Annotated in this window: 43 protein-coding genes and 1 tRNA gene (2 of these 44 cut by a window edge); 8 read left to right on the top strand and 36 right to left on the bottom strand. The window is 65.1% G+C overall.

Translation table 11 applies throughout. The features are described 5' to 3' along the window. Positions 1-55: the 5' end (the start) of a D-alanyl-D-alanine carboxypeptidase/D-alanyl-D-alanine endopeptidase gene (gene dacB / locus P0D62_RS05080; RefSeq protein WP_275701544.1), read on the bottom strand. Its footprint begins 1,361 nt before the window's first position; 55 of the gene's 1,416 nt are visible here — the first part of the coding sequence; it begins with the start codon at positions 53-55; the stop codon falls past the left edge of the window. A 124-nt stretch (positions 56-179) separates the two neighbouring features. On the opposite strand from dacB, the gene P0D62_RS05075 reads away from it, so the two are divergent. The 3 genes from P0D62_RS05075 (at position 180) to P0D62_RS05065 (ending at position 2,429) form a co-directional block, all read left to right on the top strand. After that, complete coding sequence (locus P0D62_RS05075; protein WP_275701668.1) at positions 180-731, top strand: inorganic diphosphatase; 552 nt, start codon at positions 180-182, stop codon at positions 729-731. 10 nt (positions 732-741) lie between these two features. After that, positions 742-1,722: a TRM11 family SAM-dependent methyltransferase gene (locus tag P0D62_RS05070; RefSeq protein ID WP_275701543.1), complete on the top strand. Its 981-nt coding sequence runs from the start codon at positions 742-744 to the stop codon at positions 1,720-1,722. A 218-nt stretch (positions 1,723-1,940) separates the two neighbouring features. Next, the gene (locus P0D62_RS05065) at positions 1,941-2,429 is read left to right on the top strand and encodes a SixA phosphatase family protein (RefSeq protein ID WP_275701542.1); all 489 of its coding nucleotides are present in this window, start codon (positions 1,941-1,943) and stop codon (positions 2,427-2,429) included. A gap of 337 nt (positions 2,430-2,766) precedes the next feature. On the opposite strand, the gene P0D62_RS05060 is transcribed toward P0D62_RS05065, so the two are convergent. The 5 genes from P0D62_RS05060 to P0D62_RS05040 form a co-directional block, all read right to left on the bottom strand. Then, positions 2,767-3,438, bottom strand: a complete 672-nt coding sequence (locus P0D62_RS05060; RefSeq protein WP_275701541.1) for an HAD family hydrolase — start codon at positions 3,436-3,438, stop codon at positions 2,767-2,769. Positions 3,439-3,652: 214 nt separating this feature from the next. After that, positions 3,653-4,396, bottom strand: coding sequence for a nucleotidyl transferase AbiEii/AbiGii toxin family protein (locus P0D62_RS05055; RefSeq protein ID WP_275701540.1), 744 nt, complete (start codon positions 4,394-4,396; stop codon positions 3,653-3,655). A gap of 95 nt (positions 4,397-4,491) precedes the next feature. After that, positions 4,492-5,034, bottom strand: a complete 543-nt coding sequence (locus P0D62_RS05050; RefSeq protein WP_275701539.1) for a type IV toxin-antitoxin system AbiEi family antitoxin domain-containing protein — start codon at positions 5,032-5,034, stop codon at positions 4,492-4,494. Positions 5,035-5,538: 504 nt separating this feature from the next. Further along, a complete protein-coding gene (locus P0D62_RS05045; protein ID WP_275701667.1) occupies positions 5,539-6,384 on the bottom strand; it encodes an SDR family NAD(P)-dependent oxidoreductase in 846 nt (281 codons plus the stop codon). Between the two features lie 120 nt (positions 6,385-6,504). Beyond that, on the bottom strand, positions 6,505-7,392 hold the full coding sequence (locus P0D62_RS05040) for an NAD(P)H-binding protein (protein ID WP_275701538.1): 888 nt from the start codon (positions 7,390-7,392) through the stop codon (positions 6,505-6,507). A gap of 111 nt (positions 7,393-7,503) precedes the next feature. Between P0D62_RS05040 and P0D62_RS05035 the strand changes: the two genes are divergently transcribed. Beyond that, complete coding sequence (locus tag P0D62_RS05035) at positions 7,504-8,460, top strand: AraC family transcriptional regulator (protein ID WP_275701537.1); 957 nt, start codon at positions 7,504-7,506, stop codon at positions 8,458-8,460. A 102-nt stretch (positions 8,461-8,562) separates the two neighbouring features. Here the strand turns inward: P0D62_RS05035 and P0D62_RS05030 are convergent, their stop codons facing one another. The 3 genes from P0D62_RS05030 to P0D62_RS05020 all read right to left on the bottom strand — a co-directional run bounded on the left by P0D62_RS05030 (position 8,563) and on the right by P0D62_RS05020 (position 11,313). Next, on the bottom strand, positions 8,563-8,901 hold the full coding sequence (locus P0D62_RS05030; protein WP_275701536.1) for a P-II family nitrogen regulator: 339 nt from the start codon (positions 8,899-8,901) through the stop codon (positions 8,563-8,565). Continuing rightward, positions 8,898-10,235, bottom strand: a complete 1,338-nt coding sequence (locus P0D62_RS05025) for an ammonium transporter (RefSeq protein ID WP_275701535.1) — start codon at positions 10,233-10,235, stop codon at positions 8,898-8,900. The genes P0D62_RS05030 and P0D62_RS05025 overlap by 4 nt, the downstream gene beginning before the upstream one ends. Positions 10,236-10,377: 142 nt before the next feature. Beyond that, positions 10,378-11,313: an NAD(P)-dependent oxidoreductase gene (locus tag P0D62_RS05020; protein WP_275701534.1), complete on the bottom strand. Its 936-nt coding sequence runs from the start codon at positions 11,311-11,313 to the stop codon at positions 10,378-10,380. A 204-nt stretch (positions 11,314-11,517) separates the two neighbouring features. Between P0D62_RS05020 and P0D62_RS05015 the strand changes: the two genes are divergently transcribed. Then, a complete protein-coding gene (locus P0D62_RS05015; RefSeq protein WP_275701533.1) occupies positions 11,518-13,278 on the top strand; it encodes a hypothetical protein in 1,761 nt (586 codons plus the stop codon). A 96-nt stretch (positions 13,279-13,374) separates the two neighbouring features. Here P0D62_RS05015 and P0D62_RS05010 read toward each other — a convergent pair whose 3' ends face one another. The 22 genes from P0D62_RS05010 to P0D62_RS04905 form a co-directional block, all read right to left on the bottom strand. Beyond that, entirely contained in the window at positions 13,375-13,800 is a 426-nt protein-coding gene (locus P0D62_RS05010) for a PIN domain-containing protein (protein WP_275701532.1), read from the bottom strand. Next, the gene (locus P0D62_RS05005) at positions 13,797-14,066 is read right to left on the bottom strand and encodes a type II toxin-antitoxin system Phd/YefM family antitoxin (protein ID WP_275701531.1); all 270 of its coding nucleotides are present in this window, start codon (positions 14,064-14,066) and stop codon (positions 13,797-13,799) included. The genes P0D62_RS05010 and P0D62_RS05005 overlap by 4 nt, the downstream gene beginning before the upstream one ends. Positions 14,067-14,236: 170 nt before the next feature. Beyond that, positions 14,237-15,394 (bottom strand): hypothetical protein, encoded by a 1,158-nt coding sequence (locus P0D62_RS05000; protein ID WP_275701530.1) that lies wholly within the window; start codon positions 15,392-15,394, stop codon positions 14,237-14,239. Between the two features lie 526 nt (positions 15,395-15,920). Beyond that, a complete protein-coding gene (locus P0D62_RS04995) occupies positions 15,921-16,655 on the bottom strand; it encodes a toxin glutamine deamidase domain-containing protein (protein WP_406708220.1) in 735 nt (244 codons plus the stop codon). A 269-nt stretch (positions 16,656-16,924) separates the two neighbouring features. After that, entirely contained in the window at positions 16,925-17,533 is a 609-nt protein-coding gene (locus tag P0D62_RS04990; protein ID WP_275701528.1) for a hypothetical protein, read from the bottom strand. Between the two features lie 4 nt (positions 17,534-17,537). Further along, positions 17,538-18,452, bottom strand: coding sequence for a WXG100 family type VII secretion target (locus tag P0D62_RS04985; protein WP_275701527.1), 915 nt, complete (start codon positions 18,450-18,452; stop codon positions 17,538-17,540). A gap of 76 nt (positions 18,453-18,528) precedes the next feature. After that, the gene (locus P0D62_RS04980) at positions 18,529-18,801 is read right to left on the bottom strand and encodes a WXG100 family type VII secretion target (RefSeq protein ID WP_275701526.1); all 273 of its coding nucleotides are present in this window, start codon (positions 18,799-18,801) and stop codon (positions 18,529-18,531) included. Positions 18,802-18,928: 127 nt separating this feature from the next. Then, positions 18,929-23,020 (bottom strand): FtsK/SpoIIIE domain-containing protein, encoded by a 4,092-nt coding sequence (locus P0D62_RS04975; RefSeq protein ID WP_275701666.1) that lies wholly within the window; start codon positions 23,018-23,020, stop codon positions 18,929-18,931. 299 nt (positions 23,021-23,319) lie between these two features. Continuing rightward, positions 23,320-24,042: a hypothetical protein gene (locus tag P0D62_RS04970; RefSeq protein WP_275701525.1), complete on the bottom strand. Its 723-nt coding sequence runs from the start codon at positions 24,040-24,042 to the stop codon at positions 23,320-23,322. Continuing rightward, positions 24,039-25,634 (bottom strand): serine/threonine-protein kinase, encoded by a 1,596-nt coding sequence (locus P0D62_RS04965; protein ID WP_275701524.1) that lies wholly within the window; start codon positions 25,632-25,634, stop codon positions 24,039-24,041. Before P0D62_RS04965 ends, P0D62_RS04970 begins: the two co-directional genes overlap by 4 nt. Before the next feature lies 1 nt (position 25,635). Beyond that, positions 25,636-27,012: an FHA domain-containing protein gene (locus tag P0D62_RS04960; RefSeq protein ID WP_275701523.1), complete on the bottom strand. Its 1,377-nt coding sequence runs from the start codon at positions 27,010-27,012 to the stop codon at positions 25,636-25,638. Then, on the bottom strand, positions 27,012-27,800 hold the full coding sequence (locus P0D62_RS04955) for a PP2C family protein-serine/threonine phosphatase (protein WP_275701522.1): 789 nt from the start codon (positions 27,798-27,800) through the stop codon (positions 27,012-27,014). The genes P0D62_RS04960 and P0D62_RS04955 overlap by 1 nt, the downstream gene beginning before the upstream one ends. Then, on the bottom strand, positions 27,797-29,155 hold the full coding sequence (locus P0D62_RS04950; RefSeq protein ID WP_275701521.1) for an RDD family protein: 1,359 nt from the start codon (positions 29,153-29,155) through the stop codon (positions 27,797-27,799). Before P0D62_RS04950 ends, P0D62_RS04955 begins: the two co-directional genes overlap by 4 nt. Further along, positions 29,152-31,515, bottom strand: coding sequence for a transglutaminase family protein (locus P0D62_RS04945; RefSeq protein ID WP_275701520.1), 2,364 nt, complete (start codon positions 31,513-31,515; stop codon positions 29,152-29,154). The genes P0D62_RS04950 and P0D62_RS04945 overlap by 4 nt, the downstream gene beginning before the upstream one ends. Next, positions 31,512-32,678: a DUF58 domain-containing protein gene (locus P0D62_RS04940; protein ID WP_275701519.1), complete on the bottom strand. Its 1,167-nt coding sequence runs from the start codon at positions 32,676-32,678 to the stop codon at positions 31,512-31,514. Before P0D62_RS04940 ends, P0D62_RS04945 begins: the two co-directional genes overlap by 4 nt. 60 nt (positions 32,679-32,738) lie before the next feature. Further along, positions 32,739-33,710, bottom strand: coding sequence for an AAA family ATPase (locus P0D62_RS04935; RefSeq protein ID WP_275701518.1), 972 nt, complete (start codon positions 33,708-33,710; stop codon positions 32,739-32,741). Positions 33,711-33,751: 41 nt separating this feature from the next. Next, complete coding sequence (locus tag P0D62_RS04930) at positions 33,752-39,838, bottom strand: Ig-like domain-containing protein (protein ID WP_275701517.1); 6,087 nt, start codon at positions 39,836-39,838, stop codon at positions 33,752-33,754. Between the two features lie 354 nt (positions 39,839-40,192). After that, positions 40,193-41,542, bottom strand: coding sequence for a flavin monoamine oxidase family protein (locus tag P0D62_RS04925; protein ID WP_275701516.1), 1,350 nt, complete (start codon positions 41,540-41,542; stop codon positions 40,193-40,195). A 139-nt stretch (positions 41,543-41,681) separates the two neighbouring features. Beyond that, positions 41,682-41,757 (bottom strand) — tRNA-Thr (locus P0D62_RS04920). Positions 41,758-41,824: 67 nt separating this feature from the next. Continuing rightward, positions 41,825-43,495, bottom strand: coding sequence for an alpha/beta hydrolase (locus tag P0D62_RS04915; protein WP_275701515.1), 1,671 nt, complete (start codon positions 43,493-43,495; stop codon positions 41,825-41,827). 14 nt (positions 43,496-43,509) lie between these two features. After that, complete coding sequence (locus P0D62_RS04910; RefSeq protein WP_275701514.1) at positions 43,510-45,081, bottom strand: DoxX family protein; 1,572 nt, start codon at positions 45,079-45,081, stop codon at positions 43,510-43,512. Between the two features lie 78 nt (positions 45,082-45,159). Then, on the bottom strand, positions 45,160-46,320 hold the full coding sequence (locus tag P0D62_RS04905) for a DNA polymerase III subunit delta' (protein WP_406708225.1): 1,161 nt from the start codon (positions 46,318-46,320) through the stop codon (positions 45,160-45,162). Between the two features lie 111 nt (positions 46,321-46,431). Here P0D62_RS04905 and P0D62_RS04900 point away from each other — a divergent pair, with 111 nt between their 5' ends. The 3 genes from P0D62_RS04900 to P0D62_RS04890 all read left to right on the top strand — a co-directional run bounded on the left by P0D62_RS04900 (position 46,432) and on the right by P0D62_RS04890 (position 51,368). Further along, positions 46,432-47,457 carry a LacI family DNA-binding transcriptional regulator gene (locus tag P0D62_RS04900; protein WP_275701512.1) on the top strand — a complete coding sequence of 342 codons (1,026 nt, stop codon included), beginning with the start codon at positions 46,432-46,434 and terminating at the stop codon, positions 47,455-47,457. Between the two features lie 163 nt (positions 47,458-47,620). After that, positions 47,621-49,294 (top strand): alpha,alpha-phosphotrehalase, encoded by a 1,674-nt coding sequence (locus P0D62_RS04895; protein WP_275701511.1) that lies wholly within the window; start codon positions 47,621-47,623, stop codon positions 49,292-49,294. Between the two features lie 34 nt (positions 49,295-49,328). Further along, positions 49,329-51,368, top strand: a complete 2,040-nt coding sequence (locus P0D62_RS04890; RefSeq protein WP_275701510.1) for a glucose PTS transporter subunit IIA — start codon at positions 49,329-49,331, stop codon at positions 51,366-51,368. Between the two features lie 41 nt (positions 51,369-51,409). Here P0D62_RS04890 and tmk read toward each other — a convergent pair whose 3' ends face one another. From tmk to P0D62_RS04865, 5 genes are all read right to left on the bottom strand, one after another. Further along, on the bottom strand, positions 51,410-52,018 hold the full coding sequence (gene tmk / locus P0D62_RS04885; RefSeq protein WP_275701509.1) for a dTMP kinase: 609 nt from the start codon (positions 52,016-52,018) through the stop codon (positions 51,410-51,412). 13 nt (positions 52,019-52,031) lie between these two features. Beyond that, positions 52,032-54,698: a type I DNA topoisomerase gene (gene topA / locus P0D62_RS04880; RefSeq protein WP_275701508.1), complete on the bottom strand. Its 2,667-nt coding sequence runs from the start codon at positions 54,696-54,698 to the stop codon at positions 52,032-52,034. A 129-nt stretch (positions 54,699-54,827) separates the two neighbouring features. Next, positions 54,828-56,330 carry a DUF7059 domain-containing protein gene (locus P0D62_RS04875; protein ID WP_275701507.1) on the bottom strand — a complete coding sequence of 501 codons (1,503 nt, stop codon included), beginning with the start codon at positions 56,328-56,330 and terminating at the stop codon, positions 54,828-54,830. Positions 56,331-56,343: 13 nt separating this feature from the next. Further along, positions 56,344-57,402, bottom strand: coding sequence for an L-glyceraldehyde 3-phosphate reductase (gene mgrA, locus P0D62_RS04870; protein ID WP_275701506.1), 1,059 nt, complete (start codon positions 57,400-57,402; stop codon positions 56,344-56,346). 20 nt (positions 57,403-57,422) lie between these two features. Beyond that, positions 57,423-57,671 carry the 3' portion of an Rv3654c family TadE-like protein gene (locus P0D62_RS04865; protein WP_275701505.1) on the bottom strand. It continues 114 nt past the right edge of the window, so 249 of the gene's 363 nt are visible here — the last part of the coding sequence; the start codon falls outside the window, past its right edge; it ends in the stop codon at positions 57,423-57,425.

Raw genomic sequence — 57,671 nt, 5'->3', positions numbered from 1 at the left:
CCGCGCCGAGGAAAACCGCAGCCAGCAGCAGCCCCAGGATTAGCCAAAAAGCCACCCAGTGCACCGCCCGACGGTGTGCGCGCAAATCGCCTCCAAGCGGTATTGTGCCAAGTAAATCTCCCGCATCCTCTGCGGGTGGTGATTCGCCAATCATAGGAGCAGCGCCAGTGAGCCACGACATCCCCGAAGGCCTTCGGCCCATCGAGCCAGGACGACAGATCCTGTTCGACGTGACCGTGGAGATCCCGAAGGGCACCAAGAACAAGTACGAGATGGACCACAACACGGGCCGGATCCGCTTGGACCGCACGCTGTTCACCTCCACCCAGTACCCCTACGACTACGGCTTCGTCGAGGGAACGCTCGGCGAGGACGGCGATCCGCTGGACGCCATGGTGATCGGTGAGGAGCCCACCTTCCCCGGCTGCCTGATCGAGTGCAAGGCCGTCGCCATGTTCCGGATGAAGGACGAGATGGGCGGCGACGACAAGGTGCTGTGCGTGCCCACCGCCGACACCCGTCGCAGCCACCTCACCGACCTCGACGCCGTGCCCGAGTACGTGCTGCTCGAGATCGAGCACTTCTTCTCGGTCTACAAGGATCTGGAGCCCGGCAAGTCCGTCGAGGGCGCCACCTGGACCGGCCGCGAAGAGGCCGAGCAGGAGGTCATCAACTCCTTCGAGCGGGCCAAGGGCACTCCGTTCGCGCATCACCACGTCAACCTCGCCTGACGAGGTCCGGGTGCAGCGCTATGTGATGCTGCGCAATCCGTCGTCGAACCGCGTGTACGCGGGCGAGTCGGCCCGGCTGTCGGCGGCGGAGCTGCGCAGCACCGCCGCCTTCGCCTCCGGCATCGACGACGAGACGATCGCAGGCATCGGATACCTGGGTTTCGACGCCGAGCCGCTCAGCGAGGCGGCCGCGGCGGTTGTCGCCTCGCAGTCGTCCTATCTCGCGCTCTTCGCGCGGGAGGGCGACCTGCTGCGGCCGGTCCCGGTACCCGACCCGTTCGTGCTCGACGACGACCTGGTCACCATCCCGAAGTATCAGGGCAAGACCAACGAGCAGTTCACCCGGCTGCTGCTGAACGTCACCCTTGCCGCCGTGGCCCGTGAGCCCGACGGGCCACGTCAGATCCTGGATCCGATGGCCGGGCGCGGCACCACGCTCTCCACCGCGTTGATGGCCGGCCACGAGGCCTACGGGATTGAGGCCGACGCGAAGTCCTTCGAGCAGCTGGCGTCGTTCTACAAGACCTATCTTCGCCGCAAGCGGCTGAAGCACACCGCTGAGGTACGACCGGTCCGTCGCGACGGCAAGTCGATCGGCAAGCGGTTCGAGGCGACGATCACCACGTCCGCGGGACCGCTCGAGGCGATCGCCTACACCGGCGACGCCCGTTTCTCGGCAGAGCTGTTCGGCAAGAAACGGTTCGACGCGATCGTCACCGATGCGCCGTACGGCGTCGCGCACGGCGCATCGACCGACGCAGGCAAGGACCGCTCCCCCGCCTCCCTGCTGCGCGCAGCGATCCCGGTGTGGGCGCGCCAGCTCAAGCACGGTGGGGCGCTCGGCATCTCCTGGAACACCTACGGTCTCTCCCGCGACGAGCTGGCCGCGATCATGGTCAAGGCCGGGCTGCGCGTCGTCGACGACGGCGGCTTCCAGCACCGCGTCGACTCCTCGATCAAACGCGACCTGATGGTGGCCGTCGCCCCATAGTCGCTCCTTCCCTTTGACGCCCCTCGAGCTGCCCTTCCAGACGCCCGCCCCTCGCTCCTTATGGAACGCGAGCGCCAGCGGGCCTCGACAATCAGGGCGAGCATGAACCACCAAGAGCCGCTCCTTGAGGTGCGAGCGCCAGCGAGCCTCGAAAGGGGCCACCGGAACCCGTCGCGGATACCGCACCACCACGTCGGCGCCGCTTATAGACTGCGCCCATGAAGCGACTCGTACTGATGCGGCACGCGACGACGGAGCATTACAACGTCGAGGGCGACAAGGCGCGACGCCTGACCGGTCGCGGCCGCCAGGACGCACGTGTGGCCGGTATGGAACTGGCCGATCGGGGCATCCAACGGGCCCTGGTGTCCACGGCCACCCGCACTCGCGAGACCTTCGAGGAGCTCGGGCTCGGCGTTCCTGCAGAGTTCATGGACGCGTTGTACTTCGGCGGCAGCGACACCATACTTCAGCGCATCTCGGAGACCGGTGAGGAAGTCAACGGGCTGATCGTGATCGGCCACGCGCCCACGATCCCCGGGCTCGTCGCGGAGTTGTCCTACGAGTCCAGCCGGGAGGAAGCCGATCAGGCCCAGTGCTGGTACCCCACCTCTGCGTTCTCCAGCTTCCTGATCACGAGCCCCTGGACGGCGCTGGCTGAGCGCGACTTCAGCGGCATCATGCTGGAAGGCATCCGCCGCCTCTGATCAGGACTCCCGCACCCCGATCCGTACGGTTGGTGGATGGAAACGAGGCCACGACAGACGGCTCGACGGGTCGGCGTCTCTCCGGAATGAACGTCGTCGGTTATCGAGGCTGATTCCGTTCAGTCACAAGCGATTCTCCAGGTAGCGAGGCTGAGTCCGTCAGCATAGTGACGTCCACAACCTCGATAACACCGAAACCACCTAGCGACCGAACGGAATCAGCCTCGGTCAACCCAAAGACCGACAGCGACCGGGATATCGCGTCCGGTCGGCGGATCCGGGACAACGTCAGGAAACCCGAACACAGACGAGCGGCTACACCGCAGCCCACAGGAACCTACGCGACTGTCCTTGCGATGGCGACTCCTGCTTGCGCGTACCGATCGCGGGTCTTCTTCGAGGCCCCGACCAAGATCACTCGTGCCGCAGCGCGAGCGGTTGGGAGGTCGGTCATGGAGTCAGTAACGAACTCGGCTTGGTCAACGGCGATACCTTGTTCACGGAGCGCTTCGAGCTTCCGCACCCCGACGCGGTGGTCAGCCACATTCATGCCCGTTGGTAATTCTGTCAACAAGGAGGCGGAAAGCAGATCGTACGGCACTTCGGCTTGCGCAAGCAGGGCTTGCGCGAGTCGTCGTTCTGTCGCTGTTGCTACGACGATCCTTGTCCCCTGGGCGCTCTGGCGTCGGATGCGCTCGACGGTGGCGGCACGTATCCAGGAGTGGTCATTACCGATACGTTTCCCGAATGCTGCGGCGAGCCCAGAATAGTCATTGTCGCGTAGGCCTGAGAGAGCAACCTCGGTGACCCGCGCGGCCGCGTCTCGCCGGCGTTTCTCCTGCCTGCTGAGGAGCATCATGACGGCCGCTGGCAGAACTCTGAACAGCCGCAGCGGTCTGCGCCGCAGCTGCTCGACGACAAACGCGGTGAACGAATCTCGCGTCGTAATCACGCCGTCCAAGTCGTACACGATCACCTCGGTGTGCGCCTCGGGCCGCAGGGTGGTCATGCGGTTCACGTTAGCAACCGTGCCGCAGGAACTCGTCGTCTACACGGAGACCGTGAGAAACGACGGGCACCCACTCACAAAGGCCGTTCTGACCTGGGCATTCGAGCCGGACGGTGCGGAAACTCTCGTCAACGTCACAAGCCAGGTCACCTCGTTCGCGGGACAGGGGATGCTCGATGGAAACCGCAACGGCCACACCATGGTCTTGGCCCAGCTAGGACGACTCTTCACGGAGAGACGAGACTATGCGGCTGATGAACCGGTTGACCCAGGCCACCGCCTCGTCGACGGTTGGTAGGACATCAAGCCCTTCAGCAGCTTCGATGTAGAGCGTCTCCCACCGGGCACCACGCTCAATGGACGGAGGCCACGCCTGCTGCTTCCGGTAGTCGAAGAGTCTGACACAGGTCGTGGCCACCTGCACGAGGTTGAGGTCTTCGCCAGCGTCGAGGAGTTGGATGTCGACGAGATCACGCGCCCGCTCACTTCCCGCACCTGAGATGGCATGGAGCTTCTGAGCAACCTGATAGTCGGAGCGCATGACCGGCACAGGCCTCGGCGCGTCCAGCCCGACATCGGTGAAGAGATCGACGAGGTCGGCGGCGAGTCGATACTCTGGCTCATCCGCGTCACCGATCTCGTTGTGACCCAACTCGAACTTCACGGTGCACCATGATCTCCCCCGGTAGTCGAGCTTCACTTCGAAGGGTTGCATCACGTACGCCGTCGGTACCGCTGGCGGTCGAGGCGCCGCCTTCTCTACGAGCCTTCCCGAGAAGCCCGCCCATCCAACCGAGAGTGAGTCCTCAAAATCACTACGGAACTTCGCAAGTGATTGAACCCGCGCGGCATCGAGATCTTGAGTGAACCGCGTCCCACGCCCGTAACGCAGCGCCATCGCACTACCGCCCTTGATCGCACCTTCGGGAAGCATCTGACCAACGACGACGAGCGCCATCCCGACACGGCGTCGCAGAGCCAGCCCGTCATTGCCCTCCAAATTGCGAATGCGCTGCTCCAGCGATCGCACACTCGTCGGCGGGGTGGTGCATCTCACGACTGAAGGCCCCTTTTGACTCGTTGCCACTCCACGGTGGTCAACAACCCTTGCTTTCGCGCCTGCCTGGCTGCGTCCATGAGTCGCTGTGTTTCGACGCGACCGCGACACTCGAGGATGGCATCCGCGACCGGTTGCATTGCCAACCCTTCATAAAACACTACATGTGCTGGTTCTCTCACCTGAGTCAACTCCACAAACGGAGGCAACTTCGCGCGAGTGCGCCTGTCGACAGCCACCTTGACCCGCCGTGGGTTCACATCGGCTAGCCCGAATAACGCGAGCACAGACTCGCCATGCAGGTAAGCACCTTCGCCCACTCGAAGAAGCGCCTCGGCGAACTGGTCATAAGCAGTCGGGGGGACATCCGGTACGCGGTAGAGCCCGTATGCGACGTTCCGCAGCCCGCCGCGCGCCGCAAGCTTGGGCAACTCAACGCTCGGCACCCCAGCTTCGACAGCCTCTTTGGTCGTGACATAGCCGTAATGATCGAGCGCGATCTCACGCACGATCTCCCGGTACTTCACTCCACCAGTCATGTCACAACTCTACCGAAAACGGTAGAGTCTCGCCATGCACATAGGGCGACAAAAGACGGATCGAGACCGGCACGAGAGGGGCAAGCACCCCCTCCAGCGAGACAAGAAACCTCTGGGGTCAGCAGGCCCGGTCGTTCTCGGCAGCGGCGCTCCCGTTAGGTCGCTCGATTTGAGAACACCAGACCTGTCAGGTCAGTCCTTCTTGCCGCCGCGTCGGCATGGCCGAACGTCAATCCCGTTCTTCCTGGTGTACCCACTCACACCCCGCTCTCCGGTGCGGATCCGCACCACCTCGCCGACGGCGGTCGACCACACCTTGCCGTCGTCAACGACGACGCCCAGCGATGCTCCGACACGCTGGCTCTTTCAATGAGGTCATTCAACGTCCCGACCGCCCTCCTACGCGGTTCACTCACATCCGAGGACTTCGTGACATCACATTTGGGTAGTAGAAACGATCAAGTTTAGGTAGTACAAGCTCTCACGTCTGGTAGTTCGAGACATCTACGGTCTCGTGAGATGAATGAAGCCTGCCGTGAGCGCTTCGACGGCGTCCCAGGTGTTTTGCTCACGTTGCGGGTCGTATGACTCGGGCGATGATCGCGCGACCTCGTGACGGTCGATATAGGCACCGCTTGGTGCTTCGATGACGCCGAGTGCCGCGTCAGCAAGAAACCACCCGGCCTTACGAAGCGAGGTTGCAAAGGGAGTGAGGGTCATCAGCGGCATGATCCAGCGCATGGCGAACCGGGAGACGGAATCGGCGTCTCGGGCCAGATCAGTGCCAGGCACGAAGCCAGGGTTGTAGCCGGCGATCGTCCACGTTGCCGGGAGGCGACGAGCGTACTCGTGAACGAGATAGATCGCGGCAAGTTTGCTGGTCGAGTACGCAGTACGCCCTGCCCTCGTACTCGCCGGATCGGGGAACGCGCCAACTCGGGCGAGCGTTTCAACCGGCTGCCACCTGGGGCCGGGCACCATGCCGAGGTTGTGCCGGAAGTCTCCGAAGTGCGTATCACTCACGGTCACCACAACCCGCGCCTGCGGATGCAGATGGTGCTCGAGCTTGCGCACAAGGACATGGTTGGCCAGCACGTTGACCGCGAACGTCGACTCGAAGCCATTCACCGTCTCCGTGAGCGCATTCGTGTGTTGCACCCCGGCGTTGCACACCAGTCCACGGATCGGCGGTAGACCGTCGGATCGCACGAGGTCGATCACTGCACCGCTCGCTTCGGCCACGCTCTGCAACGAGGACAGGTCGGCGCGGACGACCGAGACTCTGCCACCGTGAGCTTGCAACTCGTCGACAAGTAAGTCCGAGACCGACGAGCGACCGGCCGAAACCAGTGACCCGGTACTCGGTTCGGCGCAGGAAGCCGCCGGAGACGGGGTTCGTGGAGCCGTTCGGTCAACACCTCGTCGCCGGGTCGCGGAAGCGACCCAGCCACGTCGATGTGCAGACTCCGGTTACTGCGTGTTCAGATGCACACCGGCAGTCGTCTCGATGACCCGATGCAGGGTTTCCTCGATCGGAGTGCTGTGCGTCTGCTGCCGATCACCACACGGACGGAGCAGGCCGTCCTCGCCAGCCGCATAGAGCTCAGCCAGTTCCTTCGCGAAGACTGTGGGCAGACCCGCATCGACCATGGCTTCGACCCATCCGTCTCGCGGAATCGTGACGACCTCGATCGGCTTCTGGAGGATCGCTGCGAGACGATCGGTCACGTCGCGCTCGGTGTAGGCGGGACCGATGAGGTCGATCGACTCTCCGACCGACGGGCATGCCAGCAGCGCTTCAGCGGCGGCTCGCCCCACGTCGCGGGTAGCGATCATGGGCTCTGGTGCGTCGGCGGAGGCAGCGAAGACCGGGTAGATGCCGCCGTGAAGCACCGCGTCGAGTACCACCTCGACCTTCTCCTGGAAGTGGCACGGTCGAATCGCGGTGACCACCGCGTCGGTGTGGGCCAGTCGTTGCTCCAGGTCGTGCAGCCAGCGGATCGGGCCGGTTCCGCCGGGCAGGTCGGCTCCGATGGAAGACAGCAGGACGACGTGGCCGACACCACTGGCTTCGATAGCCCCAGCGATCGAATCAACGAGACGACGATGCCCCGCTTCGTCCAGCGACGGGAGAACCGGCAGCATGGCGAAGACACCGTCGCTGCCGCGCAGAGCCTCAGCGAGATTCTGCGTATCGGCGAAGTCCGCGAGCACGCTCTGGGCTCCTTGCTGCTCCCAGGGTGCGCGCTTGGCAGGATCGCGCAGCACCACACGAACCGCCTTGCCACGATCCAGCAGCTCATTGGCGACGATTGCCCCGACGTGTCCGGTAACTCCGGTGATCGTATACATGTACATGCCTTCTTTCGACTCGTTGTATTGGGTGGCATGTCCAAGTCAACGGCGACAGGCTGGACTAATCCATATCTCAATGACCCGATTGCATGTCTGTGCGTCTACCCTGACGGTATGGACCCCCTCTCCGACCTTCTCCACGGTGTCCGCGCGCGCACCGCCGCGTTCTGCCGGACGATCTGGGATCCGCCGTGGGCATTGCGTATCGCCGACGAGGCTGCCCTGGCCCTGGTCACCGCCCTGCGCGGTCACGTGTGGATCGTGCCCGACGGCGCCGACCCAGTATTGATCCGCACTGGTGATGTCGCGATCGCCAAAGGACCCCACCTGTACACGATCGGTGACGATCCGGCCACCGTCCCCGAGATCATCGTCCACCCCGGGAATCGGCTGACCGATACCACCGGCGCCGACATCACCGACGCCTTCACCCTCGGTCCCCGCACCACCGGAAGCTCGCTCGCAGGCTCGACCATCGTCGCAAGCGGTACCTACCAGATCGAAAACGACGTCACCGGCAGGCTGCTCAAGGCGTTGCCTGATGTCGTCGTCGTATCACGCGACGACTCGCAGAGCGAGATCATCGACCTGCTCACCAGGGAAGTCGGCACTGCCGGTCCGGGCCAGCAGGTCGTGCTCGACAGACTGCTGGACATCGCGCTCGTCGCGACCCTGCGCGCATGGTTCGCCAGATCTGACACGGAGGCGCCAGGTTGGTATCGCGCGCAGGCTGACGAGCTGGTCGGTCCCGCACTGAACGCGATCCACGAGGATCCAGCCCGACGGTGGACCGTCGCCACGCTCGCCGAGCGCGCCGGAGGCTCACGGTCCGCTCTCGCACGCCGCTTCACCGCCTTGGTCGGCGAGCCTCCTCTGACCTACCTCACCGGCTGGCGCATGGCACTGGCCGCCGATCTACTCCAAACCTCCGACCTCACCCTCGAGGCGATCGCCCATCGGGTCGGCTACGCCAACGCCTTCGCCCTCAGCGTCGCCTTCACGCGCACTCGGGGTCTCTCACCGTCCGGGCATCGCGCCGGTGGCGGCAGCGCAAGCTCTCGCGTCGGGTAAATCCTTCATCGGACCACGCCCTCAACTCGCTCCGGCCCGGACGCGTTTCTGCCCGGCCCCAGAAAGGGGACCGGGCAGAAATGGTGATGGCTCTGAGTGTGGCTAGACGGCGGCGGCGCCCCGTTCGCCGGTGCGGATCCGGACCACCTCGTCGACGGCGGTGGACCACACCTTTCCGTCGCCGACGGCGCCGGTGCGGGCCGATCGGGTGATTACGTCGATCACGCCGTCCACCTCGGATTCGTCGACCAGAACCTCGATCTTGGCCTTGGAGATGAAGTCGATGGTGTACTCGGCTCCGCGGTAGACCTCCTTGTGGCCGCGCTGGCGGGCGTAGCCCGAACATTCGGTCACGGTCATACCGGCGACGCCATGCTGGGCGAGGGCGACCTGAACGGAGGGGAGCATGTTGGGCTGGACGATGGCGGTGACGAGCCTCATGCGTCAGCTCCTTCCTTCTTGACGGGAACCACGAGCGTCTGCTTGACGCCGTAGGAGGTGTAGCTCACGTGGCTGAGGTCGTAGCCCACCTCTGCGTGTTCGGTGAGGTCGATGCCTGCGGTCTCGACCGAGTCGCCGACGCGCATCGTCATCGCGGCATCGATCACCTTCGCGATGACCAGCGTAACGACGAAGCTGTAGACCAGAACCACCGCAGCGCCGAGGAACTGCGCCCACAGCACGTCGAATCCTCCGCCGTAGAAGAGGCCGGCGGCACCCGCAGGGCTCTCCGGGTCAGCGAGGAAGCCGATCAGGAGCGTTCCGACCAGACCACCCACCAGGTGGACGCCCACCACGTCGAGCGAGTCGTCGTAGCCGAGCTTGTACTTGAGGCCGACCGCGAGGGCGCACGCCACGCCGGCGATGACGCCGATCACGATCGAGCCGACGGGAGAGACGGAGCCAGCCGCCGGGGTGATGCCCACCAGACCCGCGACGATGCCCGACGCGGCGCCCAGCGAGGTGGCGTGTCCGTCGCGGATACGCTCCACGACCAGCCAGCCGAGCATGGCCGCCGCGGGAGCGGCGAGGGTGTTCACCCAGGCGAGGCCCGCGAGCTCGTTGGCGCCGAGCGCGGAGCCGGCGTTGAAGCCGAACCAGCCGAACCACAGCAGCGCCGCGCCGAGCATCACCAGGGTCAGGTTGTGGGGACGCATCGGGGTGCGGCCGAAGCCGAGGCGAGGACCGGCGACCAGGGCGAGGGCAAGAGCCGCCGCGCCGGCGTTGATATGGATGGCCGTGCCGCCGGCGAAGTCGATCGCGCCGATGGTGTTGGCGATGAAGCCGCCGGTGGCGGAGACGCTCTCATCGAACGCGAACACCCAGTGGGCGGCGGGGAAGTAGACCAGCAGGGCCCAGACGGCGGCGAACACGATCCACGCCGAGAACTTGATGCGGTCTGCGACGGTGCCGCTGACCAGGGCCACCGCGATGATCGCGAAGGCCGCCTGGAAGCCGACGAAGACCAGCGTCGGGATGGTGCCGACCATGGCGTCGGGGCTCATCAGGCCCTTGAGGCCGGCGAAGTCGAACGGGTTGCCGAGGATGCCGAGGCCGCCGACCGAATCGCCGAAGGCCATCGAGAAGCCGACCAGTACCCAGAGGACGCCGACGACGCCCATGGTGACGACCGACATCATGATCATGTTGAGGACGCTCTTGGCGCGCACCATGCCGCCGTAGAAGAACGCCAGGCCTGGGGTCATCAGGAGCACCATGGCGGCGCTCACCAAGACCCAGGCGGTATCGCCTGTAGAGAGTTCAAGTAGTTCCATGGCCAACATCTTGTGTGCGGCGGATTTCGCGGAGGTCGGCTTTCTGTAACGGTGGAGTTAGAGATTCCCCGGCTACGTTGCGACGTCGTTACTTCCTGTTTCCGCGGTGTATCAGCCCTAGCCAAAGGTCAATGAAACACGATCAGCGCTCGACGAGGTTGCGCAGCGGCTCGCCGGCGAGGAAGGCCGCGAGGTTGCCACCCATCAGCTCGTCGCCGCCATGCGCCCGGAAGCCCGCGACGTGGGGCGTGAGCAGGCAGTTGGGCGCGTCCCACAGCGGCGAGTCCGCGGGCAGCGGCTCGGTCTGCATCACGTCGAGGGCGGCCCCCGCGATCCGTCCGTCACGAAGCGCCGCGACGAGAGCCTCCTCGTCGACCGTGGAACCGCGTCCGACGTTGCACACCAGCGACCGGTCGGGCAGTAGGCTCAGCAGCTCCGCATTCAGCGCCTTGAAGGTGGCCGGCTCGGACGGCAGGATCATCACGAGGATGTCGGTGTCGGGCAGCGCCTCGCGGATGTCGTCCGTGGCGATCACCGGATACCCGGCCCGCTCCCCCGCGGACCGCGCGACGCCGCGCACCGAGCAGCCCAGCGCAGTGAGCGCGGGCGCCAGCGTCTGACCGATCGAGCCGAAGCCCCAGATCAGTACGCGCGCGTCGATGAGGGTGGAGACGCGCTCGGGCAGGTACATCGGCTTGGGCCCGCGCTTCTCGGACGCCCAGCGGTGTTCATCCTGCGCCCGCACCAGATCGGGCAGCTCGCGCACCAGGGCGAGCAGCAGAGCGACGGCATGCTCGGTGACCGTGTGATCGTGCAGTCCGCGACCCGAGGTGAGCAGCACCGACTCCGGCAGACCAGCGGCGAGGAACGCGTCGGTGCCGGCTGACAGCGACTGGATCCACTTCAGGTTGGGCATCTGCACCATGGAGCCCAGCGACGCAGTTGCTCCCCAGCACACGACGATGTCGGCGTCGAGGTGTTCCTCCGGGATCGGCCGGGACTCCTTGAAGCTCACCACGACTGTGTCGTCGGGGGTCGGAAAATGGAGTTCGGTCTTGTCGGTCACCAGGATCTTCACAACAGGCCTCTCAACGTCGGGGTGAGCCCAGCTTAGGCGCGCCGCAACCTTGTGTATCAGCGGGGGTCGATCCCGACCGAGAGTAAGGCCGGCTACCGACCTAGGTCGTCTCCGAGGAGCTTCGCCTTTTCCTGTTACGGTTTCGGAATCCGGGCTCTTTGGGGGAGCCCCTAGCGAATACAGGTCACCATGGATTCATCCCTTATGTCCCGCTCGCGACCCACCACTCCGGACAGCGCTCATTCCCAAGGCAGGGAAGGCCGCTTCATCAGGCGTGCCGCGCGCCTGTTGGCAGGAGCCCTCGTCGCCTCACTCGTTCCGCTCGGTGCAACGCTCAACGCCGCCGCCGACGGAGGGAACAGCATCTCCACCGCTACGCCGTACACGCTCGGCACAACGGTCAACGACTCGATCACGGAGAGCGATAAGACCGATTTCTTCCGGTTCACCCTCACAGACGCCGGCAAGGTCGACCTGACCCTAAACGCAAGCATCAGCCGGCTCTATCTGAAGTGGTACGACGCTAACGGCAAACAGTTGTTCTCCGACCTCCGCTCCTGGAACGACACCACCAAGAAGCTCTCGCACACCGAACAGAAGTATCTTAACGCCGGCACCTACTACATCGCCATCGAAAAATATGGCAACGGCACCGGCACCTACGACCTCAGCGTGACTGCCACCTCGAGCGGAGAGTCCTTCAAGGAAGCTCAGACCGGCAGCGACAACAGCATCGACCAAGCCAACCAGATCTCACTCGACACCACCTACAAAGGCCAGATCTCATCGGTCTACGACAACGTGGACTTCTTCCAGTTCACCATCGCGGACGCCGGCAAGGTCGACCTAAGCCTGAACGCTGGCGTCGGTGCTCTCTACCTGAGGTGGTACGACACTGCGGGCAAACAACTCGAGGCCCACTACCGCTACGCCGACGGCACCACCAAGAAAATCGTCCACACCGAGCAAAAGTATCTTAACGCCGGCACCTACTACATCGCCATCGAAAAATATGGCAACGGCACCGGCACCTACGACCTCAGCGTGACTGCCACCTCGAGCGGAGAGTCCTTCAAGGAAGCTCAGACCGGCAGCGACAACAGCATCGACCAAGCCAACCAGATCTCACTCGGCACCACCTACAAAGGCCAGATCTCATCGGTCTACGACAACGTGGACTTCTTCCAGTTCACCATCGCGGACGCCGGCAAGGTCGACCTAAGCCTGAACGCTGGCGTCGGTGCTCTCTACCTGAGGTGGTACGACACTGCGGGCAAACAACTCGAGGCCCACTACCGCTACGCCGACGGCACCACCAAGAAAATCGTCCACACCGAGCAAAAGTATCTTAACGCCGGCACCTACTACATCGCCATCGAAAAATATGGCAACGGCACCGGCACCTACGACCTCAGGATCGCCACAAGCTTCGCGTCCACGCCAGCCCCGACCATTAGCGGTACCGCGAAGGTAGGCAAGACTCTAACTGCCTCGCCGGGCAGCTGGAAACCATCTGGAGCCACTTTCGGCTACCAGTGGCTGCGTGACGGGAAGGCGATCAAAGGCGCCACGAAGTCGACCTACAAGCTCGGTTCCGCTGACGCCGGCAGGTCGATCTCCGTGAAGGTGACCGGGAAGAAGGCCGGCTACTCGTCGGTCTCCAAGACGAGCTCGGCGAAGAAGATCCCACTGCTGAACCTCTCGCAGACACCCACCCCGAAGATCTCCGGCACCGCGAAGGTTGGAAAGACGCTCACTGCCAAGCCCGGTACTTGGAGCCCCTCTGGAGTCAAGCTGTCCTACCAGTGGATGCGCAACGGCACGGCGATCAAGGGAGTCACCACGTCCACCTACAAGGTCTCCAGGTCCGACGCCGGTAAGAAGATCGCCGTCAAGGTCACCGGCAAGAAGTCCGGCTACAAGACCGTATCCAAGACCAGCTCCGCGAAGAAGGCCAAGAAGTAGCCTTCCTCAAGACGAAAGACAGTGAAGCGCTGCTCCTCCCAACCGGAAGGAGCAGCGCTTCGCAATGGATAGAATCGCTGCCTGATTCGACGCCACTCAACCTCCACGCAGATAGATCTCCACGTGAGCGCTCGTCCACGTCGCGATACCGGCACCGAAAAAGTCGCGATCTTCGGTCCAGATCGGACAATCAAGCGCGATGGCTGCAGCGACGATGGGCCAATCCATCGGGTCGCGTGACCCAATCCGCTCCAAAGCGGCTCCCCGAAGCGGCGCAGTCACGTCGTCCGTCACCGTCTCAACCAGTACCTTCACCTGATCAAGTGCTTCAAGAAGCAGCAGCGGATCGTATCTGCGCCTGGCAGCAATCATCGGGAGATGACGCGCGGCTTCGCGGAAGGCGACCTCTGGTGTGAAGAACACAGTGTCCGCGCCGTACTGCTCAATCAGCTCACCCACCCTCTTTCCGAGCACCGCCCGGATAAGGATGTTCGCGTCGAGGACGATGCGACGCGGCCTCACGCGCTCTGTTCCGCTTCGCGCCCTGCCCGTCGCAACGCATCGAACTCGGCGACGACCTCGTCCTCAGTCACACCCCACTCAGCCAGGAGGGCGTTGGCTTTGCGCGCAGCCTCAGCGTAGGCCGCGATCTCCGCTTTGCGATCCCGGTGGACAGGGATGAACAAACCGACCGTCTGTCCATGCCGGGTGATGGTGACCGGCTCCGTCTGGTCGATGAACTCAGCAAGGCTCTGCCGGAACTCCCGAACGCCAACCGTTGTGCTCATACCCAACCCCCTCAACAGCGTAACGATGTGTACACAATACCACGCAGGGACACAGGGGCATAGGGCAACTTAAAGGAGCCCCGACTTGAAGCACCCCCTCCAGGGCCAAGGAGATGGTCGGGCATCGCGCAGACGGTCTGCACTACCCTGGCTTCACCCCAACGTCCTGCTCAGGCTCCGACCGTCCCCATATCTCCCCAATCCCACCAGACCCCACAGCTGGCTGGCACCAGCCCTTGTAGTCGTTTCGTGTCAGCAGCTCGATCACGGAGCGGGTTCTCGACCAGCTCGAGGTTTGCGAGCTTCGGCAGCCTCGGCATGCCTTCCAGAGTCGTGATGTCGTTGTACCTCAGCAAGAGCTCCTCGAGGCGGGGAAGCGACGGCATACCTTTGAGGTCAGTGAGACCATTTTCACGAGCCCCAAGCGTCGCCAACCCCCGATAGGCCGGGAGCCCTTTCAGAGTCTCCAGCCCAGTTCCCTGGACATTCAGCACTTCCAGTTCGGGGACGGCCGAACTTCTTGGAAGCCGTTCCACGCTGGACAGGGGATTGAACTTCAGCCCGAGGTAGGCGAGTCTCGGGAGATCGGGCAAAACCGTTGCGGTCTGGATCGAGTTGCCTTCGAGCTGCAAGGACGTCAGGTTCGGCAACACGGGCATGCCCTCAAGAGTCTCGATCTCGCGCCAACTGCAGTCCAGGTTTGTCACAGCCTTCGCTGTCGACCACGTCAAGGTGTCGGTGTGGAAGAGTCCCGCCTCGTCGACGATGCATGCACGTAGGTTGGGATCCTTGATAGTGGACACCTTGACCGACACGCTGCCTGCTTCGACAGTGGCGGTCGCCTTCGACGTTCTCGCCACCGTCTTGTAGCCGGTCTTCTTGCCGGTCACCTTAACCTTGATCGTCTTGCCCTTGTCCTTCGACGTCAGCTTGTAGCTACTCTTCGTCGCGCCCTTGATCTTCGAAGAGCCCCGATACCACTGGTAACTGAGCTTCACACCGGACGGCTTCCAGGAACCCGCCTTAACCTTCAGCGTCTTCCCAACCTTCGCCGTACCCGTGATCTTCGGCATAGGAGTGCTGGACAGCTTCTTGGGTACCTTAACCTTCGAGGCGGCCTTCGACGTCTTCGTCACCGACTTGTACCCAGACTTCTTCCCGGTCACCTTGACCCTGATCGAATTGCCCTTGTCCTTCGACGTCAGCTTGTAGCTCGACTTCGTCGCACCCTTGATCTTCGAAGAACCCCGATACCACTGATAGGACAGCTTCACCCCCGACGGCTTCCACGCCCCAGGCTTCACCTTCAACGTCTCACCGATGTACACGCTCCCCGACACAGTCGGAGTAGGCGTACTCGTCCACCTCTTCAACGCACCGTCCGCCGACGCTGTGATCAACGGTCCGAGCACCAAACTAAGTCCGAGTAGAGCCGAAACAATCGCACGGACCACGCTTCTCTTCAATCTCATTACCCCTTCTGACCTAGTCTTCCACCTACGTATATCCTCATGTCCCTCGTCGCAGACCCGACTGACACAAAAGGCCTTGCCCACCTTGCCCCGATGCGATAGCTACTCATCTTCATCGATGACCTTGGGGGCATATAGAATCTCGAAGCTCGGCGGTATTTGAGCGGCTTTTACTGTGCCTCCGCTCTTAGAAACGATAAGCACGGGGGCACCGACTACAGGCATGAGCCCAGCTTGAGGCGAGGCAACCTCCAAGAACAGCGCCCACTCATCTCCCAGATCCCGACCCACGCGGGCCACTTGCACACGAGCCGAACCTAGGGACTGGTATTGCATTTCAACCATGGACGAAACAAGTACCCGAGCTTCTCGGAAGCCTAACTTATGAACCATTTTCTTCCACCATCTGATGCTTCATCGGATTACTTCGCGGCTCTAGGTCATCGAGCCTCAACACCATGACCTTCCCTGGCTCAGCCCTGTCGAAGTAGGAGTCGGCGTTACCCGCCGGATTTTGCGGATCAAGAAAATCAATGCGCCCATTCACGTTTTCCGCAACAAAAGCATGTGCGCCCGAGCGGCCTTCCCATTCCACAACCACCATCGCACGAGCACCGGTCCCATATTCCGTGAGTCGATCGACGGTGGCCGTTTTATCACCCGTAGTCTCCCACTCACCAGGTTGACCGCTCACCGGATCCGCATAAGCAGCAGCGAGATTCATATAGGTGTCACCATTGAGGTCAGGTTTCGCTTCTACATCGAACCCACGACGCCTCATATCGTAAGCAATCGCAGCGTACCCACAGTTGTTTCGCCACTCACCGCTAGACTCAAGCAATCCTATCGCATTGAAGGCCGCGGATAGACCCTGAGAAAAGTCGCGATATTTCGGATTAGCCCGCTTCAACGACTCTTCCCGACTCTCTTCAACACGAGGAAGCTCACTGAGCCACGCTGCGGATTGAGCTTTCGGGGTATACCACTCCTCGTCGTCACCTCTACCGCCACCGCTAGCAACACCAGAACTCGCTTCACCCAAGACTGCGGATGTCATCTCCTGGGCCTGAGCGTTTCTCCGCAGTAATTCGGCCTGTTCAGACAGGGCGGTGACCACACTCGACAGCTTCGGGCTCAGCTGACCATTCCAGAGGGAGCGAAACTGCTCTGCATCCCGCCCTACCCAGGTGGACGACTGGAGCGCTCGCCCCAAGGAGTCCCGGAGCTGCGACATATCCGAGCTTGCTCGACTCATCGAGGCTGCTAAGTCACGCCCAGCCTCAATATCCATCCCTATCATGTCACCCACGAGAGCTACCGCCCAACTCAGGAAAGCTCCCCATCACCCAGATCATTCTCTGACGTCCCATGAAACGAAAACAGCTCTCAACGAGATCCCGCATGATCCGCCCCGCCTATTAGCATCCCCATTGCCAACGCGATGGTCTGCGGGGGCTCAGCGCCTTCCGCGGCCCTGATCTCAAACACCGAATCACGCGATGTCACCGCGACAACTGGGCGTCCGTAGCGTCGTCGCCTCGCAGCCCACTCAACACCAGCCTCTTGCAGCCTCGAAAGCACATCTGACGCGACAAGCGCAGCTTCGCTCGGTGTCACCAACATGACCATGCCCTGCTCAACGCCGGGAAGAACCACGACCGCGTCTTCGTCGCAGGTCAGCACGACAACTGGCCGTAGCATCGATTCGCGACTCGTAATAGCTAGCGAATCGTCGGCGCACGAGGCAGCGATACTGATCCTTTGAAGATCTGCACGCATCCACTCGGGAGTACCCGGCGGGTACTCCAACCCACCATCACGTAGGAAGGAGGTCAGGGCTCCGGCGCGCTCAACGAGGTCGGGCAAAACCTCTTCGACAACATCGCTGACGGCCGGGGCCGCCATCAACAGAGACCAGGCCACATCGACGCCGACTTCAATACCTCGTTCTCGAATCAAATCGGCAGATTCCTGCGAGAACTGTTGTGCACTCACTAGATCACTCCTTGCCTGTAACGGCGGCATAGACATCCCATATGAAATTGCCAGCACCTTCACCGACAACCTTGATCGCGGTTTGCGTGAAGCCCTTCGGATTCTCTATCGACTCGTCAAATGAATCCTTCATCATGTTGAAGAACCCGGTGGGCGAGGTGTACCGGTCCGCGACCGCGTTAGCCTGCTCATAAGTCAGGTCGGTCGTTCCGTACGTTCTTTTCGCATAGGCGTCCATCACCTGCTGCGCACGGTCGTCACCGATTGGCACGGCCATCTCGAACAGGTCCATACCGATCGGAGCGGCAACACCCACGGCTCCCGGGCCCTTGCTCGCAACCGCCTTCGCACCCGCCCAAGATGCCTCCAAGTACTTCCCCTCGGCCACAAGGTCACGGATCTCAAGCGCCGTGAGAACCCCCGAGGCGGCAGACAACGCTTTACCTCCCGGGACATCTGTGTCCCACCATTTCGCCAAGTTCGGATCTGGCCTAGCCCATTTGAGCGCCGACTCGGCGAGCCCTAGACCGTCGGCGAGGAACGAGCCTCCGTCCCGGAGTATCCGTTCCAGCGGCCCAGGCCCTGGCGTGACTCGGTCCGTGGGCCGTTCGCCCGGAGCGGACGAACCGCCACCTGCGGATTGCGGATCGCCTAGTGTCTCTGACGTCTGCTCCTGAGCCTGAGCGTTCCGCTCCAGCAGCGAACCAGCATCAGTTAGCGCCGTTGCCACGTTTTTCAGGTGAGGCAACAGGCTGGTGTCGACCGTGCTGAAGAACGAGCGGGCATCATTGCCGACCCAGACGGAGCGCGACACACCCCTTAGCGATGAGGCTATGGTCTCCAACTCCGCCGAGGAGTTCCGCATGGCTCCCGCGAGCTCGCGCAGACCGCCAACATCCGCGCCGATCATTCCACTCATGCGCTGGTCCTCTCTTTCTCACAACGTGAACTCCGTGTGTGCGGCGGCCCAGCGGGCCGCCGCACACACACGGAACTCACAACGCGCTGGACGTCTGCTCCTGGGCCTGAGCGTTGCGGTTCGCGGTCTGGCTCGCCTGACGCAGCGCCCCGATTACCTCGTTCAGCTTCGACACGTGGGTGCTCTCCCAATCGCTGCGGAACTGCTGGGCATCGTTGCCGACCCACTGGGTTCCCGACAGCTTGCTGGTGAGCTGCGAGCGAATCTGTTCGATCTGTCCGGCCGACTGATCAAGCTGGCGCGCCAGCTCCCGAACGGCCTGCGGGTCCATTCCCAAGATCTGTGCCATTTGTTTCTCCTTTTTCTCTTCGGCCACCGAATTTCGCTGGCCTTTGTTGGGTGGTCACTGTCGTAACCCTCCGTCTTGGTAAATCACACCACCGGGCTGACAACCCGACAATGGGTCCACCTCCCCATCACCCCATCATGGGGATCTGAACCTTCACCGCTCTGCCTCGCTGAGCCCAGAATCCCCGGCCCGGCACCCTGTCGGTTGCCTTCAACTTGGGCAAGGGGAAATCAACAAATGAGAATGCTGAGTCGGACCCCACCTGGAGCAAGAGCACCTGGCCTGCTCCCAGCAGGAGCGGCTTCACGTCATAATCCTTGTTCCAGGTGTCTACGCTTCCCTCGGCCACGAAGAGGTTCTGCTCCTCGGAGCATCTGCGGGCCAGGGTGGCCAACTGCATCCCCAGTCCACCGCTGCTCAAGTCGGGGAGTCCCTCGACGAAGACGGCCCGAGTAGGCTGAGCTTCAGAACCAGCTAGAGGCTGAGCGAGCAAGGTCTCGATCAGAACCTGAGCCTCGGCCTGACCGACCGCCGTACGCCGCCAGATCCGCAGACCAGATATTGGACTCTTGCGCGCGGCAAGCAGCACCAGATCGATCCCCGGGTACGTCTCCTTGAGAGTCTGCGCCCATACCGCAATGGCATTCGACCGGCCGCTGCGCCCCGTGCCTGCGATGAGCGCCAGACCCTCGCTGGGTGCCGGGTGCGCGTCGAGCGTGAGATCGGACAGCCCGAGGATCGGGCCACGCCGCGGGAGATCCTTCAGAGAAATGAACACCGGCAGCTTGCGGATGGCCGGCGGGCGCACCCGATGGTGCACCTTCGCTGCATCCGCCAGCAGTTCCATGGTTCCCACCTGCTCCGCAGCATTGGGTTTTCCGCCGGCACATGCGAGCTGAATCTCGAGGTTCTCCGGAGACCAGATGCCGCGGCCAGGGGGGCTGCTCGGCGAGAGCATGTCCCGCGGAACACTCAAGTCGAGATACGCGTTCTCGTTCGCCTGGCGAAGAATGACACGGCGCAAGAAGGCCGAAGACACTGTCGTACTGACCACATTCGGCCGGTCGGCGGTCACTGCGAAGTGCACACCAACCGCGCGGCCTTCCGCCAGCAGCCGCAGGAAGAGTTGATACTGCGCATTCTTCGCTGGATCGGCCGCGTACTCCTCATAGAAGGCGCTGAACCCGTCAACCAGCACGAGAATGCGTGGCTCCCGCGCCCGGCCAGCAAGCTCGCGGTACTCAGGCAGTGAACTGGCGTTGACAGCAGCAAACCGGTCGGCACGCTCACTGACCCATCCATCCAGAGTCCGCAGGAGCCGCGCCACCCGCTCTTCGTCAGCCCCCGGGATGATGGAACCCACATTAGGCATGACCTCGAGCGAGACGAGTGCACTTCCTGTGAAGTCAATCCCATACACGTGAACGGGACCGGTTCGAGGCGTACGCGCAGACGCAAGCGCCAAACTTCGCAGCGCCGTGGACTTTCCGGAGCCACCGGCACCGACGAAGAGGATGTTGCCCTCAAGATCCGGGCGGAAGTACTCGTCGCGTTGGCTCTGATCGTCGGGATCATCAACTTTACCCAGCACCAACTCGTCGTCCCGTCGCTGCCGCAGATCCAGCAGGTCGTAGCCACGAGAAAGCTCGTCCAGCCAAGGACGTCTCGGGGATGCAACCTCGCCCTGTTGGCTGGCCGCAATGAGCGAGGTGAGTATCCGCTCGATGTCCTTCGCGACCTTCGGCCCCTGCTGCGGCGGGCGAGGAACAGACCACCGGGTGCGGTTTCCGAACGCGAACTCCTGAATACCGACGGTGGGCAAATCGGGCTTGATGGGCGTACGAGCACCTGGATACGCAGTTTGGAACCGGATGATCCTGCCGGGGCCAACCCGCGCCGCCCCACGTCCGGGGATTGCGGGATCGAAGTGGGCTGATACAACGTCGTCGATGACATCCTTCGAATCGTGCTCATCGTTCATGCGCAACGCGATGCGCAGATTGGTGTTGGCACGGATGTTGTCCCCGATAACACCAGCAGGCCGCTGAGTTGCAAGAATGAGATGTAGTCCGAGAGATCGACCTCGCTGAGCAATGTCGATCACGCCATCCACGAACTCCGGCACATCGGCTTTCAGGGCCGCGAACTCATCCACCACGATCACCAGGGCGGGCGGACAGTCTGGGTCGCCGCGGTTCTCGAACTCTATGAGATCCTTCACACCCTTCTCGTTGAACAGGTGTTCGCGCCGCGTGATCTCGGCCCGCAGGCTGCGCAACACACGCCGCACGAGATGAGGGCTCAGGTCGGTCACAAGGCCGACGCAGTGCGGAAGCTTGACGCAATGCGCAAACGCGGTGCCGCCCTTGTAGTCCACCAACAAGAAGGTCAAGGTGGTTGGCGCGTATGCCATCGCCATCCCTAGAAGCCAGGCCTGGAGGAACTCGGACTTACCCGCACCGGTCGTTCCACCCACTAGTGCATGCGGCCCTTGAGCGCGCAGGTCCAAGGTGAAGGGCTCAAGTCCGGTGTGACCCACCAGAGACCGCAGAGTCAGCGCTTGCTCGCGGGGTTGGGGCGCGCGCTTCCGATCGACCAGCGAACCGTTCTCGCGCCAGTGCGCAAGAATCTGGCTTGCATCATCGGCCTGCTCTCGTCCAATGAGGGTCACCATGGACATGCTGAGAGGCAGATCGGTCTCATCGTCGGCCAAGGCCGCGGCGTCGACCATTGGAGCCAACTGTCGCGCCGCCTGTTGCGCGGTTTCGACATGGGCACCCTCGGCTTCAAGCGGAGCGATCACGAGTTCCTCTCGCACCATCCCGACGGTGGCTTGGTCCACATCGACGTACGTGCGACACGCCGCCGGCACCTCGGAAACTGCGTCAGCAACCCAGATCACATGCACGCCGACGTCGGGCCCACGCTCGGCGACTCTGATCAACCGATTCAGCTCAGCAAGTGCGTCCTGGACAACAACCACAACCAAAGGGAGCGGAGGCGCGACACGTTCCCCCTTCTGAGAGTCCACCAACGGGCCGCGTGCTCCGCCACCCTTGTGAGTTCCGGAACGTTGTTCAATCAGTTCCTCCAACCGTTCCAGCACTCGGCGTCCATTCGCCTCATCGGAACTGAGGGGGGCCGATCCCAAGGACGAGGTACTCGGATTCACATGGGGCAACCACTGAAGCCAACTCCACTCATTCAGGAGACGGGTCGACGTCAGGCAGCCCAGAATGAGCTCGTTGGGAGAGTGGGTCACAGCGAGTTGAAGAATCAGGCCCCGCGCGACAAGTCCAGCAGACCGCGCGGCCCCAGCAACACCGACGTTGCCACATTCAGCGAGATTCGCGATCACCGGTGCACGGTGCACAACCTTGCGAGCGTCGACAACCTCACTCAGGGATGCGAGCAGGTCGGGGCGGCCTTGGGCCTTGTTCACTCGAATCTGAGTTGCGGCGAGTACGTCACCGATCCCCAACCTGACGCAACCGAACTCCGGATTCTCAGGTCTCCTAGTCCAGAGAGCGGAGTCCAGGGAGCCGAGTGACCCGAGGGATCGATCGAGGGACGGGAAAAGCTCCTCAAGCCGAGTTCGTTGTTCCTCGCCGGCCTTCGCCACACGCGCATCCAGATGCGCGAGGCTCGCCTTGAAGGAAGCAGTGTCCTTCTTCCGTTGCCTCCGCCCACCAAACCACTGAGACGCCCAACTCCCGAGCATCATGATGGGACTCAGCGCGACAAAGATCAGGCTCATCACGGATTGGGTGAACATGTACAACACGGCGCCCATGATGAGCGGAGCGACCATTGCCAAAAGCGGAAACTGTGCGGGAGGAGGTTCTTTCGGCACCTCAGGGGCCTCAATCTCCTCGTCTCTTGGCCGTTTCAGTACTTTGGGGGACCGCATGAAGACGATGTCGGTGTTCTCGTTCGCCGGCCCCAGCGCTCGCAAGAGTTCTACGACCGCAACGGTGTCCCCCACCCGGAACTGGTCGCCAGGTGCAAGAGCGCCCCTTGCAACGCGTACGCCTCCCACGTCGACACCGTTGGCGGAGTTCGTATCTACGATCTCGATTGCATCAACGATGTTGATCTGCGCGTGATTCTTGGACACCCGCGGATCACTGAGTCGGATGGTGCTGGAGGCATTTCGACCCACCGTCGAGATGCCGTAGGGCAGCATCACCTCGACGCCTCGGTCCGGCCCGGAAAGCACCCTGATAAGCGCCACCGGCTGACCAGCGCTCGCGGAACCAGAAGCCCCAACTACCTCGATGCGGGACCCCGAGGCAATCCCAGAGTGGATAAGACTTACGGTAGGGCCAATCTCACGGGAGCCACCTCTGTCTCCGTACGCCCTCAACGTGAGCGCCTGCTCCTGGATTGCTCCGTGCCCGCTCTCCGGACACGACGCAATCGCGCGAGCGACTTGCCCAACAGTCGCCGTCCCGTCTGCGGTGATCTCGACATGTGCCTGGCCCAGTCGATCCGGTCTCTCCAGCGTGACAAGGACTTTCACGATGTGGCCTCCTTCGACAACACGTTTGCCGCCGCTTCGGTATCCAGGGCAGGTAGGTGCTCTGCGGTCACCAAGCGAGAGTTGACGGCGTATTCCGCCAGCACGGCTCGGCGGTTGAGCGCTTGCTTGCCAACGCGACCCTTCAGACCACGCACACCGGCCCGATCGAGCTTGTCGCAGACGTTGTCGAGTTTCCGGTTAAACCGGGTCTGCGTCCATCCCAGTCGACGGGCGGCCTGCACTGCAGTCGGCACCTGCCAGGCGCCAGTTCCGGTCCGGCGCAGCAGCGGTTCGGCCAAGGCCAAAATGGCCAATAGCTGACTGTCGGTGAAGGTGGTGGCACCCACTGTGGTGTCGCCGCTGGCGGGCGTCTCTGGAGTGATGGGCTCGTAGGCGGGCTCGTCGACCATGAGATTGAGCTCATAGCAGTACGGCCCGGCGGAGAACGTCACCGCTGTGTTGCCGAACACCAGTGGCATCTTCGCGCCAGGGGTAAGCGTGCTGCGGCTGAGCCCGACAGCATCAGATAGCTGGGCGGTGGCACGGGCGCCGACATTAGCCAGCCACCAGAAGCCCTCGGCGAACGACAGCTTCAGGAAGTGGCGATGCAGATAGGGATTGTCGTCGATGACCAGATCCCCGACCCGTCCCATCGTGAACTCCTGTCCGGGCAACAGGGTGTGCCGCTCACCGGCAAGTTCGACTTCCAGCCTTCTCATGACTCCACACACTCCCGCTGCGGCGAGGACACCGATCCGTTGCTGCGACGAAGCATGACCTCGATACAGGTCTGACCCGGTTGCGCCGGAACCGAGACCGTCGGCTCATCCACGTCGTCCACGGGTTGTTCCTCAGCCAAGAACTGCTCGTAGATGTACTTGTCCCCCTCGTTCGGATCCGGGTTCGTCCAGGTGAACGTCACCTTGTCGCCCTTCACCTCGCCTTCCAGATCCTCGACCGGCGGCACTCGTAGAACCAGTGGATCCTTCGGCTTCACCGTCATCGACTCGGTTGACTGGACCGTGTCGGCTTGCGAAGGATCCCCCCTGAAGAACATCGCCCACGCAACACCGCCGCCTATGAGCAGCACGACGAGCACCACCGCCACCGCCCCGAGGGGAGACCCGGACTTTCGTGGCTTGTCGTGTTCCCCTTGCGCTCGTGATCCGGGCTGTTCGGCCTCAGCGACGCTCTTGGCACGGAACTCAGGCACCACAGGACCGGTGAAATCCCGCTCGCCGGCAACGCCGTAGCCGCGGCCATGCTGGGCCACGTGGGCTGCAGAGACGAGAGCCATGGGCGTGTGAGGATCGGAATGGTCGAAGGGCGACGTGATGCCGCTGCTCGGCCCGGTGCTCGTCGCCGTGCGATCACCAACCTGATCCGGGTCGATCAGCATGAATCCGCTGATTCGGGTACCGGAGCCTTCGATCTCAGTCGCGTCGTGCAGATCTTCCTCGACATGGTCCGAGAGCACGTCGATGGGGGTGACCGACTCGTTCATCTGGCCCTGAACGCCTTGGAGCGCGCGGGCGAACTCGAGCGCGGACTGGTAGCGCTGCTGCGGATCCCTGGTCAGCGCCGTAGCCAGCACTCTCTCAAGCACTTCCGGGACATCCTGTCGACCGGTGGCGCGCGGAACGAAGGTGCGGGCTCGATGACGCAAGCTCAGCGGATCGTTCGGTCCCCCAGGCTCTTCCATCGGGCTGCGACCGACGAGCATCGCCCACATGGTGGCCGCCAGCGAAAACACGTCGCTCCACGGGCCCATGGGCAATCCCGAATCCGGGTACTGCTCCTGGGGTGCCCACAACCGGCTGAGCGCGTTCTTCGCTGCCGCCACGTCGGAGCCGACGGAAATGCCGAAGTCGGTGAGTGCGGGACGCCCGATTCCGGTGAACAAGATGTTGGCCGGCTTGATGTCACGGTGCAGGATGCCCATCCGGTGCGCCGTCTCGACGGCACCAGCCACCTGGATCGTGATCTCCATGGCCTTCGACGTGCTGAGCACACGTTTAGCGACGCGACTGCCGAGATGAGCGGTGCCGCACTCTTCCATCACGAGGAACCGCCGGCCATCCGCGGCGACGCCCGCCTGGAAGATGCTCACGATATTCGGGTGGCTGGAGAGCTTGGCCATCAGGTTGGCTTCGGCGTCGAACGCACTCTCGTCTCCGCCGTGCAACACCTTTACTGCGACCTTACGGCCCAGCGCATCCTGGTAACGGAAGACATCGGCGAAACCGCCACCACCCAGCCAATCGATGTAGACGAAGCCCGGCAGTTCCGGAGGCATGGAGCGCTGCGCCATATCAGGGCGTCCCTTCAAGATGGATGAACAAACCCTTGCCGAGATCGATCAGGTCTCCCGGGATGAGCAGCACAGGCGTGTCCGGGAGGCGGACGGCCGGTTTCCCATGACGACGGAGGTAGGTTCCGTTGCTGCTGTTGAGATCACGCACCATCACCCGCCATCCTTCGAGCAGGAACGCCACGTGGGTGCCCGAGACATGGGCGTGCGGCAAGGCCATCAGGCGCGGAGTCTCGCTGAGCTTCAGCGCCGTCGATCGCGGGTTGCGTCCCGCGATGATCGGCCCCTTCAGAGGAACCGTCTCCCCGCCTTCTACGCGCAGGTATCCCAGTTGAGGGCGTTCAACCATCCTCGCGTCGCCGCTCACCCGCGCCTGACACACGTAGCAATGCCCGCGATCCGGCGGATTGGGGTGGCCGCGGTCGCAGAACCGGGCCAGTACCGACGGTCCCGCTGCGACCCGTTCCATGACCACCTGAGCCATCCCGTCCTCCAGCACGGTGTCGCCGGACAGCTGGGCGTCACTCACCTCTGAGTACCCACTGCGGGATCCCGGCACAGCCGGCTGCACCTCGTCCTTGGGCCGGATAGCTGCTGCTTCGATGTCCAAGGCCACCGAAGGATCCCACAACGACGCATAGGGGTTGACAGCAACGGGCTCCTCAACCTCGATCACGGGCTCGTCGTCGTTGAGCGTCTCGTGCGCAGCGGTGAACCCCGAACGCGTCCGGTCCGGGTCCGGGGAGGGCTGCTCCGACGGCTCATCGATACGGTCGCCCGGCTGCGCCGGCAGCATCAAGACGGGATCGGCCTCAGCGACCAGTTCAACCACTGGCTTCGGGGACTCGGCATTGCTGGGCACGTCACGTTGTTCGGATGGCGGCTGATAGACGGAAACAGCGACTGGTGTCGCCGAGGTCTCCGCGGCGGCCCGAAACACTCCCCGCTCGATCCCTGATGCTCTCAGCACGCCGTCGACGACAGGTCCGCCGTCGGCCGACGACCGCGCCCCACCCAAGCGGATAGCATCGGGCAACGGAATCACCTTCTCCGCCCAGGTCATCACCGACTCTCCTGAAATGGTCTCCGTCGTACCGCCGACTTGAGCCTCAACGGGGACGGGCCCACGCACCGCGACGTGGCACCGGTCGACGGACTGGATGGCGACGGCGAAGGCGGGGAGGTCGAGGAACCCTGTCTCCGACGACTCCGCGAGCGTCTTCAGGAAGGTGCCCAACTGCGAGTCGCGATGGAGCCGGCTCCAGATCCGCTCGGCGGCGCCCAGCCCGACCGACTCGTCGACGAGGGCAATACCACCGGGCCAGGCGATCACGATGTCCTCTCCAGGGGCCCATCTCGCCACGTGCTGAGGATCCATCACACCTCCCCTTCATCGGGCACCGTGTCATCAGAGTCCGCCGTCGCCGTGGAGTCGACATGGTTCAACGACTGCGACGCCGTCGACATCAGAGCGGTGCACTCGACCACCACCACCGTGACGTTGTCACGGCCCCCCGCTTGCAACGCGGCTTGCACGAGCGCGCGGGAGGCCTCCTGCGTGTCGGCTGTGGTGAGCAGGATGGCCGTGATCAGTTCGGGCGTGACCTCGTTGCTCAGCCCGTCCGAGCACAGCACGATGCGGTCCCCCACCGCCGCTGGTATCAGCCATTGATCGGCAACGGGCCGGCGAAGCCCGGCCCCCAGTGCTCTGGTGATGACGTTGCGCTCCAGCGCGGTGGCGCCCCTTTGGACCACAGCAGAGTGATCGATACTGATCTGCGTGAGTTCACCGTCGCGCATCAGATGAGTACGCGAGTCGCCGACATTGAAGACCAGCCAGCAAGGCATTCCGCCTTGCTGGGTAAGTCCCACCCCGGTCAACGTCGAGCCGGGAGCACGGCCGGCACTTTGCAGGGCCGATACCTTCGCAGTCGCTCGCTCGACGGCGTCCACCAGCGTGTCCGGCGTCAGCCAGCGCTGACCGGAAAGGCTGGCGAACACGTCAACGACCGCCTGCGATGCCAGCTCTCCGTCGGAATGCCCGCCCATGCCATCGGCAACGACGAACACCGGGGGCACCGTCAGGTAGGAGTCTTCGTTGGACCCCCTCACCAGGCCCTGGTGTGAGGCGGCACCGAAGCGGACGTCCAACAGGGGCTCGGTCACTGCCGCACCTGCAGGTGGCGTCCACCGACGTGAAGAACAGCACCTGCGGGAAGCTCGTGGACTTCCTTGGCCGTCACCTTGGCTTTGCTGCCGTCGAGTTCGATAGAGACGCCATTGGTGGCACCCACGTCGTAGAAGGCCAGGCCGCCGCCGAACGGCAACAAGACGACATGGGTCTTGGACAATCGCATCGATTCATCGATCAACTGCACCGGACGCGCTTGGGGATACTCCGCGGGCGCGCTGGGGTTGCGTCCGAGCACGAGCGGCGCATCGACGCGAACCTCCTGCCCGTCGTCGAGTACCACCACGACCGCCTCATCCTCCTCGATGTCGACGACGGTCCGATCATCGAGCAGCGACAACGACGGCTGCGCCGACGCCCCGAACGCCGATGCCTCGGGAGCTACCTGAGGCGCACCGAGTGGAGGAACTGGCTGCGCCGAGACGGGCGCCCCGGAGAAAGGAATGGAAGGGCTGAAGGGCGGCGACGAGGGCGCTGGGGATGCTCCGAAGGGAGTGGCGATTGGGGCGGGTGAGTTCTCCTGAGGCCTCGCCCAAGGGTTCGGAGGGGCGAACGCCGCCGGCGGTTCCTTGACAGGGGGCTCCGGGGTCGCGGACACCGGGCGGATCGGAGTGGGCGGCGTGGCGACGAAGCCTGAAGCACCACCGAAACCGGCGGGCGGTGCGGAATCTACGGTGTCGACGGGCGTGGCGGGCGCATTGGTCGGGATCCGGAAGGATCTCAGAGAATCAGGCGCGGCGGCGGACGTGTTCTCCGTGGGCTGGGGTTGCGGGCGGGGCGCCTGCGGCATGGAAACCGGAGTGACCGCACCGCCAGCAGGCTGCGGTGCGGCCGCGATCGGACTCCGAGCGGAGGAAGCCCGGGCGATCGATGCCTTGTCGACCGCGACGACACCCAGGGCGCGGTCAAGCCAATGCTGCCCGTCTCGGTAGGTGACGAGGTACGAGATCGCGGCCAATCCGAAGGTAACGCCTTCAAGCAGGCCCTGCAAGAGGTATTTCAGGAAGACCTTGACCTTGGCGTCCTCGCCGCTTGGCGCGACCACGAACTGGAATCCGAGCAGCTTGCCACCGATCGTCGTGGACTCCTTGAAGATCAGCACCAGCCCCCATACCGCGATCCCCAGGCTCAGAAGCATAGAGCCGTAGAAGAGAAATGAGGTGCCCCCACTCAATGGGATGCCGTACAGCGTCGACGCCATGACCTCGCCCATCTTGAGGTTCATGATCAACGCGGGGATACCAGCGATACCAGCCATGATCAGCCTGGCACCGACGCGTTTCCCGAGGCTCACGGGCTGTCCCACCCGGCGCTCGAACTGCATGGTCATGCGTGCTCCTTCGTATCCTCACCAGTCATCACTGACCGGCCTTTCTTGGCTTTGGGGTTCTTTTGTTGCGCGGATTGCTTGGCCTTGCGACGCCTGGTCAGGGCCGCCTCCGTCGGCCTCTTGCGCAGCGAGCGCATCGAGACCAGAGCAGGGAGGCGCTTGAACCACGGCACTTGGGCGAGCAACGCCTTCTTCACATCAGGCACCACGCTCCAGGCGGCCTCGCTCTGGGCCTCGAAGGGCTCCACCGGGCCGAAGACCGTTGCGTCGACTTGAGCGGCAACCGTCGTGACCTCGACCGCCGGATAGGCCTGTTGGAGGTTCATTGCTGCCTCTTGGCGGGTCACGGTGCTAGGTGCCTCGTAGCCGATATCGCGCGCTTGATCGACGATCTCATCCCAGGCGCCCGCCACCTGCTCGGCAGGGACACCTGACGTACGGCGACGCTTGGCACGGCGGGACTTCAGTCCAACGATCACAGCGAACGGCAACGCCAGCAGCCCGAGCCCACCGATGACCGCACCCGCGATGATCAGCAGCAGCATCCAGGATCCATCGTCGTCCTGGTCTTCCTCCTCGGCGTTGTACGGCTCCTCGTCCGCGACGATCGGCTCCTCGGGGAGCCGCTCCGGCGGGTTGGGGGGCGGGTCCACCTGCGGCTTGGGTTTGGGTTTGGGCTGGGGCACCTCGGTCTGCGGCTCGCGGTCGGGAGTGACGTCGAAACTCACCCAGCCGGCTCCATCCAGGTGCGCCTCCACCCAGACGTGGGCATCGGCACCCTTCACTTCCCAGACATCGGTGGTGGCATTGCCTTCGTCGGGGTAGAACCCCATGACCACGCGTACCGGAATGCCCAGCTGGTGAGCCATCAGGGCCATGGCGGTGGCGTACTGCTCGTCGTCACCGATCCACTGCGCGGCGTTGAACATCGACGACAGTCGCTCGCGATTGTGCCCGGAACGCGACTTCCCGTCGGCCCCGTTGGAGTAGTAGCCCTTTTCCAGCAGCTCGGATGAGAGCGTAGCGAGCTGTTCATAGGCGCTGGTGGCCTCGGCAGTCCACTCAGTGGCCAGCCCCACCAGCACGTCGGGCACTTCCGACACCTCAGCGAGCTGCGCCTTTCCTGCCCCCGCTTGGGTCAACCGAGCCCGCTGTTCCTCTGTGTGAGGCACCGTCGGCACGGCCTGCGCCGCAAGGACTGAGCCTTCGGAGAAGCGGGCAGTGGTGAGCGTCTGGCCGCTGCCGCGGTTGACGTAAAGGCCCTGGGCCTGAGGCTTTGCCCGGTCGCCGTCGAAGCTGATCCACGTATCCCGACCGGCGCTGGGCAGCCAGACATCGTCGTAGCCCACCGCGCTGATCGTCATCTCCCTGGGAGCGCCGTCCACCACGACGGGAAGCTCCCTTCCCGAACGCAGGAACTGGCTTGCATCCTGAGACACATTGAAGACATGGCCGTCGTAGGTGTTCAGCACCGCGAGACGCAGCCGGGCGCCTTCGGGCATGCCCCGCACCTCGAAGAGCACCTCGTCCTTCTTCGTCAGCTCGTAGAGCCGGTACTTCATGAGGGGACTCGGATACTCGTGCAGGTTCAGGGGAGGCTCGATGTCATCGCGCAGCACACGTCGGTTCACCCGCTCTTCGCCGACGAGGTTGATGGCGATGGCGACGCCTCCGGCCAGCGCGATGACAAGGGCCGCCGAGATCATCCTGATCGCCCCTCGGGACAATCCGGTCTCCTTGCGCATCAAGAACTTACTGCTCGCGTTGCGGTGGGCCGCCATCCGGTGCACAGTCATCCAGGCAACGAGCCCCGCACCCAACACCGCCCCGAGCCAGGGCGCAGTGGGGGCCGTGCGCACGCCGAAGGCGATGCTGAACGCCAGCCAGACGACCGGCACGACGAGAACCCAATGCACCGATCGCGTGGCCCGGACAACCCCTACCCCGAGCGTGCCGACAAGGAGTCCTGCGATCAGGGGAACCGCCGCGGGACCCTGGAAGTCGCCCGCGGGCGTCGCGACAGTCAACAGATCGCGCCAGCCGAAGACGATGAGGAGGGCGAGCTCGCGCAGCGTCTCCACACTCGGAACCACGCCGAAGAGGGTGGTGTCGGACAACACCAAAGGTCCGCCGACGAGGAAATATGCCGCCACCAGCGCGAGTACCCAAAGTGCGATCGACCACCCGAGGCCCACCGCGACAAGAGCGATTCCAGCCCCGAGAGTGACGCCGACGAACGAGGCCAGGTAGCCCGACAGTCCGCCGAACGTGGGTTGGAACGCCACCACCCCGGGCAGCAGCAGGAGCCAAGCGCCCGCCACTCGGGGCCAGGACAATGCGGGAACCAGGTGGCGCTTCATCGCAGGCTCCTCAACGCAACGGCCAGCTCGCCCAATGCAGAGACGTCCAGCACCGTCAGGTCTCCCACCTGACGACGTGCCAGACTCAGGGACGCCGCGCAGCGCACGGCGAACGGGTACAGGGACGGTGGCAACGCGAGCTGGGCGGCGCGCAACTCGGCGGGCGCGGTGGTGCCGGTGACAATGCCGCCGACCGATGCACCCGGGATGTTGCCGGCCTGAACAGCGAGTTCCCGGAGGCTGTGTCCCTTGGCCACCATCTCGATACCGGAGAGCCGGTCGAGGAGGCCCAAGGCACTGGGAAATGGGATCTCCCCGACCGAGGTAAGAAGGGACACCTGCCGCTCGTCGCGCAGCGCCGATGCCCCCAGCGAACCCACTGTGGACACGGCGAGTTCGAAGTCATCTGGGGTCTCGTAGTCGCTCTCGATCGTCGAGAGCATCAGCACCAGGTGGGCCCGCATCGTTTCTTCGAACTGGCGCACCATGAGCTTGCCGGTGCGCGCGGTGGTGCGCCAGTGCACCGCTCGGCGATCGTCGCCAGGGGTGTACTCGCGCAGCGCGTGGAAGGACACGTCGGAGGATGAGAGGTTGGTGGTAGTGACGCCCTCGACATCCTTGAGCATGCCGATGGCTCCCGCGTCGACGTGGGCGATTCGCGGGTGGATGTACAGCTCGGTCGCGTCGGTCAGGTGCTTCTTCCTGCTCACCGCGCCCACCGGATCCGACTGCACGGAACTCACAGGTCCGAGCACGAAGATCCCACGCCGCCTCGTGGGGATGCTGAACATCTCCTCATGTTCGTCTCCGGGAGCGAGCGTGCCCACGCGGAAGCTCGCCACCGCCTTGCCGACGGGGAACTCCATGGTCGTCGGCCCCGAGCTCTTTCCCCCGCCGGCGGTGATCAGCACGCGACCGAGCGCCTCCTCACCGGCCTGCACTCGCGGACGATGCAGTTCCAGCGCGACCTCGTGCTCACGACGTCGCAGAACGGAGACCAGCGCCACGAGCAGCACCACGGCGGCCATTGTTCCGAGCGCACGGAACTCCAACCAGCCACGGTTCCAGCCGACTCCAGCGGCGGCTGCCCCGCCGAGCAGCAGCGTCCAGCCGATGGGAGTGATACTGGCCACGGCTGGGTGCCGGCGCAGCCTGCGCGCCATGGGGCCAGCCCAGGCGCGCGCCTTGGCCAGTCGCGATGAGAAGGTCGTTCGGGCCACGGGTCAGGAAGCCATCCGGTTCACGGGCGCTTCGACCCGGCTCAACGCACGGGCGATCACGTCCTTCGGCTCCGTGCCGGCAAACTCGGCCTCCGGTGACAGGATCAGCCGGTGCGTCCAGACGCAGTCGGCGAGTTCCTTGATGTCGTCGGGCAGCACGTAGTTGCGGCCATGTGCCGCGGCCCAGACGCGAGCTGCGCGAACCATGGCGATGGCGCCTCGCGTGGACACACCCACCTTGGTCTCGGCATCGTCGCGAGTGGCCTCGACGAGGGCCTGCGTGTAGTCGAGCACGGCTGCGTCGACATAGTTGTCGCGGACGGAATCGATCATCTCGGCCACCGCAGCCTGCGCGATGACCGGCTGAAGGAAGCGAGAACGATCCGGCTGCGCGGAACCGCCCAGCACCTCCACCGCGGCAGCTCTGTCGGGGTAGCCGACGGACGTCTTCATCAGGAACCGGTCGAGCTGCGCCTCGGGCAGCTTGTAGGTGCCAGCCTGCTCCACGGGGTTCTGCGTTGCGATGACCATGAACGGCCGTTCGGTGCGGTGCTGCACGCCGTCGACCGTCACGTGGGACTCCTCCATCACCTCGAGCAGAGCCGACTGGGTCTTGGGCGACGCCCGGTTGATCTCATCGGCCAGCACGATCGAAGCGAAGATCGGCCCGGCATGGAAGTTCCACTGCCCGGTGCGCTGGTCGTACATCGTGATGCCGGTGATGTCGGACGGCAGCAGGTCGGGAGTGAACTGGATGCGGTTGTGCGAGCCATGCACCGAGGCCGCGATGGCGCGGGCCATAGCGGTCTTGCCGGTGCCCGGGGCGTCCTCCAGCAGAAGGTGTCCCTCGGCGAGCATGCAGGTCAGAGCCAGCCGGATCACCGGGGCCTTGCCCAGCAGCGCCTGTCCGACATTGTCGGTGAGCCTGCCGAACATATCCGCGAAAAACGCCGCGTGTTCTGGGGTCATTGTCATGGTTCGTTGTCTTCCTATCTCGATCTCACGCGGTTGCTAGCTCAATACCGACAGTTGACTTCATGAGTCACGTCCCTGCCGTCCGTGTACCCGCTCCAGTCGATCGCCACGGCAACGTCGCTTTGATTCCCACGAGCCCACCCATTGCCATCAACGTGATAGGTCTGATCGCGGGTAGTCCCATTGGTGCCGCCAACGGTGCAGGTCACCGTCGAGTTCGGGTACCAGTCACGTAGCTCAAGTTGGAACGGCCTACACCCGTTTCGCCCAGGCGTCACGCCCGTTGGACAGCCGACAGCGTTCGACGCGTGTCGCTCGTACGCCCGACCGTTACCTCGAGTAGAAGCGCTGGCGCTTCGCTCACTGGTCTGTCCCTCGCTGTTGGTGACCTTCACGGTGATGGTGATGTTCTGGTTCGGCCCAGAACCGACGGTGGCGTTTCCGGAACGGGACGTTGAGCCATCCGGAGAGCCGGAGGCTCCGGACATCGACACCTTGACCGTCACAGGTCGCCCATTGCTACGCTCCGGCATACTCCAAGAGACGTCCACTCGCCCGTTCGAGGCCCGACCTGCTGACACCGACGGACGATCCGGCGGCGCATAGGTGTTGACCGTCGCACTGGTGGTGGGGCCTTCGGAGGTCTCTCCCTTGACCGTGCTGATCGCCCTCAACTGCACCTGCACGTCATGGCCGAGCGCGAAGGCCGAGCTGTTGATCGTCTGGCCGTCGGTGACGGTACCGTTATCACCACCTGCGTTCCAGCGGTAGACGATCTCGCTGGACTTCGCGCCGTTGCCGGCAGCCGCTCCGAAGTTGAACCGCGCCTTGGTGCCGTCCCCTGTGGGGGTCAAACGGAAGTTGCCCGGCGCACCCGGTGGCTGGAAGGCCCGCACTGCATTGGAGGCCGGCGACCATTCGCTCCACTTGCCGGACTTGTTGGTGGAGCGCACCTCGAAGGTCTTGTCCTCAGTACCGACGCTCATGGTTACCGCGGAGGATGTGCTGGAGCCCTCGTAGAGCAGGTCGCTCATCCCGCGCTGACGCATCTGATAAGTGAAACTGGTATCCCCGTTGGGATTGCCCGGCGCTGACCAACTCACTGTGGCTCGTGGCGCGACTCCGGCCGCAGCCTTGTCCTTGACAACTTCTGGGGCACCCTGGTTGGAGGGCGCACCCGCTGGGGTCTCTGGCGCAGAGGCCGGGCCGGTGGGCGCAGTCACCCGAGTATCTACCTCGGTCAGCTTGTTGTGGGCGGTCAGCGTGAAGGTGTAGGCCGTACCATTGGCCAGCTTGTTCCACGTCATCGACGTGCCCGAGACCACCTGCTGAGTACGCCCGGCAGTGTCCGCCGGCATGATCTCGACGGTGTAGCTCGTCACTGGGGAACCCCCGTCGGGCACGGTGGTGGCTGCCCATGACAGGTCGATCTCCTGATCGCCGAACTTCGCCACGGGAGCCACCGGGGTGTCGGGCAGAGCATCGACGAAAATGTCATTGCTGGGCACCGATGCCGCCGAATCAGCAATGTCGGCTTCTTTTACCCTCGCACTCACCGTGAAGGTGTAGGTGTTGTTGTTGGCAAGCGTGTCGATGTCACAGCTGGTCTGGAGGCCGCAGTCCTTGCTGCCACCGTCCCAGGAGACGGTGAACCCGTCGGGCTGGCCGCCCCGCCACCCGGAGTGCGACCATTCAACGTTGGCGGTCTTGGACTCTCGCGCTGTTGCAATCACGTTCGTCGGCGGCATTGGTACGTCCTTCACCACCACCCTGATGGTGCCAGTGCGGTACCTACTGGAATCCTTGGTGGCGTCGGCCACCGTGTAGGTGACCACCACGTCCTCGGCGGAGTCTCCTGTCGACCCCGATGTCTGCGGCGTCACGGTGACCGTCAGCCCCTCGGCGCTCACCTCCGCGGGCCCAGACACCTCAGGCTGACCGACCAGCTCGATCTCTCCCCCTCGATCTGCGAAGGGGTTGGTGATCACGTCCGCCAGATTGAACGTTTTCGGCACGCCGACGCGTCCCTCGGGTTCATTGATATCGGTCACCGACATGAGTGGCCTCGTTGAGCTGAGCACGGTGACCGGCAGCGTCATCTCCAGCGGATCCGTGGTGCCGTCATGTACAGAGACCACGATGCTGCCACCCGTGCCCAGGGGAGCGTCGGCCGGCACCGAGACGCTCAGAGTCTGCCCGCTGATCGAGGCGTCCACCCCGTCAGAGGCGGAGATGATCGAGTAGGCCATCTTCTCGTTGTCCCCATCATCGGGATCGTCCACCATGCCAGCCAACGAGACGTCGATCGGCGCTTCGCCCCGCTCCACTCTGACCTCACCTGGGCGCAACTCGGGCGGGAACAGTCCCGAGGACGTCACCTCGATGGGGAGGCTCAACGTCTCCCGCAGCCCACGCGGATCGTCCACGGAGTCGCCGTCGTGCACCTCGAAGCTGAGCGACGTGGCACCGACAAAGCGCACATCCGGCGTGAAGGTGATTGTGGTGTCGTCCGGCCACTTGAGCCCAAGGTCAGGGTCTTCCTTGTTTCCGCCAGGACCCGCAACGACCGAGTCCACCGTGGTCAGCTTCGCGCTGTGGCCAGGACGCGTGAGAACGTACTCGCTGAAGTCGACCGTCAGGGTCTTTCCCCCCTCCACCACAGCTGGCACCTTTTCGGGGTTCAGCATCGGCGGGATCTGGTTCTTACCGGGCACGACGATCGCGGCGCGCGCCGTCAGGTCATCGAGGTCGCGAACGGTGTACAGCACGATCTGGCGGTCTTCGGTGAGCGGCACGGTCACCACTGCGCCATTGACCGTCGCAGGTTCCTCCACCTCCACGACGAGTTCCTTCTTCTCGCCATCTGGATCTTCGTCGTTGTCCAGCACAGCCACCTCGACCGCGTCGAGCTCCGCCACTGAGCTAGCGGTGACGTAGTCATCATGCGCGACCGGCGCCACAGGCGGCACGTTCTCGTCGACGGTAATCGTGACGACCCCAACCACCGGCGCGGCTCGTCCGTCCCTGATGCTGTAGTACAGCTGGTAGGTGCCTTCCTCAGCTGGTGTGAGCACGGAGATGCTCTGCTTTTCGAGCTTCGCCTCCGGGTTCCAGCGGTCATCCACCGGCTTGATCGAGTCTCCGATGATCGATATCTTGTCCCCGTCGGGGTCGATATCGTTCTTGATCACTGGAATCTCGAGACGGGTTCCCGGCCGGGCAGCGATCTCGTCGGGCACGGCCACCGGAGGCTGATTCTGCGTCGGCGCGGGAGCGATACCCACCCGAACGAAACCCTCGGCATTCGCATCGAAGCGATCCCTCACCTTGTAGGTGAACACATCGGTGCCGGGATCCACCTTTGACGCCGTATATACCAAGAAGTTGCCTTGCACCTCCACGGATCCCCGGGTGGGAGCGATGCTCCCGACGCCCACCAACTCCACAGAGTCGCCGTCGGGATCGACTCCATCCATAGGGATCGAGATCATCGTGGTCATTCCCGAGAAGGTACGTCCCGTGACCGCGCGAGGGGCCGGCTTCTGGTTGGTCTCATCGAAGCCTCGGATCGAGATGGTCACGGTCGAGGACGCCACGTTCTTCTGCGAATCAGCCACGGTGTAGATCACCTCGGCGGTACCCGCTTCGTCCCCGGCGCGGAACCGGACCTTGTCGCCCGAGACGAAGAACTCACCGAGCTCCTCATCCGAACGCACATCCAGCTCCGGCAGCAGATGGATCGGGAGGTCGGCAGGAGAGTAATCGTTAGCCAACACGTCCACCGTGACGATGTCTCCGGCGCGCACCACCGTCTTCTCCGGCACCGCTACCGGGGCCTGAATCTCGGACTGCGCGGCCAAAGGTACGACGAGCACCGACGCGGTGGCGCTGGCCTTGCCATTGCTCACCGTGTACTCAAAGCTCTGCGGGCTCTCGATCCCAGCGGGCGCCGTAACCCGCAACAGCGAGTGGCGCACCACCTCGACGTTGATGCCCTCAGCGGAGCCCATAGAAGTGCCCTGGATCACCAGGACTCCCCCAGCGGGATCGAAATCATTGTTCAGCGGCTCCACGACCACCGTGCCTGTGGGAGACATCAGCGCCAGGTCATTTTCCGCGACGGGCTGCTCGTCGGCCTCCTCGGGGTCGATCACGTCGACGCGGATCTTGCCCTTGCTCTTGTTGGGGCCGTCGCTGATCGAGTAGACGACGATATGGCTGCCAGGTTCGTCAGCGGTGAACTGCGCGCTGTTGTCGTTGTAGTCGGGAACCAACTCCACCTGAGGCTCGGTTGCCCCGAACTCCACCAGACGAAGCGCGTCTCCGTCGGCGTCTGTGTCATTGGAGAGCGGACGCAGCGTGATCATCTCCCCGACGTTCGCCACGAAATGATCGTTGTTCGCCACCGGTGGCGTGTTCGAGGAGCCTGGCATGATCTGCACCACCAGTTCCTTCGCGGTCGACTCAGAGCCGTCGCTCACCACCACGGTGATGGATCGGCGACCAGGGCCACCTGTTCCCAAGTCCCGAACGGAGATGTATCCGTCGGGTCGCCAAGTCACCGACAAGCCGTCCTCACCGACCGCGTTCTCCAGAAAGAGAGGATCCCCGTCTGGATCTACCCAGTCGGGCAGCACCGAGTACTCTGCGGTGGCGCGTTCGGAGAGCTGAATGGTGTTGGAGCGAAGCCGCTCCGGAGCCTTGTTGCTTCCCTCCGGCGAGAGCGTCACGGCAACGGTGGCCTCGTTACTCAGGTCGACACCGTCATAAGCCTGATAGGTGAAGGTGAACCGACCGGTAGCGTCAGCAGGGACATCCACGCTGACGGCACGTCCGTCCTTGGCAAGGCTCACCGGAATCCCAGCAGGCTGCTTCTTGATGATCGCGGTGAGCACGTCACCATCGAGGTCGAGATCGTTGACCAAGATCGGCAGGGTTGTCGAGACCCCGGGGCGAGCGCCCAGCTTGTCGTCCTCAGCAACCGGAGGATTCTGCTCCTCGGAGAACTCCTGGAGTTGTGAGAACTCGGTCTCCGTCGATTCGTCGGACTCCTTCTCCTCTTCCTGCTCCTCCAGATTCTTGGAGATCAGATCCCAGTTGTCCACCCGCTCCATCGACTCCAATGGCAGGTACACCGCGCCAGTGGCCAGGTCGTTGATCACGAGAACCTTGCGGTTGGTTCGGAACACCGGATCCTTGGCCTTGGCGAGCTCTGGGAACTGCGCGGCCTCGTTCAGTTCGGCGTCGCCACAATCCCTCAAGTAGTAGCCGGACTTCGCCCAGAGCCCGTACGCACAGCCATCGAGCAGAACCGGGCGCGCCGCCTGGCCGTTCGGCACATCAACCGATGACGCCTCGCCGCCGGTCAACGGCACCCGGATCAGAGAGTCAGCGGTTGCCAGCAACACCTCATTGCCCGCGAGCGACGGCTGCTGCAGCACGGCTTCGGCTACCTCCGGAAGCTCGATCACCCGGTCGACAGTGCGCACCGCGCCCTGGTCGAAGACGACGAGGGTCTTGTCCACCACCGTCAACTGGGCGGCCTCGGAAAGCTCCGTGCCCAACGAGCCGACCTCTTCGATCACTGCGTCCTCCCCCAGGCCGGTGATCGTGCGCACGACGCCATCCGCCGTCGCAACGAACGCGTCACCGTGTGGGCCCACCGCGATCAACGGCTTGTCGAGTTCCTCCACGAGGGGATCGGCTTGGGGGTTGAAGCCGCTGATGCCCTCGAGCGTGCTCGCCCAGACCTTGCCCTCCTCGCGATGGGCGAACAACACGGTCTCATCGCCTTGCGCGAAAGACACCTCCGCGACAGAGGTCTCAGACGTCAGCGCGACTGACGCGGTGTCCAGCTCGTGAATCGACTCCGGACTGGTCACCATCACGTTGTTGCCGTACTGGGACAGGTCGAACGACGAGGTGGTCGTACGAAGCGCGCCGTCCAGAGTGCGCGACTCATAATTGAGATGACCGACGAACTTCTTCGCGCCGTTGCTCACCCATACCCCACCGTCGTTGAGCTCGATCTCGGCAGCGGGCACTCCCTCGTGAACAAAGGCAAGAATGCCAATGGCGAGCGCCAGTGAGCCCACCCCAATGGTCTCGGCGGGCTTACGCCAATTCATGCCCACGGTGCGCCCCCAGATCCTCGTAGCGGTATGGCGATGAGCAACACCGCCGAGGCGAATATTGCCGCATCTCCGAACAGCACACGATGGGGCCCCCGCCCCATGGTCATTAGCCTTTTGGCCAGGTAACATTCACCGCGCGACCAAAGAAATACCTAGCCAAAACGGGACATTGGCCGGAAATCAACGGCATTTTCCCAGGCTGTAAAGCAGACGTCGACCTTTCTTGGGCGTTGTCAAGCCCTGTCATGTCGTCCAAAAAGATGACAAACAAATCTGCGGCAGTCGCCGGAAAACAAAAAAAACCGGGGTCCACACCTGGATGTGGACCCCGATTCGTCAGCGGGCGCTTCAGGCGCAGTCGCGAGCGACGGCCGCCGCGGCCTCCAGACCGGAGCGCACCGCGCCCTCCATGTAGCCGTTGAACCGCGAGGAATACTCGGCACCCGCCCAGTGCAGGACGCCGTCCGGCTCGGCCAGCAGCGGCCCGTCGGCGCTCCAGGCACCCGGCGCGAAGTGAGCGCCATGGCAGCCGGCGGTGTAGGGCTCTGCGCTCCAGTCACGCTCGACGTAGGCCATCGGCTTCGGCACGTCGTCGCCGAAGGTGGCCTTGACCGCGTCGGTGAAGGCACGCTCACGCAGCGTGCTGGAACGGCGCGACAGCGAATCGGCCTCGGCCCCCTCGAAGAAGCCCATCAGCAGGCCGCGCGGCGAGTCCGCGACGGAGGCGTCGAGGGTCACGCGGATGGCGCCGGTGTCGGCGGACGACTGCCCGGAGAGGCCGCGTTCGTGCCAGAACGGCGACTCGTAGATCAGGAAGGCCTTGATCACGTTGCCGGGAGAGACCTTGGAGGCCACCTCGGAGCGCCACGGGGCCAACGGCGGCTCGTGCTGGAGGGAGACTGCCAACCGCGGCGGCAGGGTCGACAGCACCTGGCGGGCCTCGACCTGCTCACCGCCCGCGAGGTGGAGCGTGGCGCCGTCGGCGCGATGGCTGACCTTCTCCACCGGGGTGGACAGCCGCACCACGTCGCCCAGTTCGTCGGCGATCGCTTCCGGAAGGGCATGAGCACCACCGGCGATGCGCTTCTGATGCAGGCCGCCGCTGCTGGCCAGCATGGTCTCCAGATCGGGGCCTGCCATCACCTGACGCAGCCCCTCACCCAAGGACGCATCCTTCGACATGCTGCCATACGCCGCCTCGTACACCTCGGCGAAGCGCTGCCTGGCTCCCCTGGTGCGCAGGTTGGTGCTGATCCAGCGCATCAGATCCTGTTCCAGCCACACGTGGTTGGACTGCGCCCACGCGGCGTCCTTGCGGAAGCGCTCGGCCAGTCGACGCAGCCGCAACAGACCCTGACCGAGATCGGACACCTCGAACGGCGTCAGCTGCGGTCCTTCGATCGCCGACGGAACCTGCAGATTCTGCCCGCGGAGGCGAACGACGAGGTTGCCCGTCGGGGGGATGTCGATCATCTCGAGGCCGTAGTACTCGGTGAGCTCGGCCAGCGAATCGAATCCGGGGCCGACCCACTGCCCGCCCAGCTCCACGTACTGCCCGTCACCGAGGTTGGCGTTCTCTACCCGGCCGCCAACCCGATCTCTCGCCTCCAGGACGACGACGGTGAGGCCGCGCTGGATCAGATTGCGCGCGGCGACGAGCCCGGCAAGGCCGGCGCCGATGATGGCGCAGTCGATCATGTGGGTCCCTCCTCGAATGGTTCAGGTGACGAGACTATCGCTTCATCGGGCCTACCCCTAAGGCGGGGCTGGTTAGGCCGGGCGCACCCCCGGGCTATCCTGAAGGGTTTTGAGGCTTTTGCGGTCGACGACCGCTGCTTGGAGCCGCCCACGGGATTCGAACCCGTGACCTACGCTTTACGAGAGCGTCGCTCTACCGACTGAGCTAGGGCGGCGGCATCGGAAACTATAGCGGCTCCCCGAGCGAGGCGGGAAATCAGCACGCGACGACGCCGGCGCTCGTCAGGAACACACGGTTCCCTCGGCCGGCAGGACGCCCTCCAGCAGGTATTCGTCGATCGCCTTGCGCAGGCAGCGGTTCTCCGTGTCGATCGCGCCGTGACCGGCGCCCTCCAGGGTCAGCAGCCGTCCCGACTCCAGTTGTTCCGCCATCGTCTGCGCATGTTCGTACGGCGTGGCGGAGTCGCCGGTGGTGCCCACGACGAGGATGGGCTGAGCGCCCTTCGCGGTGATCCGAAGCGTCGGCGCCGAATCGGCGGTCCACAGCGCGCAGAAGTAGGCGATGCCGGTGTTCGGCGCGACGGTGGGTGCGAGCTCGAAGCTCTTGCGCCAGCGTTCTCGCACGGGATCGGCGCCCTCGTCGTAATGGTCGGCGCACAACGTGGCGGGGAAGGCGAAGGCGTCGGTCTCATACTTGTCGGGGCTCCGACCGTTCATCGCATCCGAGACGCCCAGCAATGCCTCTCCGTCGGAGTCCACCATGGCGGCCTGGAGATCCTCGCTGAGATACGGATAGGCCTCGTCGGTCGAATAGAGGTACCCGAGGATGCCGTCGGCCGCATACGTCTGGGTGAGCTTTCGGTCACCCACGGCCAGGGGCTCCGCATCGAGTCGCTTCAGCCAGTCGGAGATCTGCCCCTTGATCTGCTCTGCGGAGCCGTCGAGGAAGCACTCGTCGGTGTCCCCGCACCACGACGCCCACTCGGTCAGCGCCCGCTCGAAGCCCATCGCCTGCGGGGGCGCGTCGTCGGAGTCGGTGATGTCCACCGCAGAGTCCAGCACCAAACGCCCCGTGCTGCCGGGGAACAGCTGGGCATACACGGCCCCGATGAAGGTGCCGTAGGAGACTCCGACGTAGTCGAGCTTCGGCGCGCCCAGCAGGTGACGCAGCAGATCGAGGTCACGAGCGTTCTCGATGGTGGAGAGGTGATCAAGGAGCGGCCCGGAGGCGTCGCGGCACTGCTGTGCGAAGTCGCGGTGCCCGTCGCGCAGAAGCTGGTCCTCGGCGTCGTCGTCCGGGCTCTGATCGAGCTCGAAGATCGCATCGGTCTGATCGATCGTCCCGCACTGCACCGCGGTCGAGCGGCCCGTGCCCCGCGGATCCCAGCCGACGATGTCGTAGCCGTCCCACCCCATGCCGACGAGGCTGCCGGCGAAATCCTGCCCTCCGATGCCCGGCCCACCCGGGTTCACGAAGAGCGGGCCGAGGCTGCCGTCGGAGCCCTCGTAGCGTCTGAGCGCGATCTCGACGGCCGGGCCTTCCGGATCCTCCCAATCGAGCGGGGCGAGCACGGTGACGCACGCCGCGGCCCCCTCGTCGCAGCTTCTCCATTCCAGATCCTGGGCCGCATACGCCGCCAGGCTGCCGAGGCCGTCGGGAAACTCCACCGACGGCGCCCCGGACGGCTGATAGTCGAGCTGCCGATCCGCATTCGCTTCAGAGGGCCGGTCGAAGGTCTCCAGCTCGTCCACCGGAGTCTCCGGCACGCCCGGCATCCGTTCGCCGGGCGCCACCGATCGGCCCGGCTCCGTGCTCGGCGTCTGCTGGCTGGGAGCCGGCCCTCCCCCGCCGCCGATGACGGACAGGATCAGGCCGAAGGTGAGGCTCACGGCGAGCACCGCCAGCATCACCTGCACGGAGCGCAGGCGACGCCCAGAAGTAGCGCTGTTCACCGAGCGGTCGCCCTTCAGGCCTGCCTGGCCTCGCGAGCGTTCTCGCGTGCCTTGCGGAAGGCCCCGTCGATCCCCCAACGGCCTCCACCGAGGCTGAGGAACAGCAGGGCCACGGCGGCCATCAGCAGATCCCTGTCGCCGAGGAAGCCCTCGAGCCCGGGAACGAAGATGTTGAACGCGCCCCAGCGGATGAAGGCCAGCGAGGCGCCCGCGATCACGAGCAGCAGGAGTCCGGCGACACGCACCAGCATGCCGATCACGAGCAGCACGGCGATCGCGCCGAGCGTGAACCCGACGATCCACGCGCTCAGGCGCGGCTCCGGCAGCAGCGTCTGCCCGAGGAAGGCCGCGGTCGCGTCGACGTCGGAGAGGATCTGGTAGCCCACCACGCCCACGATGCCGGCCACGACCAGCCGCAGCACGAACAGCCCGAAGCTGCCGAAGAACTTGTCGGTGACCAGTTTCTGCTTAGGCGGGATCGGCCTGGTGGCGTTCTCCGGCGATGTGGACACGACGCCGAGCCGGGCATTGCGCTCCTCGCGCAGGGCCGCCAGCTCCATGGCGCGACGCTCCTCCTCGATCCGCTCCGCCTCCAGCCTCCGCTGGATCTCGGGGTCGATCACCGCGGTGGTCTCCACCGCATCCGCCGCCTGCGGCGCAGCCCCCGCGGCGGCACCGCGGAAGATGCCGTCGAGTTCATTGGCTGCCAGGGACGCGGTCTCCTCGGTCGCGTGACCGAGCTCCGGCAACTCCTGCGTGAGTTCAGCGACCTCCGCCACCGGCTCCGGCTCCACGGGGCTCTCCATGATCGGCGCCGAGATGGGACGTCCGAAGTCCGACCCGCGCAGGACTCGCTCCGGCTCTTCCTGAGCCACCGGCGTCTCATCAGCCTCCGGCGTCTCATCGACCTCCGGCACCGGCTCTCCCCAGACGGCACCGGGAGTCGGACGGGGACGCTCTTCCTCGACAGCCTCAACAGTTTCTTCGTCGACGGTCACCGCACGCGGGAGCGCCGGTTCGTCGTCGAAGGCGGGGGCTTCATCGACGGGGGCGGAAACCTCATCGTCGGAGGCCGGGGCCTCATCAACGGGAGCGGAGATATCCTCGTCGGAGCCAGGGGCCTCATCGTAGGAGGCCTCCTCGACGATCTCGACGGCGCTCATGACGGGCTCGTCGTCGGCCGGCGCGACCTCGACGGGCTGGTCTGCCGGGGCATCGACGACGGGTTCCGTCTGCGGTTCGCTCACCTCGTCGACGTGCGTCTCCGCCTGCTCTTCGACAACCTCCTCCTCGACGGTCGGGGGCAGCTCGTCCTGGATCTCGTCCACGGGCACGACGACCTCCTCCTCGACGGTCGGTGGGAGCTCGTTCTGGATCTCCTCCACGGGCACGACGGCCTCCTCGACCGACTCCTCGCTCTCCTCCTGCACCACAACGGGCGGAGCCGGCGTCGGGTCGGCCTGGTCGGAGGAGTAGTCATCCCAATCATTCATGGCGATGCCGTACTCATTGTCTTCGTTCCAGTCGCTGTCGTTGGGTGTGGACTCCCGGATCCAGTCTCCGGAGCGTTCCTGGTTCGTCGACATGTCCTACCTCGTCATTCTGGGCGGTCTAGGGCTTCCATCCTGGCACCCTCGCGGTAATCGAACACTCGTGACACGCCCCTAGGAGCGACGCACGGCCCGCGAGACGGCGATGAACATGGCCTCCAACGCCAGCAGCGGCGCGACGTTGCCCTCCAGCGCGGTGCGCGCCTCGAGGAGGGCGTCGATGGCCCGCACGGTGTGCTCAGGGGTGGACTGCTCGGCGAGCCTCTCGATCTCCTCCGCGAAGTCGGCATTGATGAGCGGCGCACCGGCCCCGGTCTGCACGGCCAGAACATCGCGGAAATAGGACGTGAGCTCCGTCAGCACCCGGTCCAGCGCGTCCCGCTGCAGGCGCTTGAGCCGAAGCTTCTGCTGGTCCTCGAGTTCGCGGAGCGCCGCCTGGGCATTGCGCGGTTTGGTACCCCTGCCGCCCATGCCGAGCGCCTCCTGGAGCGCGGCCGTCTCCTTGGCGTCCAGGGGCGCGGTGATCTCCGTCGCCTCGGCCGCGGCCGCGTCGACCTGACGCCCTGCGGCCTCGAGGCAATCGGTGAGGGTGCGCAGGCGCGGAGGCACGCTCAAGATGTCGCGGCGACGGGAGTTGGCGTCGTCGGAGCGGGCCAGCGCCCTGGCCCTGCCGACGTGGCCCTGCGCGATTCGGGCGGCCTGCTCGGCACGCTCGGGGTCGACCCCGTCTCGTCGCACCAGCAGCTCCGCGACAGCCTCCGCCGACGGGGTGACCAGGCGCGCGAGCCGACACCGCGAGCGGATGGTGACGATCACGTCGTCGGGGGTGGGAGCACAGAGCAGCCAGACCGTGCGGGGCGATGGTTCCTCCAGCGCCTTCAGCAGCGCGTCGGCCGCGCGCTCGGTCATCCGGTCGGCGTCCTCGACCACGACGATCTGATAACGGCGCCCCACCGGAGCGACTCCCGCGCGGCCCACCATCGCGCGCACCTCGTCGACGCCGATCGACAGCTGCTCGGTGCGAACGAGCGTGACATCGGGATGGGCACCGCTCACCGTGGTACGGCATGCCTCGCACTGGCCGCAGCCGCCACGATCGCATTGCAGAGCGGCCGCGAAGGCACGCGCGGCGTTGGAGCGCCCCGATCCCGGCGGACCGACGAACAACCAGGCGTGGGTCATGGCGTGGGAGCCGCCCGCGACGGCCCGTCGCAGCGTCGCCACCACGCGGTCCTGCCCGATCAACTCCGAGAAAACGTCACCCACGGCACCTATCCTGCCAGGACCGACCGACAGCCGGCCGACGTCCCGCGCAGGTGCAGAACCGGCGGCTCGAGGCCGGAGCACCACAGGGCCGCGCGCCCGCCTCGGGATATCCTTTGGGCTATGCCCAGCCACAACACCGGGCTCACGGATGAGCCCGTGGGAATGTCCGACATCGCCGCAGCCGCAGGAGTGGCTGTCTCGACGGTGTCGCGAGCACTCTCCGGGGCGCGCGGGGTCGGCGCCGCGCGGCGGGCCCAGATCATGCAGATCGCCCTCGACCTGGGCTACCTCTCCCCCGTCGGCAACACGCCGGAAAGGCCCGTCCCCGCACGCCAGGCGCGGATAACCGCCGTCACGCCGGAGTCGGACAGGTGGATCTTCGGCTCGATCCTGGCGGGCCTGCACGACGTGCTGGCACCGGCCGGCAGTTCGCTCAACATGCTGCAGGGCCTGTCGGCGTCAGACCGGGTCCGCCTGCTGGCGGACTCCGACCCCGACGCCGACCTGCTGGTGCTGGTTCCCGCGCCGCCAGATCTCACTCCCGAGCAGATCCGCGCCGTCCGCCGGGTTCCGCTGGTGGTGGCCGGCTCGCTCCTTCCCGGGATTCCCAGCGTGGGCATCGACGACGTCGCCGTCGGAGAGAAGGCCACGAACCACCTGGTGAACCTCGGCGCCCGCCGAGTCGCCTACGTCTACTACGGCGACCACGACGGCAGCCTCGGCGTCGCGACCGAGAACCGCCGTCAGGGGTACCGTCGAGCCATCGCCCGCGCGGGGCTGGAGCCGTGGGAAGTCGAGGTGCCGTTCGGCGAAGGCGCGGGCAGGGAGGCGGCGGAGACGCTGCTCGCGTCCGACAGCCTGCCCCCTGGCATCTTCTGCGCCTCGGACGAGATGGCCGCGCAGATGATGGCGGTGTTCCGTCAGGCGGGCGTCACCGCTCCTCGAGACTTTTCGATCATCGGCGTCGACGACCACCCCATAGCCGGCATGTTGGGGCTGACGACGATCGCGCAGTCCGCCAGAGAACAAGGCCGCGCGGCCGCAACCCTGGCCCTGCGGCTGCTCCGTGGTGAACAGCCCACGGAGGCCATCGCCCTCCCCACCCGGCTCGTGGTACGCGAGACGACCCGTCGGATGGAGCCCTGAGCGTCTCGCTGGCCTCGAACACGTGAAACTGCGCAAGCCGCGCAACAATCCGGCCGGAACGCAACGGTTACGCAAACCGACGCGCAAGCCGCTCCGACGCCCCGAACCTCGCCATATCCTCATGCTCGAATGAACCGACGACGGCTATTCCCCGAGGTGCAAGGTGAGTGTCCCCCAGAGCTTCCGCTCAAAGACGATCTATCAGGTCTATCCGAAGTCCTTCCGGGACTCCACCGGAAACGGAGTGGGTGATCTGCGCGGGGTGCTCGAGAAGGTGCCCTATATCGCCTCGCTCGGCGTGGACATGGTCTGGTTCAACCCCTTCTTCGTCTCTCCCCAGCGTGACAACGGCTACGACATCGCCGACTACTACGCGATCGATCCGAAGATGGGAACGATGGAGGACTTCGACGAGCTTGCCTCCGCGCTCGCCGCGCACGGCATCGGGATCATGCTCGACATGGTGCTCAACCACACCTCGACCGAACATGAGTGGTTCCAGCGCGCATGGGACGGGGATCTCACCTACCGCGACTACTACTACGTGCGGCCGGGAGGCGAGGACGGGTCGCTCCCGAACAACTGGGTATCCAAGTTCGGCGGTCCCGCCTGGGCGCGCTTCGGCGACCACGTCGACCCCGAGACCGGCCGGCCGCTCTACTACCTGCACCTCTTCGACGTCACCCAGGCCGACCTGAACTGGCACAACCCCGAGGTTCGCCGGCAGATGGCCAAGGTCGTGGACTACTGGCACGCCAAGGGCGTCAAGGGTTTCCGCTTCGACGTCATCAACCTCATCGGGAAGCCCACCGATCTGCCCTCCGCCCCGGAGGGAACCGACGACCGCGCCATGTACACCGACGGCGAGATGGTCAGCCCGTGGCTCCAGGAACTGGCCGCCACCTCCTACGGCCGAGACCCCGAGACGGTGACCGTCGGAGAGATGTCCTCCACCTCCATCGGCAAGTGCATCGAGTACACCAACCCCGACAACCGGGCCTTGTCGATGGCCTTCAACTTCCATCACCTCAAGGTCGACTACGCCAGCGACCGCAAGTGGACGCTCGCACCGTTCGATTTCGCTGCCCTCAAGCTCCTGTTCGCCGAATGGGGCCAAGGCATGGAGGCCGGCGGCGGATGGAACGCGCTGTTCTGGAACAACCACGACCAGCCCCGGGCACTGGACCGGTTCGGAGATCCGCTTCGCTACCACGCGGAATCCGCAACGATGCTGGCCACCGCCATCCACCTGCTGCGGGGCACGCCGTTCGTGTACCAGGGCGAGGAGATCGGGATGACCGATCCCGCCTACACCTCGATCGACGACTACGTGGACGTCGAGGCGATCAACGCCTACCAGGAACTGCTCGACGAGGGCACCTCCCCCGAGCGGGCATTCGCGATCGTTCACGCCAAGGCACGTGACAACTCGCGCACCCCGATGCAGTGGAGCGATGGCTCTGGGGCGGGATTCACGTCGGGGACGCCCTGGCTGAAACCGACCAATCAGGATCGCATCAACGTCGCGGTGGAAGAGGCGGGCGGCCGGATCCTGCCCTACTACCGGCGGCTCATCGAGCTGCGGAAGTCGCATCCCATCATCGCCGAGGGAACGTTCGCGCCGTACGAGCCCGGCCACCCGTCGGTGATGGCCTATCTACGACGGCTCGGCGAGCAGCGGCTTCTCGTCGTCTGCAACTTCTACGGCGAACCGACCAGCATCGATATCCCCTCTCAGTTCGTCGGTGCCGACGTCCTGATCAGCAACTATCCCCACGCCATAGCCGCGGCCGAGATGGAACTCGCGCCGTACCAGGCGACGGCGCTCCTCGCCTGACGCCACCGTTCAGGCCCACGAGATAAGGAAAACAATGACAGATATCCAACTAGCCTCCCCACTGGCGGGCACGCTCCTGCCACTGGCCGAGGTGCCCGATCCGGTCTTCGCATCCAAGGCCATGGGCGACGGGTTCGCCGTCGAACCCTCCGGAACCGGCGTCGTTCCCGTGGTCTCCCCCGTCGCAGGGAAGATCGTGATGGTGGCCAAGACCGGACACGCCTTCGGCCTGGCAACGCCTGAGGGGTTGCAGCTCCTGGTGCACATGGGCATCAACACGGTCGAACTCGACGGCGCCCCCTTCGCTCTGACCATCGCCGGTGGCGACGAGGTGTCCGCCGGTCAGCAGGTCGGCACCATGGATCTGACGATGGTCAAGCAGGCAGAGAAGCCGGCGACGACCATGATCATCCTCACCAACATGAAGAAGGTGGAAAGCGCCTCGTTCGAGGACGGCGAGGTGGCGCTGGGCGGGGCGTCCGGCTCCGTCGTCATGGCTGCACCTGCCGCACCGGCTGCACCGAAGCCCGCCGCGGCCGCGGTCTCCTCCGCGGCACCCGCCGAGGATCCCGAGCGCGCCGGGCTCGGCAAGTTCGATCTCCTTGCCTACGACATCATCGCCAACATCGGCGGAGCCTCCAACGTCAAGAAGGTGCTCCACTGCATCACCCGGGTGCGGTTCTACCTCCGCGACGACTCCCTGGCCGACGACAAGGTCATCGGCAACCTCGACGGCGTGATCGACATCGCGAAGGCCGGCGGCCAGTATCAGGTGGTGATCGGGCCGGAGGTCGAAGACGTCTACGCGGCCGTGGTCAAGCGGCTGGGCGGCGCCGGAGGCACCGCGAGCGCGGACGCCGAAGAAGAAGCGGAACCGAAGCCCACCACGGCCGTCGGCTGGCTGAAGTACGGCTTCAGCCAGCTCATCGGCGTCATCACCGGCTCGATGATCCCGGTGGTCGGCGTGATGGCGGCCTCCGGCATCCTCAAGGGGCTGCTCGCCCTGCTCACCCAGTTCGAGGTGATCCAGGGGTCGAGCAACACCTACCTGCTCATCTCCGCGATGTCGGACTCCATGTTCTTCTTCCTCCCCATGATCATCGGCTTCACCGCAGCCAAGCGGCTGGGCTCGAACCCGATCATCGTGGCCATCATCGGCGGCGTCCTCGTCTATCCCTCGGTGGTGCAGCTCGCGAAGACGGACACGGTCGTCGCCCAATTGGGCAACACGATCTTCAACGCCGACTTCCTCGGCATCCCGATCTCCCTTCCCGCCGGCAATGCCTACGCCTACTCGATCTTCCCGATCATCGTGGCGGCGTGGCTCGCGGCACGGATCGAGCCATGGCTGAAGCGCATCCTGCCGGCGGTGATCCACTCGATCTTCGCCCCTCTGCTGGAGATCTTCATCGTCGCCACCCTGCTCTTCGTCGTCTTCGGACCGATCATCATGATGCTGTCGGGCGGCCTCGCTCAGGGCATCAACGGCCTGATCGACCTCAGCTATCCGATCGCGGGCCTGCTGATCGGCGGGTTCTACCAGTGCCTGGTCATCTTCGGCCTGCACTGGGCGGTCATCCCGCTCATCGCGTCGCAGATCGCCGCTGAAGGCTTCTCCCCGCTGAACGCCATCGTGTCGGCGACGATGGTGGCCCAGGGCGGCGGCGCGCTCGCGGTGTGGCTGAAGACCCGCAACGCGAAGATCAAGGCGCTGGCCGGGCCCGCCACCATCTCCGCCTTCTGCGGCATCACGGAGCCGGCCATGTACGGCCTCAACCTCAAGTACGGCAAGGTGTTCATCACCGCGTCCCTCGGCGGCGCCGTCGGCGGCCTTCTGACCGGGCTCTTCGACGTGAACATGTTCGGTTTCACCGGAGCCTTCGTCGGCTTCCCGTCCTTCGTCAACCCCGAGGGTCTCGACGGTTCCTTCACCGGGTTCTGGGTGGCCTCGCTCGCGGCACTGGCCGTGTCCTTCACGGCGACCTACTTCTTCGGGTTCAAGGACTCGGATATCGACGGCGAGCGCACCGTCAAGAAGGTGCGACTGGGACGGCGTGAGCCGGTCGCCAAGTAGGCCCGGCCGAGAAGGTCCAACCTCTAGAGGCGCTGGACGGTCTAGCGACCGTTCAGCGCCTTCGCAATGCGGATGCGGATCTCTGCGGCGATGTCCTCGCGGGACCGACGGGCGTGCAGCACCAGGTAGCGCTCCGGCTCTGCGGCGGCCAGGTCGAGGAAGTGCTGGCGGGCGCGGCGATGCAGCTCGTCCCCCGCGGCCTCCAGGCGATCCTTGCGCTCGATGGTGGCCACGGCCTCGGCCGGATCGACGTCCAGCACGATGGTGAGGTCGGGCCGCAGATCGCCGACGGCCCACCAGGCGATGGTGGCGATCTCTTCTGTGCCCAGGTCACGGCCTGCGCCTTGGTAGGCGATCATCGAGTCGACGTAGCGGTCGGAGACCACCACCTCTCTGCGTTCCAGAGCCGGTCGGATCACCTCGCGCACGTGCTGGGCCTTGTCGGCCGCATACATCAGCGCCTCGGCGCGCGGGTCGACGTCGCCCATGGCCGGATCGAGCACCAGGCGGCGCAGCTCGTTGCCCACGAGCGTTCCCCCGGGCTGCCGGGTGATCAGATGCGGGATCCGCTGCGCCGTCAACCACTCGGCGAGCAGCGTCACCTGGGTGGACTTGCCGACGGAGTCCCCGCCCTCGAAGCAGACGAACATGGTGCGGACGCCCCTACGAGCCGGCCGGCTTCTTGGCAGCCGGCTTGCGAGTGGTCGTCGTCTTGCGGGCGGCCGGCTTCCTCGTGGTGCGCTTGGGGGCGGGGCCCTTGGCGCGCTTGTCGGCGAGCAGTTCGAAGGCGCGCTCGGGCGTCACTGTCTCCGGATCGTCGTCGCGACGCAGGGTGGCGTTGGTCTCGCCGTCGGTGACGTACGGACCGAACCGGCCCGACTTCAGCACCACGGGCTTGCTCGAGACGGGATCGGCGCCGAACTCCTTGAGCGGTGCCGCCGCAGCGGCCCGGCCCCTGGTCTTGGGCTGGGCATAGATTGCCTCGGCCTCCTCCAGGGTGATGCTGAAGATCTGATCCTCGGAGGTGAGCGAGCGCGAGTCGGCGGCCTTCTTCAGGTAAGGACCGTAACGCCCGTTCTGCGCCGTGATCTCCACGCCGTCGGCGTCGTAGCCCACCACCCGCGGCAGCGACAGCAGCTGCAGCGCCGTCGGGAGGTCGAGGCTGTCCAGGGTCATCGACTTGAACAGCGATCCGGTGCGCGGCTTGGCCGACTTGGGCGCGTCTTCGGGCAGCACCTCGGTGACGTAGGGCCCGTAGCGCCCGTTCTTGGCGATGATCATGTGCCCGCTGGCTTCGTCGACGCCCAGCTCGCGTTCGTCGTCGAGGGGTTTGCTGAGCAGTTCCTCGGCCACGTCCTTGGTGAGCGCATCCGGCGGCAGATCCTCAGGAAGGTTGGCGCGACGGCCGTCGGCCGCCTCCACGTAGGCGCCGTAGCGCCCCACCCGGACGCTGATGCCGGTGTCGCCGAGCGGGAAGGTGGAGATGGCGCGGGCGTCGATGTCGCCGAGCTCGTTCACCAGGCGCTCCAGGCCCTGATGCTCCGCGCCCGGACGGCCCCGGTAGAAGTCGGTGAGCACGGCGATCCGCTCGGCCTTGCCGCCGGCGATCTCGTCGAGCTGGTCCTCCAGCTGGGCCGTGAAGTCGTAGTCGACCAGCTCCGGGAAGTGCTCCTCGAGCAGCCTGGTCACCGCGAAAGCCAGCCAGGTGGGCACCAGGGCCGAGCCCTTCTTGAACACGTAATCGCGGGCCGTGATGGTGCGGATGATCGAGGCGTAGGTGGACGGCCGGCCGATCTCCAGCTCCTCCAGCTTCGCCACGAGCGACGGCTCGGTGTAGCGGGCGGGCGCGGTGGTGGTGTGTCCGGCGGGCGCGATGGAGTCGGCAGCCAGCTCCTGGCCCTGGGCGAGCCGCGGCAGGCGCGCCTGCTTGTCGTCGGTCTCGGTGCCCTCGTCGACGCCCTCGACATAGGCACGGAGGAAGCCGTGGAAGGTGATCGTGCGGCCCGACGCGGTCAGCCCCACCTCGGTGGCCCCAGCCACCGGGGCCGAGGACGTGGCGTCGATCTTGACGGTGACGGACTCGCCCTTGGCGTCGGCCATCTGCGAGGCGACCGTGCGCTTCCAGATCAGGGTGTAGAGGCGCAGCTGGTCGCCGGTGAGGCCGGTGCGCTCGGGCTGGCGGAAGGTGTCGCCCGCGGGGCGGATCGCCTCGTGCGCCTCCTGGGCGTTCTTCACCTTCGACGCGTAGACGCGCGGCTTGGCTGGCAGGTACTGCTCGCCGTAGAGCTCGCGCACCTGGGCACGGGCCGCATCGATGGCCGAGCTGGCCAGCGTCACCGAGTCGGTACGCATATAGGTGATGAAGCCGCCCTCGTAGAGGTTCTGCGCCACCGACATGGTGCGCTGCGACGAGAAGCCCAGCTTGCGCCCGGCCTCCTGCTGCAGCGTCGTGGTGCGGAACGGCTCGTAGGGGCGACGGGTGTAGGGCTTGGCCTCGACGCTCGCGACGGCGAACCTCGCATCCTGCAGGCCCTTGGCGAGCGCCGCCGCGCCCGTCTCGTCGAGCACCACGAGACCCTGGGACTTGACCTGCCCCTTGGAATCGAAGTCGCGGCCCTGGGCGACGCGATGCCCGCCCAGCGTGCTGAGCCGTGCGGGGAAGACCCGGGGCTCGGCGTCGGCACCCGCGTCGAGCGCGATGTCCAGATCCCAGTAGGAGGCGGGCACGAAGGCGATCCGCTCGCGCTCCCGGTCGACGATCAGGCGCGTGGCCACCGACTGCACACGGCCGGCCGACAGCTTCGGCATGACCTTCTTCCACAGCACGGGCGAGACCTCGTAGCCGTACAGCCGGTCGAGGATGCGGCGGGTCTCCTGCGCGTCGACCAGGTCGACGTCCAGCTCGCGCGGATTGGCCACGGCCTCCTCGATGGCGGGCTTGGTGATCTCGTGGAACACCATCCGCTTGGCCGGCACCTTGGGCTTCAGCTCCTCCAGGAGGTGCCACGCGATGGCCTCGCCCTCGCGGTCACCGTCGGTGGCCAGCAGGAGCTCGTCGGCGTCCTTGAGCTTGGCCTTCAGATCCCGGATGGTGGCCTTCTTGTCGGGCGACACCACGTAGATGGGCTGGAAGGCGTCGTCGACGTTGACCCCGGTGCGGGCCCACTTCTCGCCCTTGTACTTGACCGGAACCTCGGAAGCCTTCGTGGGCAGGTCGCGCACATGGCCACGGCTCGACTCGACGATGAAGCCGTCGCCGAGGAAACCGGCGATCTTGGTCGCCTTGGTGGGCGACTCGACGATCACCAGGCGCTTCAGCTTCTCAGCCATGCGGACACTTCCCGTTCTCGGTGGATAGGCAACGTTGTGTGAGACTACCCCGGCGGTCAAGCTGAGGGCCCCTTCCTCGGAAGCCGGCGGCATATCCTCGCGGTCGCCGCCGTGCAACAGGCTCACATGCTACACATCCGCGCCGGATACGCCGTTCGGGGTGATCTCAAGGAACTGATCGCGCAACGCGTCGCGGACCATCGGAAGGATGCTGGCGACCAGTTCCGCAGCATCGAGTTCCAGCACCTGCGCCACGGCAGCCAGCACCTGACCCAGCGTGAGATCGCCGTCGAGCGCGCCGAAGACCGCGGCCTCCGCCGTGCCCACTTCGATCGCGCGCAGCAGACCTCGGCGCTGGCGCAGCACGATGTGCTCGGGGTCGGCCTCGCCGGGACGGCCGATGGTCTCCTCCACGACGTCCACCAGGCGCGGTCGGCTGGCCAGCAGCTGCTCGGTAGGCAACCGCGATGCTTCGAGCGCCGCAGGATAACGAGCGAACACGTCGCCGACGGGCTGGGCCACCGCGTGCGGCCACGACTCCAGGTGGTGCACCGGCTCCCTGCCCTCGACCGTGCGCAGCCAGAGCCAGCCCATGCCCACCTCACGGATACCGAGCCCATTGAAGTAGTCGAGCCAGCGCCGATAGGTGGGCAGCCACGCTTCCGAGCCGCCCAGGCCGGCGTCGGTGAGCCACATCTCGATATAGGAGAACACGTCCAGGCGCTCGCGCTCGATCACCCAGAGGTCGCAGTCTGGAGCCCACGACGAGAGCCGCTCGCGCCAATCGACTCCGTCGACGATCGCCCAGTTGGTGAGCAACTGCAGCCTCCCGCCGGGGGTAAGGTGCGCCGGGGCCTGCCGAACGATGGCCTCGACCAGGCCGTCGCCGAGCAGGTTGGTCTCGCGGTAGACGAGCGTCTCCGTGTCCTCCGAGGGCGGGCTCATCACGTATGGCGGGTTGGAGACGATCAGGTCGAACCGCTCCCCCGCGACAGGCTCGAACAGCGAACCGACGCGCAGGTCTGCCTCCGCGCCGCTCAGCGCCAGCGTCAGCCGGGCCAGCTCGACGGCCCGCTCGTTCAGGTCGGTCGCCACGATCCGCTCGGCATGCCGAGCGAGGTGCAGCGACTGCACTCCGCAGCCGGTGCCTAGATCGAGCGCCGATTCCACGGGCCGCCGCGAGATCAACTGAGCCAACGTCGTCGAGGCCGGCGAGACGCCCAGCACGTAATCGGGGCGAGTGGGCTCGGTGTCCTGATCGAGGCCCGGTGTCAGATCGGAGACGACCCACCCCGAGGCGCCGTCATCGGGCGAGGCGAAGGGCCGGATGTCTATGGCTGGGTCGACGTCATCGGACTCGTCCTCGGGATCGTGGGCAGCGAGGCCGTGTGCGAGCAGCGCCTCCACGTCGAAAACAGCGCCCAACGCACCTGCTGAAACCCGCTGCTGAAGGACGAACAGCCGGATCAGCGCTGCCTGCGGATCCATCGCACCCGCTAGAGCGACATCGGCAGGCACCGTGGAGTTTCGCCCGAGTCCCTCCTGGCCGAGGTCGCCGATCCGCTCGATGACGGCATCGGTGGTGTATCCGGCAGCCTCGAAGGCTGCCCGCAGCGCGGTGGCGTCGATCACTGGACCCAAGACCTCACTTCACCGAGTCGGTGGCGCCCTGCCACAGGTTGATGCCGTCCATGTCCGACTGGGCGTCGATGGACGCGATCTCCTCGGCCGTGAAGGACAGGTTGTTCAACGCGCCGAGGTTGTCGTCGAGCTGCTGCGGCGACGAGGCCCCGATCAGCGCCGAGGTGACGGTGCGCTCGCCCTGGTCGCGCAGCACCCAGGCGAGGGCCATCTGCGCGAGGCTCTGACCGCGCGCGGCGGCGATCTCATTCAGCGCGCGGAGCCGCCGGATGTTGTCGTCGCTGAGCAGCGCGGGATCGAGCGACTTGCCCTGTGATGCCCTGGACCCCGCTGGGATGCCGTTCAGATAGCGTCCGGTCAGCATGCCCTGCGCCAGCGGCGAGAAGGCGATCCGCCCCATGCCGGCTTCGGCGCACGCGGCCAGGAGGCTCGGTTCGCCCTCTTCCACCCAGCGGTTGACGATCGAGTAGGACGGCTGATGGATCACCAGCGGCGTGCCCAACTCACGCGCGATGCGCTGCGCCTCGAGCGTCAGCCGGCCGGAGTATGACGAGATGCCCGCGTAGAGCGCCTTGCCCGAACGCACGGCCTGGTCGAGCGCCTGCATCGTCTCCTCCAGCGGCGTCTCCGGATCGGGACGGTGGTGATAGAAGATGTCGACGTAGTCGAGCCGCATCCGGCGCAGCGAGTCGTCCAGGCTGCTCAGCAGGTACTTGCGGGAGCCGCCGAAGCCATAGGGGCCCGGCCACATGTCCCAACCGGCCTTCGACGAGATGATCAGCTCGTTGCGGTAGGGGCGGAAGTCCTCGGCCATGAGCTGACCGAAGTTGGTCTCGGCGGAGCCGTAGGGAGGCCCGTAATTGTTGGCCAGGTCGAAGTGGGTGATGCCGCGGTCGAAGGCATGGCGCAGCACGGCGCGCTGCCGTTCCAGGGGCGTGTCGTCGCCGAAGTTGTGCCACAGCCCCAACGAGATGGCGGGCAGCTTCAGCCCCGAGGTGCCGAGCCTGCGGTAGGGCATCGTTGAGTACCGGTCTGCACATGCGGAATACGTCATGGGAATCACCCTATCGAGACACCGCCGGATCATCGGCTGCCAGCCGTCGCTTGTCGTACCAGTTCGCCGCCAGGCCACAGCTCCGCCGCGGGTTGCAGGTCGACGGAGACCTCCGCGATCACCACCACATCGGGCGCAACCCCCAGCACACGGCACCCCGACAGAGTGACCTGGTTGGCGCGCGCCACCTCCTCACCGGCCGGGCACGGGTCGTCGCCCCGCACCGCGGCGGCCACCGCTCCCAGCGCCGCGAGTTCCGCGGCCTGCTCCGCATGGCG

Source organism: Tessaracoccus caeni (assembly GCF_029211185.1).
In the GTDB taxonomy this organism is placed as follows: Bacteria; Actinomycetota; Actinomycetes; order Propionibacteriales; family Propionibacteriaceae; genus Arachnia; species Arachnia caeni.
Note: the sequence above shows the minus strand (reverse complement) of the source record. Positions and strands in the feature narration are given on the sequence as shown.

What these genes read in the sequence shown, in the direction of transcription:
- P0D62_RS05065 (WP_275701542.1), top strand. Translation starts at nt 1,941, where the DNA reads ATGAAGCGACTCGTACTGATGCGGCACGCGACGACGGAGCATTACAAC.
- P0D62_RS05060 (WP_275701541.1), bottom strand. Translation starts at nt 3,438, where the DNA reads ATGACCACCCTGCGGCCCGAGGCGCACACCGAGGTGATCGTGTACGAC.
- P0D62_RS05055 (WP_275701540.1), bottom strand. Translation starts at nt 4,396, where the DNA reads ATGGCGCTCGTCGTCGTTGGTCAGATGCTTCCCGAAGGTGCGATCAAG.
- P0D62_RS05050 (WP_275701539.1), bottom strand. Translation starts at nt 5,034, where the DNA reads ATGACTGGTGGAGTGAAGTACCGGGAGATCGTGCGTGAGATCGCGCTC.
- P0D62_RS05040 (WP_275701538.1), bottom strand. Translation starts at nt 7,392, where the DNA reads ATGTACATGTATACGATCACCGGAGTTACCGGACACGTCGGGGCAATC.
- P0D62_RS05035 (WP_275701537.1), top strand. Translation starts at nt 7,504, where the DNA reads ATGGACCCCCTCTCCGACCTTCTCCACGGTGTCCGCGCGCGCACCGCC.
- P0D62_RS05030 (WP_275701536.1), bottom strand. Translation starts at nt 8,901, where the DNA reads ATGAGGCTCGTCACCGCCATCGTCCAGCCCAACATGCTCCCCTCCGTT.
- P0D62_RS05025 (WP_275701535.1), bottom strand. Translation starts at nt 10,235, where the DNA reads ATGGAACTACTTGAACTCTCTACAGGCGATACCGCCTGGGTCTTGGTG.
- P0D62_RS05015 (WP_275701533.1), top strand. Translation starts at nt 11,518, where the DNA reads ATGTCCCGCTCGCGACCCACCACTCCGGACAGCGCTCATTCCCAAGGC.
- P0D62_RS05005 (WP_275701531.1), bottom strand. Translation starts at nt 14,066, where the DNA reads ATGAGCACAACGGTTGGCGTTCGGGAGTTCCGGCAGAGCCTTGCTGAG.
- P0D62_RS04985 (WP_275701527.1), bottom strand. Translation starts at nt 18,452, where the DNA reads ATGAGTGGAATGATCGGCGCGGATGTTGGCGGTCTGCGCGAGCTCGCG.
- P0D62_RS04980 (WP_275701526.1), bottom strand. Translation starts at nt 18,801, where the DNA reads ATGGCACAGATCTTGGGAATGGACCCGCAGGCCGTTCGGGAGCTGGCG.
- P0D62_RS04970 (WP_275701525.1), bottom strand. Translation starts at nt 24,042, where the DNA reads ATGAGAAGGCTGGAAGTCGAACTTGCCGGTGAGCGGCACACCCTGTTG.
- P0D62_RS04965 (WP_275701524.1), bottom strand. Translation starts at nt 25,634, where the DNA reads ATGGCGCAGCGCTCCATGCCTCCGGAACTGCCGGGCTTCGTCTACATC.
- P0D62_RS04960 (WP_275701523.1), bottom strand. Translation starts at nt 27,012, where the DNA reads ATGGATCCTCAGCACGTGGCGAGATGGGCCCCTGGAGAGGACATCGTG.
- P0D62_RS04950 (WP_275701521.1), bottom strand. Translation starts at nt 29,155, where the DNA reads ATGACCATGCAGTTCGAGCGCCGGGTGGGACAGCCCGTGAGCCTCGGG.
- P0D62_RS04945 (WP_275701520.1), bottom strand. Translation starts at nt 31,515, where the DNA reads ATGAAGCGCCACCTGGTTCCCGCATTGTCCTGGCCCCGAGTGGCGGGC.
- P0D62_RS04940 (WP_275701519.1), bottom strand. Translation starts at nt 32,678, where the DNA reads ATGGCGCGCAGGCTGCGCCGGCACCCAGCCGTGGCCAGTATCACTCCC.
- P0D62_RS04935 (WP_275701518.1), bottom strand. Translation starts at nt 33,710, where the DNA reads ATGACAATGACCCCAGAACACGCGGCGTTTTTCGCGGATATGTTCGGC.
- P0D62_RS04930 (WP_275701517.1), bottom strand. Translation starts at nt 39,838, where the DNA reads ATGAATTGGCGTAAGCCCGCCGAGACCATTGGGGTGGGCTCACTGGCG.
- P0D62_RS04925 (WP_275701516.1), bottom strand. Translation starts at nt 41,542, where the DNA reads ATGATCGACTGCGCCATCATCGGCGCCGGCCTTGCCGGGCTCGTCGCC.
- P0D62_RS04910 (WP_275701514.1), bottom strand. Translation starts at nt 45,081, where the DNA reads ATGTCGACGAACCAGGAACGCTCCGGAGACTGGATCCGGGAGTCCACA.
- P0D62_RS04900 (WP_275701512.1), top strand. Translation starts at nt 46,432, where the DNA reads ATGCCCAGCCACAACACCGGGCTCACGGATGAGCCCGTGGGAATGTCC.
- P0D62_RS04890 (WP_275701510.1), top strand. Translation starts at nt 49,329, where the DNA reads ATGACAGATATCCAACTAGCCTCCCCACTGGCGGGCACGCTCCTGCCA.
- tmk (WP_275701509.1), bottom strand. Translation starts at nt 52,018, where the DNA reads ATGTTCGTCTGCTTCGAGGGCGGGGACTCCGTCGGCAAGTCCACCCAG.
- topA (WP_275701508.1), bottom strand. Translation starts at nt 54,698, where the DNA reads ATGGCTGAGAAGCTGAAGCGCCTGGTGATCGTCGAGTCGCCCACCAAG.